Source organism: Kordiimonas sp. (genome assembly GCF_048260245.1).
Taxonomy (GTDB): domain Bacteria; phylum Pseudomonadota; class Alphaproteobacteria; order Sphingomonadales; family Kordiimonadaceae; genus Kordiimonas.
Map to the genome: position 1 here is coordinate 172,122 of NZ_JBLXGZ010000001.1, position 57,671 is coordinate 229,792.

At 53.3% G+C, this 57,671-nt stretch carries 53 protein-coding genes (2 of these 53 cut by a window edge); 15 read left to right on the forward strand and 38 right to left on the reverse strand.

What is annotated here, in order from left to right; translation table 11 throughout:
* The 7 genes from ACN0VM_RS00785 to dusB form a co-directional block, all read right to left on the reverse strand.
* Nucleotides 1-498: the 5' end (the start) of a potassium transporter TrkG gene (locus ACN0VM_RS00785; RefSeq protein ID WP_417448922.1), read on the reverse strand. It extends 942 nt beyond the left edge of the window; 498 of the gene's 1,440 nt are visible here — the first part of the coding sequence; it begins with the start codon at nt 496-498; the stop codon falls past the left edge of the window.
* Between the two features lie 9 nt (nt 499-507).
* A complete protein-coding gene (gene trkA, locus ACN0VM_RS00790; RefSeq protein ID WP_417448923.1) occupies nt 508-1,881 on the reverse strand; it encodes a Trk system potassium transporter TrkA in 1,374 nt (457 codons plus the stop codon).
* 38 nt (nt 1,882-1,919) lie between these two features.
* Nucleotides 1,920-3,311 (reverse strand): sigma-54-dependent transcriptional regulator, encoded by a 1,392-nt coding sequence (locus tag ACN0VM_RS00795; protein WP_417448924.1) that lies wholly within the window; start codon nt 3,309-3,311, stop codon nt 1,920-1,922.
* Nucleotides 3,312-3,333: 22 nt separating this feature from the next.
* The gene (locus ACN0VM_RS00800) at nt 3,334-5,694 is read right to left on the reverse strand and encodes an ATP-binding protein (RefSeq protein ID WP_417448925.1); all 2,361 of its coding nucleotides are present in this window, start codon (nt 5,692-5,694) and stop codon (nt 3,334-3,336) included.
* 71 nt (nt 5,695-5,765) lie between these two features.
* Nucleotides 5,766-7,220 carry a nitrogen regulation protein NR(I) gene (ntrC, locus tag ACN0VM_RS00805; RefSeq protein WP_417448926.1) on the reverse strand — a complete coding sequence of 485 codons (1,455 nt, stop codon included), beginning with the start codon at nt 7,218-7,220 and terminating at the stop codon, nt 5,766-5,768.
* Nucleotides 7,207-8,310 carry a two-component system sensor histidine kinase NtrB gene (locus ACN0VM_RS00810; RefSeq protein WP_417448927.1) on the reverse strand — a complete coding sequence of 368 codons (1,104 nt, stop codon included), beginning with the start codon at nt 8,308-8,310 and terminating at the stop codon, nt 7,207-7,209. Before ACN0VM_RS00810 ends, ntrC begins: the two co-directional genes overlap by 14 nt.
* Nucleotides 8,310-9,296, reverse strand: a complete 987-nt coding sequence (dusB, locus tag ACN0VM_RS00815) for a tRNA dihydrouridine synthase DusB (RefSeq protein ID WP_417448928.1) — start codon at nt 9,294-9,296, stop codon at nt 8,310-8,312. The genes ACN0VM_RS00810 and dusB overlap by 1 nt, the downstream gene beginning before the upstream one ends.
* Nucleotides 9,297-9,346: 50 nt before the next feature.
* Between dusB and ACN0VM_RS00820 the strand changes: the two genes are divergently transcribed.
* From ACN0VM_RS00820 to ACN0VM_RS00835, 4 genes are read left to right on the forward strand one after another with little or no spacing between them, the layout of a single operon-like run.
* Nucleotides 9,347-10,561 carry a bifunctional 2-C-methyl-D-erythritol 4-phosphate cytidylyltransferase/2-C-methyl-D-erythritol 2,4-cyclodiphosphate synthase gene (locus tag ACN0VM_RS00820; protein ID WP_417448929.1) on the forward strand — a complete coding sequence of 405 codons (1,215 nt, stop codon included), beginning with the start codon at nt 9,347-9,349 and terminating at the stop codon, nt 10,559-10,561.
* Nucleotides 10,561-11,079, forward strand: coding sequence for a phosphatidylglycerophosphatase A (locus ACN0VM_RS00825; protein ID WP_417448930.1), 519 nt, complete (start codon nt 10,561-10,563; stop codon nt 11,077-11,079). The genes ACN0VM_RS00820 and ACN0VM_RS00825 overlap by 1 nt, the downstream gene beginning before the upstream one ends.
* Nucleotides 11,079-12,083, forward strand: a complete 1,005-nt coding sequence (locus ACN0VM_RS00830; protein WP_417448931.1) for a YeiH family protein — start codon at nt 11,079-11,081, stop codon at nt 12,081-12,083. Before ACN0VM_RS00825 ends, ACN0VM_RS00830 begins: the two co-directional genes overlap by 1 nt.
* The gene (locus ACN0VM_RS00835) at nt 12,083-12,577 is read left to right on the forward strand and encodes a CinA family protein (RefSeq protein ID WP_417449030.1); all 495 of its coding nucleotides are present in this window, start codon (nt 12,083-12,085) and stop codon (nt 12,575-12,577) included. The genes ACN0VM_RS00830 and ACN0VM_RS00835 overlap by 1 nt, the downstream gene beginning before the upstream one ends.
* A 6-nt stretch (nt 12,578-12,583) precedes the next feature.
* Here the strand turns inward: ACN0VM_RS00835 and ACN0VM_RS00840 are convergent, their stop codons facing one another.
* From ACN0VM_RS00840 to eno, 12 genes are all read right to left on the reverse strand, one after another.
* Nucleotides 12,584-12,859, reverse strand: coding sequence for a hypothetical protein (locus ACN0VM_RS00840; RefSeq protein ID WP_417448932.1), 276 nt, complete (start codon nt 12,857-12,859; stop codon nt 12,584-12,586).
* 67 nt (nt 12,860-12,926) lie between these two features.
* Nucleotides 12,927-13,370 carry a type II toxin-antitoxin system RatA family toxin gene (locus tag ACN0VM_RS00845; RefSeq protein WP_417448933.1) on the reverse strand — a complete coding sequence of 148 codons (444 nt, stop codon included), beginning with the start codon at nt 13,368-13,370 and terminating at the stop codon, nt 12,927-12,929.
* A gap of 63 nt (nt 13,371-13,433) precedes the next feature.
* On the reverse strand, nt 13,434-14,192 hold the full coding sequence (locus tag ACN0VM_RS00850; RefSeq protein WP_417448934.1) for a DUF3667 domain-containing protein: 759 nt from the start codon (nt 14,190-14,192) through the stop codon (nt 13,434-13,436).
* A 14-nt stretch (nt 14,193-14,206) separates the two neighbouring features.
* Nucleotides 14,207-15,121 (reverse strand): lipoyl synthase, encoded by a 915-nt coding sequence (lipA, locus tag ACN0VM_RS00855; protein WP_417448935.1) that lies wholly within the window; start codon nt 15,119-15,121, stop codon nt 14,207-14,209.
* Entirely contained in the window at nt 15,121-15,732 is a 612-nt protein-coding gene (locus tag ACN0VM_RS00860) for a DUF5655 domain-containing protein (protein ID WP_417448936.1), read from the reverse strand. The genes lipA and ACN0VM_RS00860 overlap by 1 nt, the downstream gene beginning before the upstream one ends.
* Before the next feature lie 9 nt (nt 15,733-15,741).
* Nucleotides 15,742-17,139, reverse strand: a complete 1,398-nt coding sequence (lpdA, locus tag ACN0VM_RS00865) for a dihydrolipoyl dehydrogenase (RefSeq protein WP_417448937.1) — start codon at nt 17,137-17,139, stop codon at nt 15,742-15,744.
* Nucleotides 17,140-17,141: 2 nt separating this feature from the next.
* A complete protein-coding gene (locus tag ACN0VM_RS00870) occupies nt 17,142-17,501 on the reverse strand; it encodes a cupin domain-containing protein (protein WP_417448938.1) in 360 nt (119 codons plus the stop codon).
* Nucleotides 17,502-17,524: 23 nt separating this feature from the next.
* Nucleotides 17,525-18,850, reverse strand: a complete 1,326-nt coding sequence (locus ACN0VM_RS00875) for a pyruvate dehydrogenase complex dihydrolipoamide acetyltransferase (RefSeq protein WP_417448939.1) — start codon at nt 18,848-18,850, stop codon at nt 17,525-17,527.
* A 238-nt stretch (nt 18,851-19,088) separates the two neighbouring features.
* On the reverse strand, nt 19,089-20,510 hold the full coding sequence (locus tag ACN0VM_RS00880) for a pyruvate dehydrogenase complex E1 component subunit beta (RefSeq protein ID WP_417448940.1): 1,422 nt from the start codon (nt 20,508-20,510) through the stop codon (nt 19,089-19,091).
* Between the two features lie 14 nt (nt 20,511-20,524).
* Nucleotides 20,525-21,556 (reverse strand): pyruvate dehydrogenase (acetyl-transferring) E1 component subunit alpha, encoded by a 1,032-nt coding sequence (gene pdhA, locus ACN0VM_RS00885; protein ID WP_417448941.1) that lies wholly within the window; start codon nt 21,554-21,556, stop codon nt 20,525-20,527.
* Between the two features lie 170 nt (nt 21,557-21,726).
* Entirely contained in the window at nt 21,727-22,050 is a 324-nt protein-coding gene (locus tag ACN0VM_RS00890; protein ID WP_417448942.1) for an FtsB family cell division protein, read from the reverse strand.
* A 124-nt stretch (nt 22,051-22,174) separates the two neighbouring features.
* A complete protein-coding gene (eno, locus tag ACN0VM_RS00895) occupies nt 22,175-23,449 on the reverse strand; it encodes a phosphopyruvate hydratase (protein WP_417448943.1) in 1,275 nt (424 codons plus the stop codon).
* A gap of 150 nt (nt 23,450-23,599) precedes the next feature.
* Here eno and ACN0VM_RS00900 point away from each other — a divergent pair, with 150 nt between their 5' ends.
* Nucleotides 23,600-25,129, forward strand: coding sequence for a M20/M25/M40 family metallo-hydrolase (locus tag ACN0VM_RS00900; protein WP_417448944.1), 1,530 nt, complete (start codon nt 23,600-23,602; stop codon nt 25,127-25,129).
* Between the two features lie 2 nt (nt 25,130-25,131).
* Here the strand turns inward: ACN0VM_RS00900 and ACN0VM_RS00905 are convergent, their stop codons facing one another.
* The 4 genes from ACN0VM_RS00905 to tpiA all read right to left on the reverse strand — a co-directional run bounded on the left by ACN0VM_RS00905 (nt 25,132) and on the right by tpiA (nt 29,026).
* The gene (locus ACN0VM_RS00905) at nt 25,132-25,917 is read right to left on the reverse strand and encodes a hypothetical protein (RefSeq protein ID WP_417448945.1); all 786 of its coding nucleotides are present in this window, start codon (nt 25,915-25,917) and stop codon (nt 25,132-25,134) included.
* A 113-nt stretch (nt 25,918-26,030) separates the two neighbouring features.
* Complete coding sequence (locus ACN0VM_RS00910; RefSeq protein WP_417448946.1) at nt 26,031-27,662, reverse strand: CTP synthase; 1,632 nt, start codon at nt 27,660-27,662, stop codon at nt 26,031-26,033.
* 120 nt (nt 27,663-27,782) lie between these two features.
* Nucleotides 27,783-28,112 carry a preprotein translocase subunit SecG gene (secG, locus tag ACN0VM_RS00915; protein ID WP_417448947.1) on the reverse strand — a complete coding sequence of 110 codons (330 nt, stop codon included), beginning with the start codon at nt 28,110-28,112 and terminating at the stop codon, nt 27,783-27,785.
* A 164-nt stretch (nt 28,113-28,276) separates the two neighbouring features.
* Nucleotides 28,277-29,026: a triose-phosphate isomerase gene (gene tpiA / locus ACN0VM_RS00920; RefSeq protein ID WP_417448948.1), complete on the reverse strand. Its 750-nt coding sequence runs from the start codon at nt 29,024-29,026 to the stop codon at nt 28,277-28,279.
* Between the two features lie 252 nt (nt 29,027-29,278).
* Here tpiA and ACN0VM_RS00925 point away from each other — a divergent pair, with 252 nt between their 5' ends.
* Nucleotides 29,279-31,207 (forward strand): SurA N-terminal domain-containing protein, encoded by a 1,929-nt coding sequence (locus tag ACN0VM_RS00925; protein WP_417448949.1) that lies wholly within the window; start codon nt 29,279-29,281, stop codon nt 31,205-31,207.
* A 5-nt stretch (nt 31,208-31,212) separates the two neighbouring features.
* Nucleotides 31,213-32,736, forward strand: coding sequence for an anthranilate synthase component I (gene trpE / locus ACN0VM_RS00930; protein ID WP_417448950.1), 1,524 nt, complete (start codon nt 31,213-31,215; stop codon nt 32,734-32,736).
* A 10-nt stretch (nt 32,737-32,746) separates the two neighbouring features.
* On the opposite strand, the gene ACN0VM_RS00935 is transcribed toward trpE, so the two are convergent.
* Entirely contained in the window at nt 32,747-33,787 is a 1,041-nt protein-coding gene (locus tag ACN0VM_RS00935; RefSeq protein ID WP_417448951.1) for a divergent polysaccharide deacetylase family protein, read from the reverse strand.
* A 226-nt stretch (nt 33,788-34,013) separates the two neighbouring features.
* Here ACN0VM_RS00935 and ACN0VM_RS00940 point away from each other — a divergent pair, with 226 nt between their 5' ends.
* The 6 genes from ACN0VM_RS00940 (at nt 34,014) to lexA (ending at nt 38,977) form a co-directional block, all read left to right on the forward strand.
* Entirely contained in the window at nt 34,014-34,589 is a 576-nt protein-coding gene (locus ACN0VM_RS00940) for an anthranilate synthase component II (RefSeq protein ID WP_417448952.1), read from the forward strand.
* Nucleotides 34,590-34,593: 4 nt separating this feature from the next.
* Entirely contained in the window at nt 34,594-35,631 is a 1,038-nt protein-coding gene (gene trpD / locus ACN0VM_RS00945) for an anthranilate phosphoribosyltransferase (protein ID WP_417448953.1), read from the forward strand.
* Nucleotides 35,624-36,418, forward strand: a complete 795-nt coding sequence (gene trpC / locus ACN0VM_RS00950; protein WP_417448954.1) for an indole-3-glycerol phosphate synthase TrpC — start codon at nt 35,624-35,626, stop codon at nt 36,416-36,418. Before trpD ends, trpC begins: the two co-directional genes overlap by 8 nt.
* Before the next feature lie 80 nt (nt 36,419-36,498).
* Complete coding sequence (moaC, locus tag ACN0VM_RS00955) at nt 36,499-36,975, forward strand: cyclic pyranopterin monophosphate synthase MoaC (RefSeq protein WP_417448955.1); 477 nt, start codon at nt 36,499-36,501, stop codon at nt 36,973-36,975.
* A 24-nt stretch (nt 36,976-36,999) separates the two neighbouring features.
* Nucleotides 37,000-38,193 (forward strand): gephyrin-like molybdotransferase Glp, encoded by a 1,194-nt coding sequence (glp, locus tag ACN0VM_RS00960; protein ID WP_417448956.1) that lies wholly within the window; start codon nt 37,000-37,002, stop codon nt 38,191-38,193.
* Nucleotides 38,194-38,293: 100 nt separating this feature from the next.
* Nucleotides 38,294-38,977: a transcriptional repressor LexA gene (gene lexA, locus ACN0VM_RS00965; protein WP_417448957.1), complete on the forward strand. Its 684-nt coding sequence runs from the start codon at nt 38,294-38,296 to the stop codon at nt 38,975-38,977.
* Between the two features lie 131 nt (nt 38,978-39,108).
* On the opposite strand, the gene ACN0VM_RS00970 is transcribed toward lexA, so the two are convergent.
* Nucleotides 39,109-41,232, reverse strand: coding sequence for a ComEC/Rec2 family competence protein (locus tag ACN0VM_RS00970; RefSeq protein ID WP_417448958.1), 2,124 nt, complete (start codon nt 41,230-41,232; stop codon nt 39,109-39,111).
* Nucleotides 41,233-41,481: 249 nt separating this feature from the next.
* Between ACN0VM_RS00970 and gltX the strand changes: the two genes are divergently transcribed.
* Together gltX and ACN0VM_RS00980 are read left to right on the forward strand one after the other, a co-directional pair.
* Nucleotides 41,482-42,885 carry a glutamate--tRNA ligase gene (gene gltX / locus ACN0VM_RS00975; protein ID WP_417448959.1) on the forward strand — a complete coding sequence of 468 codons (1,404 nt, stop codon included), beginning with the start codon at nt 41,482-41,484 and terminating at the stop codon, nt 42,883-42,885.
* Between the two features lie 51 nt (nt 42,886-42,936).
* Nucleotides 42,937-44,223 carry a citrate synthase gene (locus tag ACN0VM_RS00980; protein ID WP_417448960.1) on the forward strand — a complete coding sequence of 429 codons (1,287 nt, stop codon included), beginning with the start codon at nt 42,937-42,939 and terminating at the stop codon, nt 44,221-44,223.
* A 141-nt stretch (nt 44,224-44,364) separates the two neighbouring features.
* Here the strand turns inward: ACN0VM_RS00980 and fabZ are convergent, their stop codons facing one another.
* The 13 genes from fabZ to dnaE form a co-directional block, all read right to left on the reverse strand.
* Nucleotides 44,365-44,802 (reverse strand): 3-hydroxyacyl-ACP dehydratase FabZ, encoded by a 438-nt coding sequence (fabZ, locus tag ACN0VM_RS00985; RefSeq protein ID WP_417448961.1) that lies wholly within the window; start codon nt 44,800-44,802, stop codon nt 44,365-44,367.
* Nucleotides 44,803-44,828: 26 nt separating this feature from the next.
* Nucleotides 44,829-45,416 carry a hypothetical protein gene (locus tag ACN0VM_RS00990; RefSeq protein WP_417448962.1) on the reverse strand — a complete coding sequence of 196 codons (588 nt, stop codon included), beginning with the start codon at nt 45,414-45,416 and terminating at the stop codon, nt 44,829-44,831.
* A 23-nt stretch (nt 45,417-45,439) separates the two neighbouring features.
* Nucleotides 45,440-47,941, reverse strand: coding sequence for an outer membrane protein assembly factor BamA (bamA, locus tag ACN0VM_RS00995; RefSeq protein WP_417448963.1), 2,502 nt, complete (start codon nt 47,939-47,941; stop codon nt 45,440-45,442).
* 109 nt (nt 47,942-48,050) lie between these two features.
* Complete coding sequence (rseP, locus tag ACN0VM_RS01000; protein WP_417448964.1) at nt 48,051-49,160, reverse strand: RIP metalloprotease RseP; 1,110 nt, start codon at nt 49,158-49,160, stop codon at nt 48,051-48,053.
* Nucleotides 49,161-49,196: 36 nt separating this feature from the next.
* On the reverse strand, nt 49,197-50,369 hold the full coding sequence (locus ACN0VM_RS01005) for a 1-deoxy-D-xylulose-5-phosphate reductoisomerase (protein ID WP_417448965.1): 1,173 nt from the start codon (nt 50,367-50,369) through the stop codon (nt 49,197-49,199).
* Between the two features lie 3 nt (nt 50,370-50,372).
* Nucleotides 50,373-51,182, reverse strand: a complete 810-nt coding sequence (locus ACN0VM_RS01010) for a phosphatidate cytidylyltransferase (protein WP_417448966.1) — start codon at nt 51,180-51,182, stop codon at nt 50,373-50,375.
* 11 nt (nt 51,183-51,193) lie between these two features.
* Complete coding sequence (locus ACN0VM_RS01015) at nt 51,194-51,937, reverse strand: isoprenyl transferase (protein ID WP_417448967.1); 744 nt, start codon at nt 51,935-51,937, stop codon at nt 51,194-51,196.
* Between the two features lies 1 nt (nt 51,938).
* Nucleotides 51,939-52,502, reverse strand: a complete 564-nt coding sequence (gene frr / locus ACN0VM_RS01020; protein WP_417448968.1) for a ribosome recycling factor — start codon at nt 52,500-52,502, stop codon at nt 51,939-51,941.
* Between the two features lies 1 nt (nt 52,503).
* Nucleotides 52,504-53,229 carry a UMP kinase gene (gene pyrH, locus ACN0VM_RS01025; protein ID WP_417448969.1) on the reverse strand — a complete coding sequence of 242 codons (726 nt, stop codon included), beginning with the start codon at nt 53,227-53,229 and terminating at the stop codon, nt 52,504-52,506.
* Between the two features lie 206 nt (nt 53,230-53,435).
* Nucleotides 53,436-54,362 (reverse strand): translation elongation factor Ts, encoded by a 927-nt coding sequence (tsf, locus tag ACN0VM_RS01030; RefSeq protein ID WP_417448970.1) that lies wholly within the window; start codon nt 54,360-54,362, stop codon nt 53,436-53,438.
* A 101-nt stretch (nt 54,363-54,463) separates the two neighbouring features.
* On the reverse strand, nt 54,464-55,318 hold the full coding sequence (rpsB, locus tag ACN0VM_RS01035) for a 30S ribosomal protein S2 (RefSeq protein WP_417448971.1): 855 nt from the start codon (nt 55,316-55,318) through the stop codon (nt 54,464-54,466).
* 146 nt (nt 55,319-55,464) lie between these two features.
* Nucleotides 55,465-56,229 carry an NUDIX hydrolase gene (locus ACN0VM_RS01040; protein ID WP_417448972.1) on the reverse strand — a complete coding sequence of 255 codons (765 nt, stop codon included), beginning with the start codon at nt 56,227-56,229 and terminating at the stop codon, nt 55,465-55,467.
* A 3-nt stretch (nt 56,230-56,232) separates the two neighbouring features.
* On the reverse strand, nt 56,233-57,671 hold the end of the coding sequence (gene dnaE, locus ACN0VM_RS01045; protein ID WP_417448973.1) for a DNA polymerase III subunit alpha. Its footprint extends 2,071 nt past the window's final position; only the last 1,439 of its 3,510 coding nucleotides appear in the window; its start codon lies off the right edge, out of view; its stop codon occupies nt 56,233-56,235.

Genomic DNA, 57,671 nt, shown 5'->3' on the forward strand with positions numbered 1-57,671 from the left:
TGGCAAGGGCGAATGATGCAACTGCAGCCCACCGCTGTTCAGTGCAGTTAACAACGACAGGGTAATACACACCGACATAAAACCACCAAGCCAAGAGGCAAGAAGCCGCCATAATTGAAGCGCCTTCATGTCTTCTACATTTCCTTCATATGCACTGGCTCCGGTTGTCGTCACCAGCGACATCCCCTCAAAGAAAGCAGCAATAAGCCCCTCTGACGGAAACAAAAAGAAAAACGGCAAGCCAGCCGCGAAGGCTAGGCAAATGCCGCCGACCAACGGCAAAAGGATCGTGAGTTTACGAACCCTCACACGGACGGAGGAACGGAAGCCCAGGTAAAGAGACCCTCCCACCAACATGACAATAGAAATGGAGACAAAGAAGCTGCTTGCTATCTCGGCTTCACCAAGGAACAGCGCCGTGAAGAAAGGCACGAACTGTAGCAGCCCCAGAATCAGTATCCAGCATCCAATCAAGAAGAATAAGCGCCCGACCCACATGGTGCGCGATCAGAAAAGATCCGCGCGAGCGGAAAATAGTTGTTCAATTTTTTTAACCGCCTCAGACAGTGCTAGAATAACGACACGGTCCCCGCCTTGCAGCATGGTGTCTGAATGAGGAACAATTGCCTCCTCTCCCCGGACTATCATGCCAAACTTGACATCCCCATGAAGACGCAATTGAGCAATCGACTTGCCAGCAACGGCCGACCCCTCAATTACCTCGGCTTCGATAATTTCTGCCTTGCCCTCGAAAATACTATACAGGTCACGAATGCGACCCCGTCTTATGTGTCGTACAATTGAAGAGACTGTAGTTTCCCGAGGGTCCAGCGCCACATCAATCCCAAGAGAGCCAACAAGGCTTCCGTATATCGGGTTATTCATCAAGGTGATTGCCCTGGGACACCCTTGTTGTTTCGCAAGCAGGGAAGACAGGATATTGACTTCGTCGTCATTCGCAACGGAGACGATCGTATCCGCCTGCGATATGTTGGCTTCCTGCAGAATTTCCCGGTCCAGCGCATCACCATTAATGACGACAGCCTGCTTCAGTTTCTCGGCAATTAGAGATGCCCGCTCTTTGTCAAATTCGATGATTTTAACATTAGTTTTTGCGTTATCCTCCAGTAGCTGAGCCAGAAAAAGCCCAATATTGCCACCACCAACGATAACCAATCGCTGCGCTGCTTTTTCTTCGTGTCCAAAAACCGCCATCGCACGTTCTGTCATTGTTGCATCCACGGCGATATATATCGCATCTCCGGCTTGCAACTGATCATCACTTCGCGGCACAAAAATCTTGTTTGAACGGACCACAGAAACGACCGTAGTTTGCAGGTTCGGAAAAAGTTCCGTGAGTTGTCGTAGTGGCGTATCTACGACGGGACAGTTCTCATCAAGCACAAGCCCAATTAGTCGTACCTTACCATCAACAAAAGGCACCATATTAAAGGCACCAGGCACCTGCAGGCGCCGGTGTAAGGCCTGTGCAACCTCGAGTTCAGGGGAAATAATGACATCGATGGGCATGTTTTCACGCGAAAAGAGATCCGCCCACATCGGTTTCAGGTAGGTTTGATTTCGAATACGTGCGACCTTTGTCGGGACACTGAACAGCGAATTGGCGACTTGGCAAGCAACCATATTGACTTCATCTGACCATGTGACCGCGACCAATAGCTCAGCATCTGCAGCACCAGCTTTGGCCAGCATTGATGGGTCGGAGGCATGCCCAACCAGCGCCTGAATATCAAGCGATTCACTAATCTTGCGTATCAGTTCAGGAGAGCGGTCGATAACTGTTACGTCATTTTGCTGATCCGCCAAATGTTTTGCAATATTGAAACCAACCTGACCCGCACCACAAACTATTACTTTCATAGCATTATACCAATTTTCTGATGTTTTTGATAATCAAGCTATTCAACCTCATCAGCCTTGCCGCTACCTGTGAGGCCAAGGGATTTAAGCTTACGGTGTAACGCTGATCGTTCCATTCCAATGAAGGCTGCTGTACGTGAAATATTCCCGCTAAACCTGTTTATCTGTACTTTAAGGTATTCCCGTTCGAACGCTTCCCGAGCTTCCCGCAATGGTGTTGTCATGATGGCGCTATCGCCACCAGAGTGCAATAGATTGCTTGAGCCTGTTCGCACTTCCTGAGGCAACAAATCCGCGCCTATTTCATTGTCGAATTCATCTGCTCCCATGATCACAAGGCGTTCCATGATGTTCTTCAACTGACGAACATTACCCGGCCAATCGTATGATTGCAGAGCAGCAATCGCGTCATCAGCCAACCTCGCTTTCGGCCTGCCGGTCGCTTCCGCCAACGCGTCGAGGAAGTTTTGTGCCAGCATAGGAATGTCTTCCCGCCGCTCAGACAATGACGCCATTTTAAGCGGCACCACGTTAAGGCGGTGATATAAATCTTCTCGAAAACGACCATCTCTGATTTCCACCAACAGGTCTTTGCTGGTCGCAGAAATCACCCGGACATCCACCTTTACGCCAGTATTGCCGCCCACACGCTCAAAGGCCTGATCTGTCAAAACACGCAATATTTTAGCCTGCGTTGGCAAGGGCATATCACCAACTTCGTCGATAAATAATGTACCACCGTGCGCCCGCTCGAACAGGCCGGTCTTTACAACCCCCCCGTTTTGTTCAACTCCAAACAGCTCCTGCTCCATACGGTGCGGCTCCATAGATGCAGCACTAATGACTACAAAAGAACTGCTGGCCCGGTTTGACCGGGCATGGATTTGCCGTGCAGCGACTTCTTTGCCGGAACCGGAGGGTCCGTGTATCAACACCCGACTATTTGTCGCCGCAACTTTCTCGATATTCTGCCGCACATTATTAATCGCTTGGCTTTTCCCTGTTATATCAACAGAAAAGGCAGAGCGTTTCTTCAGTTCTTCATTCTCTCGCCGCAGCCGATCAGCCTCGGTGGCTCGCAAAATTGTCAGCAACAAATGATCCGCCTCAAAAGGCTTCTCAATAAAGTCATAGGCGCCTTTTTTTATCGCCGCGACAGCAGTTTCAATATTTCCATGCCCGCTTATTACTACGACAGGCAGGTCTCGGTGCCGCGATTTTACCAGCTCCAATATTTCCAACCCATCAAGTTTGCTGCCCTGTAGCCATATATCAAGCACCATAAGTGAGGGCAGGCGTGCTTCAATTTCAGCAAGCCCGCTATCGCTATCATGGGCAGTACGTGTTTTGTACCCCTCATCCTCCAGGATACCGGAGACAAGTTCACGGATATCTTCCTCGTCATCAATTATGAGAATATCAAGTGCCATATCTTGGCCTACTCCCTAGTATTCATTCAGCAGCAACGCCGCCTCTTTTTGTTTTATGATCATCATCAATGTGTTCGGCACGCGATGCCCGCTTTTCGAGGGCAGTATGCGAAAAAACAAGAACCGCCCTGGCCCCCAAAGGCGCACGGTCCGCCAAGCGAACAATTCCGCCATGTTCCTCCATGATACGCCGGACGATGGCGAGGCCAAGCCCTGTCCCCTTAGCCCGCGTCGTGACATAGGGCTCCATCAAACGATCCTTTTGATCCTGAGGCAGGCCCAGCCCATTGTCATCTACCCTGATTTCTGTCCGGTCTTCATCCTGGGTGAGTTCCACTTTAATAAATCCCGGTTCCACGGTATCCGCAGCTCGTTCTATATCACGTTCAACACGCGCGGAGACTGATTCTACGGCGTTTTTTAGAATATTGGTCAGAGCTTGGCCAACCAATCGACCATCGCATTTGATACTGTTGATATCCTCTGCCATACGCGTGATAAACTGAATCCGGCTAGCCGCAACGTCCTGCAAGAAAACCGACTGTTTTACAACATCCGTAATGTCGGTCTCTTTCAGTATGGGGGCTGGCATGCGAGCAAAGGATGAGAATTCATCCACCATGCGGCGCAGGTCTCCGACTTGACGAATGATCGTATCAGTGCACTGACTGAAGACCTTGGTATCGCTAGAGATTTCCTTCAGATACTTGCGTTTTAGTCGCTCAGCGGATAGCTGGATAGGCGTCAGGGGGTTTTTAATTTCATGTGCAATACGGCGGGCAACATCCGCCCAGGCAGCTGTTCGTTGATCTGCCAATTGCTCCGTAAGGTCATCAAAAGTTACCACATAACCTCCGATAGCCGTGGTATCACCATCGCCACGCTCGACAAAAACCCGCACCAACAGTGTCCTTGTTTCGCCGTTGACATCAATAAGTACTTGACCTTTCACTTCCCCCACCACGCTATTTTCACCTTGGCGCAACAGCTCTTTGAACTCAGGAACCACCTCGTGAAGCCGCCGACCGATCAGATCTTCATAAGAGACCCCCAGTAGGCTAGCGGCTGAGCGGTTGGGTAGAAATACGGTTCCGTCCTGCTGCAAACCTATCACGCCCGCAGATACGCCTTCCAAAACCTCTTCAAGGAAGCGACGGCGCTCATCTAGCTCCCTGTTCGCCTCAATCAAGGCATCCTGATGCCTGGCGATCTGGTCAGTCATGCGATTGAATGCACGGCTAAGCATACCAACTTCATCGCTCGTGGGAGGGCTAGGCACCCGAGTAGCCAAATCACCTTGCCCTACCCGTTCGGCAGCATCAACAAGGTTGGATAGCGGGGTTACCAGCCGGGCGGAAAACCAGAGCCCAATCCATATTGCAGCAAGCAGGATCAACAATGCCACAATGATAAACACGACGTTGAATTGCAGTTGAATATTACTGCGCTGCCCTTCAAGGCTTTCGTAATCGGCGACCGCGGAGCGCGTCGCCTGTAAATACCCCAACACCTGAGGATTGAGGTCTCTTGCGACATATAAATAGGTCGGGCGCAGGAAGCTTGAGAGCTTTGTCATGCCTACAACAGTGTTGTCTGCCGTATTGGAGGCCACAAAAGTTCCATCCTGCCGAACACGATCAAGCATGCTTTTCTGTAACCGCGACGTAGTTAACTCCAACCCCTGATTGGCCCGTGCGACCACTGCTCCTTCAGTATCCAAGTCTTGCATTTCTATCAGCAAAACTTCGGATAACAGGCGGGTGTTGAGCGCACTATACGCCACTTGTTGTAAGGTTAGGCTATCTGTCTGTTGAAGTGGCGACAAGCGGTTGAAGGCGAGCGCTATAGCCTGCATATCTTTCTCAATTGTGGCCCGATGTTCAATCATATAGGTTTCAGCGACTTCAAGTGAATTGTTGAGTGCTGACCTCACGCGCTCACTAAACCAAGACTGAATGCCGAATTCCAGAAACAGTGCAGAGAAAACAGTCATGATGATCGGCGGCACAATTGCAATCGCAATAAAAAAGCCCGTAACCTTTGTCTGCAGCCGCGATCCGGCTGCCATCCCTTTGCGCGACAACCAAATTCGTACAAACCATCGACCGATCGAGACCCCCAAAGCCAAAAGCAAAGCAAGGTTAATTGCCAGCAAGACGCGCATAGTGCGACCAGAGGCAAGCTCAAACGGCCCAGACTTGCGCGACATAACGATATAAGTCGTAATCGCGGAGATGACGGCAAGCACAGACAGCAAAATTTCTATGCGCCCTGCGAGCTTAAGGCGACGTGACCATAGAATAAATTTCGCCCATCGCCGGTTGGGCAATGTCAGGAAGCCCGGCTTTATCTCCGGTTTTGCTGGCGAATTTTTATCAGACATGCGACCCATGATGCATATTTGTCACAATTGTTCCAGATATATCACACGCTGAAACACGATTATGGCAAAGTTTAGGACGCGCGAGGATGAACAGAAATATCCAGTTCGCGGATTTTTTTCCGCAAGGTATTGCGGTTCAAGCCAAGCAGTTCAGCCGCTTTAACCTGATTTCCACTCGTGACCTGCAACACCTTCTGAATCAATGGCCGTTCAACTTCCCGCAATATCCTCTGGTATAAACCCGCAGGCGGCAAACCATCTTCGTGATAGTTAAAATATTGGTCCAGATGCAGCCGGAGGGTCTGGGCAAGATTCCCCCCGCTAACGTCGGCCATTATACTGACGGGACCACCCGCCATTTCCGATGTTGACCGATCAAACTCCGCCCTAATTACCGAGCCGCTAATCTCCTTTCCGGGATAAAGCGCACATATCCGCTGCAAAAGGTTCTCAAGTTCGCGCACATTACCCGGCCAATCGAAAGACTGAAGTGCTTTTTTGGCACCATCCGTCATCTTTTTCCGCGGCAACCCTTTATCTTGCGCTTTCTGTAGGAAATGTTCTGCCAAATCCGGGACGTCCTCGGGCCGCTCCCGCAGTGGGGGCAGTGATATAGGCACGACATTCAGACGAAAAAACAGATCCTCCCTAAAGTCACCTGCTCTGACCATGGATTGCAGACCTCGGTGGGTCGCGGCGATGATACGTACATCGGACTTGATGCTCTTCTGGCCGCCCACAGTACGATATTCACCTTCCTGAAGCACCCGCAACAGCCGGGTTTGTGCTTCGAGCGGCATGTCTCCAATCTCATCCAGAAACAAGGTCCCGCCCTTGGCTTCGCCAAATCGGCCAAGTGTCCGGGTTTCTGCACCGGTGAACGCACCTCGCTCGTGGCCGAATAATTCGCTTTCGATCAACTCCCGAGGAATTGCGGCCATATTAACGGGAACAAAAGGATTGCTGGCTCGTGGCCCGTGGGCATGCAACGCTCTCGCGACAAGTTCCTTACCCGTCCCACTTTCGCCGGTTACCATCACGGTCAGATCAGTTTTAACCACACGCGCCATTGTACGATATATCTCCTGCATTGCCGTTGATCGACCGATCAGCAGGTTTTCATCGCGCTCAAGGTCCGTCGAAACCAACGCGACTTTTTCTTGAAGTGCTTTTTTAACTATTGATATTAACTCATCAATATCAAAGGGCTTTGGTAGATAATCAAATGCGCCGTTATTGGTGGCTGTCATTGCGGTTGACAGCGTGTTCTGTGCGCTCATGATAACGAACGGTAGGTCTGGTCGTCGCTCTAGCAGACCCGGTAAAGCATCCAGACCATTGCCCGACGGCATCATGACATCCGAGAGCACAACATCGCCCTGCCCCCGCTCCACAAGGCGCTGCAATTCCGGCAGGTCCTCCGCCTCGATAACCATCCACCCTTCTTGTCGCAAAGCTTCGCCAACGACCACACGAATTGCGAGGTCATCATCCGCTACAATAATAATGGGTTTAGTCCGTGCCACTTCTCATATCCTCTTCGAGCGCAAGCTGTACTTTAAACTGCGCCCCCCCTTTGGGATGGTTATCGCAGGTTACCGTGCCTTCCATGTCGCTGACATAACGCGCCACCAGGGCTAAGCCAAGGCCAGTGCCCCCCTCTTTGCCGCTAACAAAAGGATCAAAAAGATGCCCGCGCAAATGGCCTGGGATGCCTGGTCCGTCATCTAACACACTAACCTCGACCGGCAGACGTATACGCTCGCCCAGTCGATTGCTGAGCCATATGCCGTGCCGATAGGATGTTGTGATAGTTATGTCGGCCTCAGGTCCAGCCGCCTCAACCGCATTTTTGATCAGGTTCAGAAAAACCTGAATCAACCTGTCGTAGTTACCAAACACCGGCGGAAGGGATGGATCAAAACGTGGTCTAAAACTACACTTGGCGCCGAAACCTGCAATCGCCAGATTTAACACATGGTCCAGAACTTCATGAATATTCACAGCTTCATTAGTGTGAGCTTGTGGAGAACTGAAGGTCTCCAACTCGTCAACCAGCCCTTTTATCCTGTCTACTTCCTTAACGATGAGATCGGTCAAACGAAGATTCTTGCTGTCTTTTGCGCGGGCCATCAACTGGGCAGCGCCGCGAATTCCTGACAGGGGGTTTTTGATTTCATGGGCCAACATAGAAGCCAAACCACTGACGGAACGCGCTGCGGCTTCCATTTCTGCTCTTTTTTCCAGAAAGGCTGTTATCCGCCGCGGCTGAACTGACAAAATGATATAGCCCTCCTCACCGTAGGGATGAGCATGCATATCCATAAGTTCGATGTCACCGATGGGCGGCATCAGTGCAACATCATAACTGTTTAACGGTGATTGTTCTTTACGCGCCCGCGTTACCAAACCGTCCGCAGCGTCACCAACACCTCGAAGGTGCGCAATGCTGCTGCCACAAAGTGCTTCCCTGCTTCTCTCGAAAATGGTTTCGGCCTGCGCAAACACATTTGTAATCTGATTATCCCCATCAATCAGAAAAATTGCCTGACTAAGGCTGTGCAGAATATCATGCGTACCTACCAATTCTCCCGCTAAGTCCCCCGTGTCTTGCATTAAGCGGCCATTTGTTCACAAAGTGGGAGGTAAAAATCTCTCAGCGCCCGTTTTACCTGCTCGGGGTCTTCCATGCGATTAATTTCGTTGCGAAAATCTGCGGAGCTATGGAGGCCTTTTGTATACCAACCCAGATGTTTGCGTGCGATACGAATACCGCCTTCGCTGCCATAATGGATAAGCATCTCTTCATAGTGCTCAAGCACAGTGTTCATCTGTTCTTCCAGATCAGGCTCAGCCAATTTTTCACCTGTACGCAGGTAGTGCATCACCTGCCCGACCAACCAAGGCTTACCATAGCAGCCACGTCCAATCATGACGCCATCAGCACCAGAATCTGCAAGTGCCTGATCAACATCGGCGAATGTATTGATGTCGCCGTTAACGACCACAGGCAGGTCTACTGCGCTTTTCACCACGCCAACCTTCCTCCAGTTAGCATGCCCGCGATACATCTGGCACCGGGTCCGGCCATGCACAGCAATGAGCTTAACGCCAGCCTGTTCAGCAATTTTAGCGAGTTCCGGCGCATTGAAGCTATTATCATCCCATCCCAGACGCATTTTGAGCGTAACCGGCAGAGAAACAGCGTTCACTGTCGCGTGGATCAGCTCGCCCGCATGGTCCAGATCCCGCATCAAGGCAGAACCCGCATGACCATTAACCACTTTCTTTACCGGACAGCCCATATTGATATCGATGATGGCGGCCCCACGGTCCTCATTGAGTTTCGCTGCCTCAGCCATCTTGGGGCCCTCACAGCCCGCAAGTTGAACTGACATAGGAAACTCTTCCGCACAGTTGGTCGACATCTTCAGGCTACTTTGTGTCGCCCTGATCATCGCTTCCGACGCAATCATCTCGGAAACCACTAGTCCTGCACCATAGCGTTTTACCAAACGCCTAAACGGCATGTCCGTCACGCCCGACATGGGTGCGAGAATAACTGGATCTTTGATTTCTACCGGTCCAATGTTAAGAGCCATCGATCTCTACCTAACCTAAAACGTCGCTGCCTAAATATTAGGCACCGCTTATGCCAGAAGTTATGACAAAAAGCCAGACACAGATTTCGCAACCGAGACCACCCAAAATTGCAGTGCTGATCGTGGCTGCTGGCAGTGGCAGTCGTGCGGGCGGAAGCCTACCCAAACAGTATCGCTCACTATGTGGTGAAATGCTTTTAACTCATACACTTAGAGCCATGATTGACGCCTGTCCCGACGCTTTGATACAGGTCGTCATCAACCCAGACAACGCAGATCTCTACGCGCGCGCTTCAGATTGCTATTCAGTTCTACCTGCTATTTCAGGAGGGAGAACTCGTCAGGAAAGTGTGCTAAACGGCCTTCGTGCACTTGAGAGCCAACATCCAGATTATGTACTGGTACACGACGCGGCGCGCCCATTCGTAGACACAGAGCTTGTTCTACGCGTCTTAGCTGCCCTTAAGGAAGGCGACCTGGCGGTCGTGCCCGGCATGCCGGTAGTTGATACTTTGAAATACGTAGAAAATGATCTTATTCAACACACCGTCGATCGCAGCAAACTTTTCGCAGTGCAAACGCCGCAGGGTTTCCGCTTTAAAGCCCTGCTCAACGCCCACGAGCGAACCCGAGGGCAAGAGCTGACGGATGATGCTGCGGTTATCGAATCTGATGGCGTCACGGTGCGACTCTTGGAAGGTAGCGAGCGCAATTTCAAACTGACAACCGGGTCTGATTTCTCTAAGGCGGAAAATATGATGATGATGGCGCAGGGTGACATACGTACTGGCATTGGCTATGACGTGCACCGTTTTGAAGAAGGTGACGGTGTATGGCTGTGTGGTGTCAGGGTGCCATTCACCAAACGTCTAAAAGGGCATTCAGATGCAGATGTCGGGCTGCACGCCCTCACTGACGCCATTCTCGCCGCCATTGCTGATGGTGATATCGGGCAACATTTCCCGCCAAACGATAACCGATGGCGAGGTGTGTCTAGTGACGTCTTTCTCGCGTTCGCTCGCGACCGCGTGCACGCAAAACGCGGGGCTATCGGGCATGTCGCGGTCTGTCTCATTTGCGAAAAACCAAAAATAGGACCGCATCGTGATGCCATGCGAGCGCGCATTGCCGAGTTACTGGATGTTGACACAAGCCGCGTCAGCGTACAGGCAACCACCACTGAAAAGTTGGGTTTTACGGGCCGGGAGGAAGGCATCGCTGCACAAGCGACAGCCACGGTCCGCCTACCTATGGGAGACTGTTGATGGCAAAAGTTTCCCTCCGAACATGGAATGCGCGAGCGCAATCGCCCCACTTTTGGTTCGTCACTGGGTTCGGCGTGGGCATGCTCAAGCCAGCGCCTGGCACCTGGGGCTCGCTACAAGGCCTCATTCTTGGCATCAGCATGATCTCACTCGGCATTACAGAAGCAGAGCTAATCGCCGCAGTAATCGTAGTTACTGCGATCTCAAGCCTGTCGATCAATCAAATTGAAAAAGCTGCCGGCATCCACGATGCGCCGGAAATCATCATTGACGAGGTCGCGGGACAATGGCTAGCTCTTGTACCGCTCGTTGCCCTGCCTCACTCCTATTTGCTTTATACGCTCTCTTTTGTTCTGTTTCGGTTCTTTGATGTACTTAAACCATGGCCGATCAGCTGGCTGGATAAAACAGTTACTGGTGGCTTTGGTGTAATGGTTGACGATATAGCCGCTGGCATTTTGGCAGCCTTTGGTATATGCGTTCTTCTAGCAACAGGTTTGTTAGATGGTTTTATTTAATGTTTCGTTATACCAGAGAACAGATTACCACAATCCTCCCCGGATTTGTAATTTCGCTGACAGTGGGTCTTGCCGCCAGTTTTCTTGGCGAACATTATGGCGCTCCAGCAATGTTGTTTGCTCTTCTTCTAGGGATGGCGCTTCATTTCATACATGAAGACCCCAAGGCACAAGCCGGCATCGCTTTCACTAGTAGTACAGTTTTACGCATCGGGGTTGCTCTTCTCGGCTTCCGCATCGCATTTGCAGACGTCGTGACACTGGGCTGGAAAACTTTTCTGATGATGGCGGCAGGAATCATTACCACCATAATCTTTGGTCTCTTGATTGCCAGATTATTCAGCCTCAAGCGCCGGTTTGGTGCGCTGACAGGCGGGGCTGTAGCCATATGCGGGGCATCCGCCGCTTTGGCGCTTTCCGCCGTTATGCCTAAAAGTGACGAGCAGGAGCGCGACACCGTGTTTGCAGTCGTTGGTGTTACAGCGCTTTCGACCTTGGCCATGATCATATACCCCATGATTGGCGGCTTGAGTGGAATGACCGACACTGAGGCCGGCATTTTTATCGGCGCCACCATTCATGACGTCGCACAAGTCGTCGGAGCGGGCTACTCTATCTCCGTTGAAGCCGGCGACTTGGCAGCGCTTACAAAACTGATGCGCGTCGCCATGCTATTGCCTGTCGTTCTGATTTTTGTGATGGTCTTTCGGGCGCATAGAAACACAGCACCCAACGCGAAAAAGCCCACCCTCATACCGGGTTTCCTCGTCGCATTTGTTGCATTTGCCCTTCTCAACAGCGCTATTGCTATTCCTGTCGAGGCCAAGTCGGCCTTGACCACTTTCTCAAGAACGTGTCTCATAACAGCTATCGCTGCGATCGGCCTTAAAAGTAACCTCCGTAGCCTTGTAACGCTTGGCTGGAGACCGGTGATGTTGATGGTGGTGGAAACGATCTGGCTCGCGGGGCTTGTGCTGCTGTGCCTACCCATGATTGGCGCATGATGTTCAGCAAAGACATTCTTGATTTGGCAACAGCAGTCCTGACGGCCGCACGCTTGCGGGGCATGATGCTTGTCACGGCCGAAAGCTGCACCGGTGGCCTGATAGCCGGCGCCCTTACCGAAATTGCCGGGTCATCGGATGTTTTCGACCGGGGTTTTGTGACATATTCCAACGAAGCGAAAAGCCAGATGCTGGACGTAAGCGCCGAAAGTCTCACCCGTTTTGGCGCTGTCTCTGCCGCTGTGGCAAAAGAGATGGCCTATGGGGCACTGGCAAACTCGCGTGGGGATATCAGCGTTGCGGTTACTGGCGTGGCAGGCCCGGGTGGCGGCAGCGCAGAAAAGCCGGTTGGTCTTGTCTGGATTGGCGTGGCCTGTCTGGGCCAAGCGCCCGTAGCTTATGAATACCGCTTTGGTGACATTGGCCGGGATCGCGTTCGTCAGTTAACCATCACCGAAGCGTTAAAAACACTGTACTTGGTTATTTCTGATTGAAAACGCTCACGGAAGTTTCTTGGACCAAGCGTCGATTTTCACGCTGATTTTGTCATGCTCGTCATTGATCTCACGCTCATAATGTTCATCAAAGTCAGCACCTTTAGCACGCGCGGCTTCGAGTTTCTTTGAGAAGGCCTGGACTTCCTCAATCAGATTATCGTATTCCGCCTTCAACTCATCACCGCTTTCAGACTCAAAAGCTGGATGTTCGGAATGATCTTCCAAAAGCTTCTCACGGCTGCGCAACGCTTCGGCAAGTTTATGCAGATATTTTGACATGGTTAGCTCCTCTATATCGCAGGAACCTTCTTATACACTGCGTGCACATGGTTGTATTTGACCCACGTCAATGTCCCGACCGGCCGTATACCTCCTGTGCCCTATCTTCAAAAGCGTGAACCATTTTTTTACACGCCTCACCAAAAAGCCCGCCGATCAGCTGGTTCAACATTCGGCTGGAGAACTCGAATTCAACCTCAAAATCCACCATACAGGAATGCTCGCCCTCTGGCGTGAAGTGCCAGTGGTTATACAACCGTTTCATCGGGCCTTTGATATAGTCGACATCCACTCTGCTGAATTCCTGAAAGCGAACGCGCGAGGTGAACCGTTCACTGAACATTTTGAAGCCAATGATAACATCAGCATCAAACTGCCCGTCTTTGCGATTATAGACCCTGGCACCAGTACACCACGGCAAAAACTCAGGGTATCTCGCAACATCCGAAACCAGCAAAAACAGCTGCTCAGGCGTATACGGCAATAGCTTCTTTTCAGCAAAATGGGGCACAAAAAAACCTCTGTATTTTGAGGCTTTATAACGACGTCAAAGCTTGGTCACAAGGGTGAAGGTTTAAGTTGGCATCCAGAAGTCCAAGCTCGCCCATGCAACCGCAAAAACTAAAGCAAAATACAGAACAGACGCGATACTCACATAGGAAGCCGCAAGCCAAAAGCCTCGTTCATAAAAGCGCATGGCACCGTATATATAGACAAAATTGGTGATGAGGAGCGCGGGCACAATTCCGAGAAAATAAACATAACTATTAAAAAGTGTCGCCACACAACTGAGAAGTGCGGCATGGCCCACAATGAAGCAGACGAAAACAAAATTCGCGGCGTAACCATAGCCTGAGCGATGAAATAATATGCGCAATATCAGTGCATAAACCGGCACGGACAGTAACGTCATGACATTCAGATATTTTGCCATGAACGCGGTAAGTTGCGCCAACGCCGGGTCATTGGGCGCCACCATAGCGCTCCCAGGCAGTACACTGGTGCTCAAGAGGGCAAATTCGCCTGTTGAAAGTGTCAGCGCGATAGATAGCGCAATTGCAGCGAAACAATAGCGTAACGGATTAACGTAGCGGATGCGTTGTCCAGCCGCGTAATCGCGGGCGAGACGGCCCGGGTTTTTGGTCAGCTCGATAATAGTGCGCCAAAGCCTGGAATCAACCTTAACAACCGAGTCTAAAGCTTCCCCAACCAATTCACTCGCATCAAGGGTATGTCCACGGTGTTTTTGCCCGCACCGAGAACAGTATAGGCCATCCAACCCGGCTCCGCAGTTGCAGCATGTAGCAGAACTCTTGCCTTGCGCCTGCTCCACCTTATTTCCTTCGCCTACTCAGCAGCTTTGAGGTGACGCTGGCGCGCGGCGCGCAATTTGGCGAAATCATCACCAGCATGATAGCTCGAACGCGTGAGAGGTGTGCTTGAGATCAAAAGGAAGCCCTTACCCTTGCCCATCCGTTCATAGGACTTGAACTCGTCGGGCGTGACAAACCTCTCAAGCTTGGCGTGGCGTGGTGTTGGCTGCAGATATTGGCCGATGGTCATAAAGTCGATATCCGCCATGCGCATGTCGTCCATCACCTGGCTCACTTCCATGCGTTCCTCGCCAAGGCCTACCATAATGCCCGATTTGGTAAAAATCGACGGATCCACTTTTTTCACAGTCTCAAGAAGGCGTAGCGAATGGTAGTAACGCGCGCCGGGGCGAATTTTTGGGTAGTTCCGCGGTACGGTCTCAAGGTTATGGTTAAATACATCCGGCCTTGCTTCTGCGACCATTTCAATGGCGCCCGGTTTGTTGCGGAAATCCGGTGTCAGAATCTCGATCGTGGTATTGGGGCTGTGTTTGCGCAGTTCTTCAATCACACGCACAAACTGCCTTGCACCACCATCCGCCAGGTCATCTCTGTCGACAGAGGTGATGACAATGTGATTGAGGCCCATTTGCGCACAAGCAATCGCAGTATTCTCAGGCTCGAGCGGGTCAACCGCCATTGGGCGGCCAGTCTTGACATTACAAAAGGCGCAAGCGCGTGTGCAGGTATCACCCAAAATCATGATCGTGGCGTGTTTCTGTTTCCAGCATTCGCCAATGTTCGGGCACGCCGCCTCTTCGCAGACCGTATGTAGCTTCAGGTCGCGCATCATCTTGCGCGTCTCCGCATATTCCTTGCTCACGGGTGCCTTAACCCGGATCCAGCTTGGTTTGCGCTGATAGTTTTGCGGTTTGTCTTCTGTGCTCATTACTTGTCATCCAACTCATAAGCTTTGCGCAGCCAACCGATAAGCTCATCATCGATCCGCTCGTCTGCCGTTACCCCTATTACATGGGTAATACGGTCGCCTTTTGCAGCCCCGCCGGTATCTTTGACACGGCCCGGAAGTTCGCTACCATAACGCCCAAGCGCCATGCCGACATCCAGCCGTGTCTGCGTAGCAGCTTTTACCTGAGCGAATACTCGATGTCTATAGATGGGCACCATGGTCTTCGTCGGACTCACGCCCACGTCATCACCAAGGGAAAGCAAACACCCAATCACTTTTTCCGCGAGCGGCTTCAAGGTTTCTTTTTTACCTGAAAACTGAGCATCAAAGAGGTGCGGTGCGCGGGCAAGGTAGGCATCACCGTCGTAGTCCTCAGGTGTCTCACCCAGCGCATAACTCGCCAGCAGCCATGCAGTCGGCTTGCCGAGCCCATGGTCCGCCTTCAGCTTGGCACCAAGGGCACCCATATCTGCGAGGTCATAACTGCGCGCGACATCCGCCCAACCGTCAGGGCTTTTGCCCGTGCGCTCCTCCATATTAGCCAGCATCGCCTGAATGTGAGAAACGCTTGGGTGAACCCTGAATTTCATTTTTGGCTCCTAGAAATGGATCGCCTTGCCGTAGGCGTCGAGCACACTTTCGTGCATCATCTCTGACAGCGTCGGGTGCGGGAAGACGGTGTGCATCAATTCCTGCTCCGTCGTCTCGAGCGTGCGGGCAACTGCGTAACCTTGGATAAGTTCCGTTACCTCCGCGCCAACCATGTGGGCGCCCAGAAGCTCACCGGTTTTCTTGTCGAAAACGGTTTTGACCATGCCTTCAGGTTCACCAAGCGCGACGGCCTTGCCGTTACCAATAAACGGGAAGCTACCAACACGCACCTCATGGCCCTGCTCTTTCGCTTTCGCTTCCGTCAGACCAACCGATGCCACCTGCGGCCGGCAATATGTACAGCCCGGAATGTTGCCCTTATCCATCGGGTGCAGGCCCTTGACGCCATTGATTTTCTCAACAGCAATAATGCCTTCGTGCGATGCCTTGTGTGCGAGCCACGGTGCACCAGCCACGTCACCAATAGCCCAGAACCCGTCCACGCCGGTCTGGCCCCACTCGTTGGTGACAATATGGCCGCGGTCAACGTTGATGCCTGCGTCTTCAAGGCCAAGGCCTTCCACGTTGCCGGTAATGCCGATAGCGATGATCACACGGTCAACGGTAATCTCTTCTTTTTTTCCGTCGGTCTCAACCACGCAGGTCACGCTGTCCTTGCCCTTCTTGAGCTCGGTCACCGACGCTTTTGTCTTGATCGTCATGCCCTGCTTTTTGAACGACTTCTCGGCGAATTTGGAGATGTCTGCATCCTCCACAGGCAGGACGCAGTCCATCATCTCAACCACGGTAACGTCTGAACCAAGCTCATTGAAGAAACTTGCAAATTCGATACCGATCGCGCCGGAACCGATCACCAGCAACTTCTTGGGCATTGTGTTCGGTGTAAGCGCATGACGATATGTCCACACCAGTTCACCATCCGCTTTCAGGTGCTCCAGCTCCCGCGCGCGGGCACCGGTCGCGATGATCACGTCCTTGGCCGTAAGTTCGGTCGTCTTGCCATCCTTACCTTTGACAGCGACCTTGCCCTTGCCAGTAATCTTAGCTTCGCCTTCGATATGCGTCACTTTATTCTTTTTGAACAGGGACTTGATACCACCGTTCATCTGTTTCGCAACGCCGCGGCTGCGCTGCACTATGGCGTCAAGGTCGAAATCCACCTTGTCAATCTTCAGGCCATAATCCTTGGCGTTTTTGGCAAGGTGAAACACTTCGGCTGAGCGCAAGAGCGCCTTCGTTGGAATACAGCCCCAGTTGAGGCAGATGCCCCCCAGAAGCTCGCGTTCTACACAGGCGACTTTCATGCCCATCTGTGCGCCACGGATCGCCGCCACATAACCACCTGGCCCGCCACCGATTACAACAAGATCAAAACTCTCAGCCATACTCAAATCCTTTCGGGATTTTCCACGCGTCGTGGATCATCAACACCACCGGTATGATCGGTAGTAGCTTTTTCAATCAACAGAACGCTGCAAACATCTCGGGCATAGGGCTTGTGTTCAATACCCTTAGGCACAATAACCATCTCGCCTGCCTCTACCCAAACCTGCCGGTCGCGGTAGTCCATGCGGAAACGACCGTCGATCACGAGGAAAAGCTCATCCTCCCCGTCATGGGCATGCCAGACAAAATCACCTTCGATTTTCGCCAGCTTGACGTGATACCCATCAAGTTCGCCAACAAGTTTCGGTGACCAATGCTCACTGAAACCCGCCAGTTTTTTCTTGAGATTAACTACGTCCATTGCAGCAATCCTCAAACAGCAGCTTAAAGCAGCATCGTGATCGGGTCCTCAACATAGCTCTTGAAGGCCGCGAGGAATTCTGCGCCAACCGCCCCGTCAACCGCACGGTGGTCACACGACATGGTACAGCTCATCACGGTCGCAACAGCAAGCGCGCCGTCCCTCACCACCGGACGCTGTTCACCTGCGCCGACGGCCAGGATAGCCCCCTGAGGTGGGTTGATCACCGCACCAAATTCCTTAATGCCGTACATACCCAAGTTGGAGATAGAGAATGTACCGCCTGCATAATCTTCCGGAGCCAGTTTGCCGTCCCGCGCGCGAGTAGCCAGGTCCTTAACCGCCTTTGAGATATCGGAAAGCCCCATAGCGTCCGCACCGCGTACAACCGGGGTCACGAGACCACCTTCAATGGCGACCGCCACGGAAATATCCGCGCGCTCGTACCAGTACATCTTGTCACCCGCAAACTGCACATTGGCCGCAGGTACTTTCTTGAGCGCAAGAGCCGTCGCACGGATAATGAAGTCATTAACCGAAAGCTTCACACCGCTGTCAGCCAGCTTCTCATTCAGCACCTTACGCTGCGCGAGCAGGTTATCCAGCTCACACTCGATGGTCAGGTAGAAATGCGGCACATGCTGCTTCGATTCCGTCAAGCGGCGCGCAATAGTTTTGCGCATGTTCGACAGGCGTTCCTCGTGATACGGAATATCGTCATGCGGGCCATATTCAGGTGCCGATGCTGCAGCGGCTGGTGCTTTCGCGCCTTCTTTTGCCGCTGGCGTAGCCTCATCGGCTTTGCCTACACCTTTTTCAAGAGCGGCTTCAATATCGCGTTTCACGATGCGGCCATTGGGGCCAGTGCCGTCAAGCGCCTTGAGGTCAAGGCCTTCCTGGCTTGCAATACGCTTGGCCAGTGGCGATGCTTTGATGCGCTCACCCTCGGCTTTTGACGGCTTGCCTTCAGGCTTTTTCTCAGAAGAAGCACTTGAAGGTTTAACCTCTTCCTGCTTTTCTTCCTCAGCATCATCTGTTTCTTCAGCCTTCGGGGCAGCCTCGGCCTTTTTGTCGTCGGTCGGGACCTTAACGTCAGAGACATCTTCGTCCTCTTCGGCGAGCATGGCGATAATCTTGCCAACCGGCACATCGTCTGTGCCTTCATCCACAAGGATTTTGGCAACGGTGCCGTCGTCTATGCTCTCGACCTCCATCGTCGCCTTATCGGTTTCGATCTCGGCGATCACATCGCCGCTTTCGACCTTATCGCCTTCTTTCACCAACCACTTGGCAAGCGTGCCCTTTTCCATCGTGGGCGAAAGTGCAGGCATGAAAATTTCGATAGCCATGGCAGTAGCCTTATCTCTTGTGACAGGAATATGTTTCTAGCGCTGAATGAAAACAACGATGACCAAGACCATCCCGATGATAAACAGCGTCATCTTTCCTTCGCCGGTCCCGCCGCTTCTCCCACCTAGTGTTGGATCACGATAATCCAATTTAACCTTGGTGCTTCGAAAAGCGGACTTCAAGCCATAGCGATTAATAAGACGACGCCATTTTCTTCTTCTCATTCACGCTTCTCAATTAGTCCGCGTAACACACTGCTTTCGCAGCCTTTACAATATCATCGGCACCGACGACCGCAGCTTTTTCCAGGTTATTGGCATATGGCAATGGCACATCAGCGCTGTTCACCCGCGTTACCGGTGCGTCGAGCCAATCGAATGCTTTTTCCATCAGCTGTGCCGACACATCAGAAGCCACCGAACACTGAGGCCAGCCTTCTTCCGCGATTACACAGCGGTTAGTTTTTTTCACGCTTTCAATAACAGTGTCGATATCAAGCGGGCGAATCGTGCGCAGGTCAATGACTTCAGCGCTGATACCCTCATCCGCCAGCTTGTCGGCTGCCTTTAGCGCTTCACCAACCGTGATGGAATAAGATACGATTGTCACATCCGCGCCTTCCCGGAAAATACGCGCCTTGCCGATGGGCAGTACATAGTCGTCCAGCTCCGGCACTTCGAAGCTTTCGCCGTACATCAGCTCATTTTCAAGGAACACAACCGGATTCGGATCCTGAATTGCCGCCTTCAACAGGCCCTTGCAATCAGCAGCATCATAGGGCGCAATGACCTTCAGACCCGGCACGTTGGCGTACCACGATGCATAGTTCTGGCTGTGCTGCGCGCCCACACGACTTGCCGCGCCGTTCGGGCCCCGGAACACAATCGGGCATGACACCAAGCCACCAGACATGTAGCGCGTTTTGGCCGCCGAGTTGATGATATGGTCAATCGCCTGCATGGCGAAGTTGAAGGTCATGAACTCAATCACAGGCTTGAGGCCAGCAAAAGCCGCACCCGCGCCAAGGCCTGCAAAGCCGTGCTCGGTAATCGGCGTGTCGATCACACGATCGGCGCCAAATTCGTCCAGCAGGCCCTGGGTTACTTTATAAGCGCCCTGGTACTCTGCCACTTCTTCACCCATGACAAAAACATCGCCGTCCTTGCGCATTTCTTCAGCCATGGCATCCCGCAGCGCTTCGCGCACTGTAAGTTTGACCATTTTGGTGCCCTCGGGAATTTCCGGGTCCTGCAGGTTCTCGCTGGAGACTACCGCGCCAGCGAAACCAGCGTCCTGTTCGTCCGGGTCTTCCTTCGGCGATTCCGGGATATTAGCTTTTCCGTCATCTTCAGCGCCTTTGTCGTCAGCCTTTTGCGGCTCTGGTGCTGAATCGACGTCAATGTCTTTCGGGTCCTCGCCCTCTTCCGCGACGATAGCGATCAACTCCCCAACCGGTACGTCATCGGTGCCCTCGGCAACGACGATCTTGGCGATAACGCCATCGTCGACCGATTCGACTTCCATTGTCGCCTTGTCGGTTTCGATCTCTGCGATCACATCACCGGATTCGATGCTGTCGCCCTCTTTGACGAGCCATTTCGCCAGTGTACCCTTTTCCATGGTGGGAGACAGGGCCGGCATAGTGATTTTAATTGCCATGAGTGGATGCTCCCTTACGCCAGCACATCAGTATAAAGTTCAGAAAGTTCAGGCTCTGGACTATCTGTCGCGAATGTTGCCGCGTCTGCGATCTTCGCCTTGATTTCCTTATCAATATCCTTCAGCGCCGCTTCATCCATAATGTCTGCGTCCAGAATACGCTGCTTGACCTGATCAATCGCATCATGTTCGGCGCGCATCTTCTGCACTTCTTCCTTGGACCGGTATTTCGCCGGATCAGACATGGAATGACCGCGATAGCGATATGTCTTCATTTCGAGAATGAAGGGCCCCTCGCCCTTGCGGCAGTGTGCGACAGCTTCGTCCATCGCCGCCCGCACTTCCAGCACGTTCATGCCGTCTACCTGCTTGCCGGGAATCTTGAAGCTTTCACCACGTCGATGCAGCTCAATCTGCGACGACGAACGGCTGACACTCGTGCCCATGGCATACTGATTGTTCTCAATGATATAGATCACCGGCAGGTTCCAGATACGCGCCATGTTGAAGCTTTCGTATACTTGTCCCTGGTTTGCGGCACCGTCACCAAAATAAGCCACAGATACATTGTCCGATTTACGATACTTGGCTGCAAAACCAAGACCGGTGCCGAGCGAAACCTGCGCGCCCACAATGCCGTGCCCACCATAAAAACCACGCTCAGGGTCAAACATGTGCATAGAGCCGCCCTTACCACGCGAACAACCACCCGAGCGGCCTGTAAGTTCGGCCATGACACCCTTGGGGTCGGCACCGGCAGCGATCATATGCCCGTGTTCGCGGTAGCCTGTGATGACAGAGTCGCCGTCTTTAAGCGCCGTCTGGATTCCGACAACAACAGCTTCCTGTCCGATATAAAGGTGACAGAAGCCTCCGATAAGGCCCATGCCATACATCTGCCCAGCTTTTTCTTCAAAGCGCCGAATGGTCAGCATTTGAGTATAAAGTTCAACAAGTTCATCGTTCGACGCATCATATAGCGCCGGACCGGAATTGCGGCGACGGCTTGATGCCGTCGACTTCTTAGTCGTCTTTTTTGCAGTCATGTCGGCCTTCCAGAAATAGGTCCTAGATACGGGTCCAGAAATAGGTCGAGGCAGGATGCCTTACGCCGTAGCGTCTGGGAACCATGGATAGCGCCGATTTAACTAATTTGCAATAGGGTATAAGTATTTGAAATGTATAACTTTTTTATGATTAACTTGCTTTTTGTTAATCAACGACCCGAAGTAGGAAGAAAAACAACGACCTCGTCAGGGTGGGTAAAACCAAGACGCAGACGTACCTGTTCTTCCAACATATCCGGGTCAAGTGCTTGATTTGAAAGCTTACCGGTGCGTGCCTCAAGCGCCGCCCGCTCAGCGGCCACGCCCTGCGCAAGCTCAGCCAGTTCACGCCCCTGGACTTCAAGACGTTTTAGAGCAGCAAGGCTATTATCGCCTTGAAAGGCGTGAAAGGCAAAATATCCAAACAGGAACAGCCAAACCCCGGCCATCCATGCCTGCCCCAAATAGCGTGATATTTTTCCGACTCGCTTCATGATTCGAATCATCTCATAAGCGAATCGGTGGAGCAAGAAAAAAGGAACAACACCACTAATTTTTTGTAGGTTAAAAGAAGGCCCCAGCCTGATCGGCTGGAGCCTCGTGTCTTAGAGTGAAGCCCTACCCTTTCAGGATGGAACGACCCGCATAAACCGCAGCAGCGCCCAGCTGTTCCTCAATACGGATAAGCTGGTTATATTTCGCCAACCGGTCTGACCGCGCGAGCGAACCTGTTTTTATCTGGCCACAGTTCATCGCCACTGCGAGGTCCGCAATCGTCGCGTCCTCGGTTTCGCCGGAGCGATGCGACATCACAGAAGTATAGGAAGCACGGTGAGCCATCTCGACCGCCTTCATCGTTTCGCTGAGCGTGCCAATCTGGTTGACCTTCACAAGGATGGAATTGGCAACGCCTTTTTCGATGCCGTCGGCAAGGCGTGCCGGGTTGGTCACGAACAGATCATCGCCCACAAGCTGTACCTTGCTGCCAATGCGGTCAGTCAGCATTTTCCAGCCGTCCCAGTCATCTTCGGCCATGCCATCTTCAATCGAAATAATCGGATATTTGGCTACCAGATCGGCGTAATAATCTACCAGCCCGGCGCTATCGAGCGTCTTGCCTTCACCCTTGAGTTCATATTTACCGTCTTTGAAAAATTCGGTCGATGCGGAATCGAGCGCAAGGTAAACGTCTTCGCCCGGCGCGTAGCCGGCACTTTTGATTGCTTCGACGATAAAATCGAGCGCATCAACCGTACCGTTCAGGTTCGGGGCAAAACCACCTTCGTCACCAACGTTGGTGTTGTGGCCTGCGGCCGTCAGCTTTGATTTGAGTTCATGGAAAATCTCGGCTCCAATACGGATAGCATCGCGGATGCTGTCAGCATTGACAGGCATGATCATGAATTCCTGAACATCAATCGGGTTATCTGCATGTTCGCCGCCATTGATGATATTCATCATCGGCACCGGCAATACATGGGCGTTTGGTCCGCCAAGATAGCGATAAAGCGGCAAGCCGCAGCTGTCCGCGCTGGCTTTGGCAATAGCAAGCGATACGCCCAGAATTGCGTTGGCCCCAAGACGGCCTTTGTTTTCCGTGCCGTCAAGGTCACGCATGGCTTGGTCAATACCAAGCTGGTCTTCACTATCGAGCCCCACAAGCGCATCAAACAGTTCGCCGTTAACGGCTTCAACGGCGTTGAGTACACCCTTGCCGCGGTAGCGCCCCCCACCATCACGAAGTTCAACGGCTTCATGGGCACCTGTCGATGCGCCAGACGGCACCGCCGCGCGGCCAAAAGCGCCGTCTTCAAGAATGACGTCTACTTCAACTGTAGGGTTGCCGCGGCTGTCGAGAATTTCACGGCCGATGATATCAATGATGGCACTCATGGGCGTATTCCTTAAATGCTCTGAAGGGGAAAAGAGAAATTACCGGCGGATTGTTACCCTTTCAATGGCGGGTCTGCAAGGTCTGAGGTTTTTCAAGCTGGAAAAACACCCCCTCTGCGGTACAGTCTAATCAAAAGGGAGGTTACGACCATGAAGTATCTTTCACGCACCATAGCCGCTATTTTTACAGCAGGGTTGATGCTGAATTCACCAGCCACCCTCGCAGACGAAGCTGTGAAGGTTTATGCGCAAAAGAATGCTCACCGTATCATGGAGGACTTCCGAACCTTCCTGTCCATGCCAAATGTCGCGTCAGACAGCGACGATATGATGAAAAATGCCAATTGGATCACGGATTATATCGGCAAACGTGGTTTCACAGGTGAAATTGTGACTGCTGGTGGCGCGCCCTACGTCATCGCAGAAAAGAAGGTGTCGGGCGCCCAAAAAACTATACTGATATATGCACATTTTGACGGCCAGCCGGTTGCGCCGGAAAACTGGACCACGCCGCCCTATGAACCCACGCTGCGCGACGGCACGGTGGAGTCTGGTGCCAAGCTGATCAACTGGCCCAAGAGGGGAGAGAGTTTTGACCCGGAATGGCGGCTGTTCGCGCGATCAGCCGGCGACGACAAAGCTCCGGTTATCGCGTTGATGGCGGCCCTGGACGGCCTTGAAGCCTCAGGCCAGACGCCCAGCGTAAACATCAAACTGATTCTTGATGGTGAAGAAGAGGCAGGTTCACCGACGCTTGGGGGCATTCTTGAGAAATACCGCGACAGGCTAACGTCCGACCTTCTGTTGTTCTGCGACGGCCCCATGCACCAAAGCCGTCAACGCCAATTGGTGTTTGGCGTGCGCGGTGCCATGACGGTACACCTCACAGCATATGGCCCCAAACGGCCGCTTCATAGCGGACATTACGGCAACTGGGCCCCCAACCCCAATGACAGGCTTGTGCAGTTACTGGCTAAAATGAAGGACGAAGAGGCGCGTATACTTGTACCAGGATACCTTGATGACGTTCGCCCGATGTCTGAGGCCGAAGCGCAAGCTATCGCCGCCCTGCCCCACATGGACGAGGCCCTTAAAGCGGATCTCGCGCTTGGCGATACCGACGGGGGTGGCAAGCGACTTGAGGAACTGATCATGTCACCGGCGATCGTGATCAAGGGCTTTGAAGGCGGGGGTACGGGATCAAAGTCTCGCAATATCATAATGCCCAGTGCGACCGCTTCGCTCAATCTGCGTCTGGTACCGGACCAGACCCCCGACAATCTAAAAGCTTCGCTGACAGCATTTTTTGATTCAGAAGGTTTTTGGCAAACCGATGATGAGCCTACAGATAAAGAACTGATGGCACATGAAAAAGTACTGAAAGTTGAATGGGTGGCCGGCGGTTACGGCGCTTTTCGTAGCGACCTAGACAGCCCTGTTGCCCGGAAACTGATTAGTATCCTCAACGATATTGACGGTGAAGCAACTCTTCTAACCCCAACAATGGGGGGCAGCTTACCGATATACTTGTTTGAAAAAGAATTGGAGGCCCCAATCATTCTGTTGCCGGTCGCGAATCATGACAACAACCAACACGGACGGGATGAAAACATTCGCCTCCAAAACCTGTGGGACGCGATTGACGTATATGCCGCCATTTTAAAAAAATTCGGCAGCTAGCACTATAGCGCGTAGCGATCTTCAAGCGCGTAATAGAGTGTGCGGATACGCATAATCAAACTTGCCGGCAAGTTACGGCTCATGCCCTTTTGCATGAGTATAATCTGTGCTTTGAGGCGAGATAGATCTTCCCGCTTTTCTCGTCCTTCGGGTGCAACGTCCAGCCGAATTTCTGCTTCGCTGAGTAACGATTCGAGGCGGGGCAAGGTCCACATAGGAAACCTTTGCGAACCTTCTCTCAGGTCCAATAGTGCATCATTCAGGTCCCTCCATGCCATGCGTGCCCCCAGAATCTGTAACTCCATCACCCTTAATTGAAGCCTGGCTTCGTCGGCTAACTCCCCTCGCACATACGCATAGGCTCGCGCTGAGGCGAAAAATTGTTTTGCCTGCTCTATATCACCGACTTTGGCGGCGGCTTGCGCGGCCTCAATATCCAGTCCCATGATAAACGCAGGAGACGATCCAGCATTCGCTTTGATAGCTTCGAGCCACAGAGGTACTGCCCTGTCTTCATCTCTGGCAGCTGTCGCGCTACGAGCACGGATGAGTGCAAACTTCGGCACTAGAGGGCTCGAGGTTCCGTGATAGCGTGTAAAATCTTGCCAAATACGCTCAACTTTCCTGTCAATACTTCTGAGTTGGTCTTCGTCGCGCACGTCGGCGTACTGAATCACAAAAGCCCCGAAGGTCTCGAACGCCAACGCCGCCCGCTCTTCCTCGTCAGCTGCAACAGCGGTGAAACTGATCGGTGTACACAACAGCATTAAGATAATGAAACGAAGCATAACAAGCTCTCTCTCATAGCCCTCCGAATAGGCATATTTTACCCTCTGACATCAACCAATGCAAAAAGGGGGCCGTTTCGCCCCCTTGCACGTTCCGATGGAATTCAAGCGCTTTATACTAAGCGGCTTTGCTTCAGTGCAGCAGCCACAAAACTGGCAAACAAAGGATGAGGATCAAATGGTTTTGATTTCAGCTCCGGATGATACTGCACACCGATAAACCAAGGGTGACCTGGAATTTCCATAATCTCGGGCAGTTCACCATCTGGCGACATACCGGAAAACAGAATGCCGGCCTCTTCCAGTTTCTTCACATAGCCGATATTGACCTCGTAGCGGTGCCGGTGACGTTCGGATATCTCGGTTTTACCATAGATTTCCGCGACCTTAGAACCTTCCTTCAGGTGGGCCTCATAGGCGCCAAGGCGCATGGTGCCGCCAAGATCGGTATCTTCGGTCCTTTTCTCGACGCTGCCGTCCTCCCGCACCCATTCCGTAATCAGGCCAACCACTGGATTTTGCTGTTCCTCAAACTCGGTCGAGCCAGCATCCTTGATACCAGCAAGATTTCGGGCCGCTTCAATCGTTGCCATCTGCATGCCGAGACAAATGCCAAAATATGGTATGCCGCGTTCCCGTGCGAAAGTAGCCGCTGCGATTTTGCCCTCTGTCCCTCTTTTGCCAAAACCACCAGGCACAAGGATCGCATGCACGTTCTCCAGCCGTGACATGGCATCCTCACGCTCAAATACTTCAGACTCAAACCATTCTATGTTCACTTTGACCTTGTTTGCTATCCCGCCATGCATAATCGCTTCGTTGAGCGATTTATAGGCGTCTTTCAGGCCGGTATATTTGCCGACCACAGCGATGGTCACTTCGCCCTCAGGATTCTTGATCCGGTCAACGATGTCTTCCCATGTTGCCAAATCTGGTTTTTGCGAATGCGCGAGGCCAAAAGCCTTCAACACCTCAATATCCAAGCCTTCCTTGTGGTAGGATATTGGGACTTCATAGATTGTTCCAACATCCATAGCTGGAATTACCGCAGTTTCTGCTACGTTGCAGTAGAGAGACATCTTGCGACGTTCACCGTCAGGTATCGGATGCTCGGACCGGCAAACAAGTATATCCGGCTGTATACCGATAGACCGCAGGTCCCGAACGCTATGCTGGGTTGGTTTGGTCTTGAGTTCACCCGCGGCTGCCAGATACGGCACAAGAGTGAGATGCACAAAAATCGACCTGCCCTTACCCAGTTCGATCGACAACTGGCGGATGGCCTCCATAAAGGGGGCCGCTTCAATGTCACCAGCCGTCCCACCCACTTCACAAAGAATGAAATCAATGCCGTCCTGCTCGGCCAGCGCAAATTCCTTGATGGCGTCAGTCACATGCGGGATGACCTGCACAGTGCCGCCGAGATAATCGCCGCGACGTTCTCTCTGAATGATCTGCTGATAGATACGCCCAGAGGTAATATTATCGCTCTGGCGCGAAGCGACCCCCGTAAATCGTTCGTAGTGACCAAGGTCAAGGTCGGTTTCCGCACCATCATCGGTAACGAACACCTCACCATGCTGGTAGGGGCTCATGGTTCCAGGGTCTACATTTAGATAAGGATCAAGCTTGCGCAGGCGCACGGAATAGCCCCGAGCCTGAAGAAGCGCCCCCAGAGAGGCCGACAGAAGGCCTTTCCCCAAAGAACTAACCACACCACCGGTAATGAAAATATAGCGCGTCATGAAGCCTCTCATAAATCCAAAAAGCACACAGCTACCCAGCAGCCTCAGGCTGGGACACCTCTACCAATACTAGCTTACACAAAGAGAAGCGGGAGCTCTTGGCCCCCGCTTTGCAGTCTCTCAACCCTCACCGTCCTCAGGAACGGTTGGTATTTCAGGGAGCTGGCTGTCGCCCTCTTCCAAACTTTGCTCTACCGCGGCATCCAGCACGGCATCTTCGCCGCGCTTGTTGGCGGCAAACCATCCAAGAAGAAGCGAATTTGCCAGGAAAACGATCGCGAGCCACTTTGTCGCTTTCGTCAGCAGGTTACCAGCGCCGCGAGCGGTCATCATGCCACCCTGACCACCACCACCGATTCCCAGTGCACCACCCTCAGAGCGCTGAAGCAGTATAACCGCGACAAGGGCAATTGCCACTATAAGGTGGATGCTGAGTAATACGGTTTCCATATAACCTATCCTAAAAACTCTCTGACTGACGCCCACCAACGACATTATGCAAACCATGCAAAATTGACGGACTGTTCAAAGCGCGGTTTCTATCCCATCAAGGTAGGCTTTGCCAAGCGCAAATTACAGGCAAAGCCTAGATTAATTTTCTTATAGCATCGATATCAGCGATAAGCTTCGATAATACCGTTCAAGTCAGCGGCTTTGAGGCTTGCACCACCAACCAAGGCCCCATTGACATTGTCGGCCGCCATTAACTCTTTGGCATTCGAGGGCTTTACCGAGCCGCCGTATAATATAGCAAAGCCTTCGCCTGCATCTTCAAAGCGCTCAATCAGAGCCCTTCTTAATGCGGCGTGAACATCAGCAACGTCGGCCACCGTTGGCGTTCGGCCGGTACCAATTGCCCATACAGGTTCATAAGCGACAATAGTATTGTGGGGTGTTGCAGCGGCTGGCACTGATTCTGCAACTTGCGACAGCACCACATCAAGAGTGCGCCCCGCGTCTCGTTCTGCTTCCGTTTCCCCCACACAAACGATAGCCTTCAACCCCTCCGATAGAACCGCTGATGCTTTGTCTTGCACCAATGCGCTTGTCTCTGCGTGGTCCGCGCGTCGTTCAGAATGACCAACAATGACATATTTCGCGCCTGCGTCACGCAGCATCTCGGCGGAAATATCACCGGTATGCGCACCACTTTGAGCAGCGTGACAATCCTGCGCGCCAATCGCCACTCCGGCATAGCCGGCTGACGCAAAAGCGGACACCAGCGTGAATGGTGGGCAGATGAGTACATCACAATCTGCGTCCCCGCCGTCTTTCAGCATACCGGCAAGCGCTTCAAGTTCAGCCTGACTTGACATCAGACCGTTCATTTTCCAGTTTCCTGCAACCAGAGCAGTCGGTTTCATAATTGCGACCTCGTTATAGTTTTTATGCTGACTTTATGGTGCGCTCCTTAGCAAATTGATACAAGGATGACTAGGCTTTCCGAGCGTCGGGCCTCAGGCAAGAGCACCCACACCTGACGATATCGCCGTTTTCTGCTATTTCCCTTGTTGCGAGCGCGAAAAACCATGCTTATGATGCGCGCCCTATAGCCGGTGGTATCATTCACTACCACCGAACAACAAGTAGCGTTTTACCGACGGGAGCACGAGTGCATGCTGTTCAATCTTCGTGGGGCACTGGACTCCATTTTTGTCAAAGTCCTTTTGGGTCTGCTCATTGCAGCCTTTGCCATTTGGGGCATTGGCCCCGGCATGCTGGCCGGCAGCACCAGAACGGTGGCCAAAGTCGGGGAAACTGAGGTATCGACGCAGGTTTACGCCAACGCCGTCCAGCGGCAAGCCCAACAACTGCAGCAGCAGTTTGGTGGACAAATGACCTCCGAGCAAATTATCCAGGTGATGAACCTCGACCAGCAGGTGCTCGGCCAGATGGTGTCAGACGCCGCCGTCGCCGAACATATGCGAAACATGGGGCTACGAGCTACTGAGATTCAACTTGCTAAGGAAATCCGCTCTTTCGAGGCATTTCAGGCGCCAGATGGCAGTTTCAGCCCGGAAATGATGGAACGCGCGCTTCAAAGTGCCGGCTTCTCCAAATCTGAACTCTACAGCGACCTGCGTCGCAGCATCGCGCGTAACCAACTCATGGGTAGCCTCGACGGTGGCAAGCTACTGCCCCGCGCCTTCGCAGAAGAACTTTATGTTTGGCAGGCAGAACGTCGTCGCGCAGCAATGATCAATTTTTCAGCCAGCGATATTACCAGCATTGCCGCCGCTTCGACGGAAGAGCTTGAAGCCTATTATGAGGCTTCGAAAGCAAACTACATGACGCCGGAACGCCGCAGCTATCGTTATATTATGCTTACGCCGGCACAATTCACCGATAAAGTTGAACTGATCGAAGATGATATCATTGCAGCCTATGACAGCCGTCGTGATGAATTTGTGAAGCCAGAGACCCGTTCACTGCTTCAGGTCAGTTTCCCGTCAGAAGAGGCTGCCTCAGAGTTTATAGCCTCCGTTAAAGGCGGCGCGGATTTTGTGACAGCTGGCGCCGAAGCAACCGAGTTTACACAATCAGAAATCACTCTTGGCGCCAATAGCTATGAAGACCTCCGTACAAGTTTCGACAGTGATACGGCCGAGGCTGTTTTTGCTCTTGAGACCGGTGCCCTGACCTCCCCCATAGAAGGTATCGCAGGCTGGAGCGTCTTTAAGGTTGACGCTGTGACACCCGGGAACACAGTCGGCATCGACGACGCCCGCGCTGAAATTGAAGCCAGCCTTCGCGAAGAGCACGCGATTGATCTCATGTTCGACTTCTTGCCGGACCTTGAAGACGCGATAGCTGAAGATGGGTCACTCGCACCAGTCGCCGCAAAGCTTGAGTTGCCATTGGCCACAGTTACCGCGATTGACACACAGGGTAGAAACCCATCCGGTGAACAGGTGGTAACCCAGCAAAACGAATATGCTGTCATGCAGGAAGCCTTCCGGCTGGAAACGGGAATAGAACCTGAGGTCAAGGATCTTGACCCAAGAGATAACACTAAAGGTGTCTACCTCGTGGAACTCGCCGAGGTTCAAGAGCCTGTACAACAAAGCTTCGAGGACGTTAGCCCACAGGTGCGCACAGCTTGGCAGGCAGAAGAACGTCAACGTCAGGCGGCGGTGATTGCGGAACAGGCGAAAACCCGGCTGATGGCTGGCGAGGACGCAGAAAAAATCGCCGACGAGCTGGGAGGTACATCATTTGACGCAAAAAATGTAACCCGTACTGCTGACGGCAACTCGGGCCTGTCGCAGAATATCCGCAGTCTCATATTCGATCTGCCGCTCGGCGAAATCGATGCAGAGCGGGCGGCCGACGGCAATGGCTATGTTGTGGTGCGCGTGGACAGCATTATGCCTGGCGAACCGGCATCAAATGCGGTCGCCGTTGATAGACTATACGAACAGCTTGTTGCCCAGTATCAGAACGAGCTGATTCAGGCATATCAAAGCCATCTACTGGATATCTACGAGCCCGAGGTAAACCGCAATATCGTGCAACAGCTTTTCCGTAGCCAGGCAGAGCAGTAAACACTGTGAAAGACACGGACATCTCCAACTCAGGCAATGACATAGAGGCGCAAGAACGCCTCTATGACGCTGGCACGCCGCAGGTTGTCGCAACAACATTGGTTGCCGATCTCGATACACCTGTTTCCGCCTACATCAAGCTAGCGGTAGGGGAAACCTATTCCTGCCTGCTTGAATCCGTTGAAGGCGGTGAAAACCGTGGCCGTTATTCGATCATCGGTCTGCGGCCCGATATAGTTTGGCGAAATGAAGGCGAAAAAGTTTCTATCTGTCGTGATGCAGATGAAGGGGGTAGCTATCAGATACTTGATGACAAACCGCTGGAAAGCCTGCGTGCACTGCAACAGGAAAGCCTGATAGACCTGCCGCATCCCCTGCCCCCCATGGCGGCAGGCCTCGTGGGATATATGGGCTATGACATGGTCCGGCAGATGGAAAAGCTGACAACGGCAAAGCCCGACCCTTTGGGGCTGGCAACCTCTATCTTCATCCGCCCTACGATCATGGCCATTTTTGACAGCGTCACCAACCTGATCACTTTGGTAACGCCTGTGCGGCCGCAAAACGGTGTTACAGCAGAATGCGCACTTGCGAGCGCTGATGCCCGTCTGCAAACGATGCTGGATAGGCTCGACAGCCCGCTGCCGCTTTCCCATTCAATGGCTGCAGCGACCATGCAGGAAGCTACCTCCAATACAAGCCGCAAGCGATTTTATGAGATGGTAGAGCGTGCTCAGGATTATATTCTGTCAGGCGACATCTTTCAGGTGGTTCTCAGTCAGCGTTACTCCATGCCATTCGAGCTTCCTCCCTTTTCCCTTTACCGTGCGCTAAGGCGAACCAACCCCTCTCCGTTCATGTATCACCTCGCTTTCGAAGACTTTGCCATCGTCGGCTCCAGTCCGGAGATACTGGTGCGGTTGCGCGATGGGGACGTCACCATCCGTCCGATTGCAGGCACCCGAAAGCGTGGCGCCTCACCAGCGGAAGATACAGCCCTTGCCGACGACCTCCTGTCGGATCAGAAAGAACTGGCAGAGCACCTGATGCTGCTTGATCTTGGGAGGAATGATGTTGGACGCGTGGCCAAACCGGGTACGGTAAAGGTGACATCCCGTAACAACATTGAACTTTACTCGCATGTCATGCACATCGTCTCCAATGTCGTGGGGAAAATCGACGACAACCGCTTCGACGCGATCGACGCCCTCGCGGCAGGCTTCCCGGCGGGGACCGTCTCAGGCGCCCCAAAGGTCCGCGCAATGGAAATAATTGATGAACTGGAGGTTGACGCACGAGGCCCCTACGCCGGCAGCGTGGGTTATTTCAGCGCGAACGGTGCTATGGATACCTGTATCGTTCTCAGAACAGCTATCGTCAAAGACGGCGTAATGCATGTGCAAGCTGGCGCTGGTGTGGTCGCTGACAGCACTGCAGAATCTGAATTTCAGGAGTGTGAGAACAAAGCGCGTGCGCTGGTCTCCGCGGCAAAAGAGGCGCTTAGGTTCGCACGTTCAAACCGCGGCTGATGAATAAACATCACCTTGCTTCCCCGCCGATAACCTTTATCGGCTGCTGAGCCTGCTTCTCTGCCATTATCTGGCTCAAGGGTACAAGCGCAAACCCTCTGCGTTCCAGCGTATCGCGCCACACTCGCAGTGTCTCAAGCGTGACATCGTATGGATGTCCGATTGCAACAGCATATCCCCGGCGCAAAGCAATGCGTTCAGCCTTTGCCAACTGCTCCAGAACCGCGTTTTCTTCGCGGACATTATCCAAAAAGATATCCCTGGCGATATACGCAACACCTGTCGCCCTGGCCGCACGTGTCCCTACACTTTTCGGGGATGTCAGGCTATCCAGAAACAGGTGCCTCTTAGCGCGCAGCCGCACCATGACACGTACCATCGCACCTGCATCCTCCGTAAGCTCGCTCCCCATATGATTATTAATCCCGACATACCCTTCGAACCGGCTCAAGTTCCATTCAAGCCGCCGGTCAAACTCTTCCGGCGTCAGGTCCGTGAGGAGCGCATTTTTTCCGGGATCCGCATCATTGCTCTTCGGCTGCATCGGCATATGAACCATTAGTTCATGCCCAGCCTGCTTCATCAAACTCGTTTGGCTACCGAGGTTGTCCGCGTAAGGTAGGAAGGCCAGAGTATACGGCCCCTGCATGCGCGCAAGCGTGAGGGTTGCCTCCTCAGACAAACCCAAATCATCAATGACGATAGCGAGGATGGGTTTGTCCACATGAGGCCAGAGCGCGGCAAACTGTTGCCACGCGGGCTTGGCGGCTGTTTCGGGGCCTTCCGGTACTTCTGATACCCGACCGCTCGTTTCGATAGGTAGAGCGAGAGAGGCAATCGCGGCCCCAACAGTCGCACCTGATTTACCATTTGCAGGTTTCTGCCTGCCTCGCTTGTCCAATACGTCGGTCACCATGCTGGGAGCGGCTTCTTCCCCGGCCATTCCCCCCGGAATAGCGGCGACATCACCCTCTGCCTGAGGCGCTATCGCCGCAAGCTGCGCTTCCCCCTCATCCTTCAGTACAACGACAAGCGCAAATATGCTGGCCAAAACGATCCCGACATAAAGATATACACCCGCACGTCTTAATCGTTGCCACGGTGTGAAATTTCTATCAGCGCCTAAGGTGGAATTTGATTTTTTTTGCCCGAACACTTTCAAATACTTCAATTAATCTTCTGCGTGGATGCATTTGTCGCGACTTGACCAGTCCAGCATTGACATTCCCCCTGAAAGCCGCATTGTCCAACTGTTTCAAGAATCAGGGACCAAGGGAATGTATATTCTGATCGATAACTACGACAGCTTTACCTACAATTTGTACCATTATCTGGTGGAATTGGGGGCAAAAGTTGACGTGTACCGAAATGATCAGGTCTCGGTCGCCGAAGTGGTGAAAAAAGCCCCTAAAGGTATTATCATCAGCCCGGGCCCCTGCACACCGAATGAAGCCGGGATATGTCTGGAGCTTATCGATGTAGTAAAGGCTGACATCCCGGTGTTTGGCGTCTGCCTTGGTTTTCAGAGCATCGGACAGGCCTTTGGCGGCACCGTCTGCCGCGCGCCCTATGTCATGCATGGCAAAACGAGCTGGATAACACACACCGGCAGCGGAATTTTTAAAGGATTACCAAGCCCTTATGAGGCTACGCGGTATCATTCCCTTATCGTTGCGCGAGACAACTTGCCTGATTGTCTGGAAGTCACGGCGGAGACCGATGACGGCCTTATCATGGGCCTGCAGCATAAGAAATATCCCTTGCACGGGGTTCAGTTCCACCCGGAAAGCATCGCGTCAGAGCATGGCCACGCTTTAATGAAGAATTTTATTACCCTCTGCGAACAAGGTTAACACGATGTCAGACCTCAGACCCATTCTCGCTAAACTGGCTGACGGCCACTTTTTAAGCGCGGCCGAAGCGCAAAAAGCCTTTGATATCATCATGTCCGGAGCAGCGGACCTTGCGCAGATGGCCGCCTTCAGCATGGCCTTGCGCCTGCGCGGTGAACAGGTTGACGAGATCGTGGGTGGCGCCAGGGTTTTGCGCGCCAAGGCCGACATCATAGCTGCGCCTGACGGGCATATCGATACCTGTGGCACTGGCGGTGACGGCATCGGCACATACAACATCTCGACTGCGGCAGCCATTGTTGCAGCCGCAGCAGGCGCGGTGGTGGCCAAACACGGTAACCGGTCGGTGTCGTCCAAGTCCGGCTCGGCGGATGTCTTGGTATCGCTTGGCGCCAACCTGGAGATGAGCCAGGCGGCAAATGAAGAGAGCCTGCGCACGCTCGGTTTTGCTTTCATGTTTGCCCCGTCCCATCACCGGGCCATGCGTCATGTTGCACCCGCACGCGCATCCCTTCAGTTAAGAACAATCTTTAACCTATTGGGTCCACTCGCAAATCCAGCTCAGGCAAAAAGGCAAGTTTTGGGAGTCTTTGACCGAAAATGGTTGCGTCCCATGGCCGAAGTACTAAAGAAGCTGGGTAGCGAACATGTGTGGGTCGTGCATGGCAGCGATGGCCTTGATGAGCTGACCGTCACCGGCCCGACCTATGTTGCAGAGTTAAAGAATGGCAGTATCCGGGAATTCGAGGTAAGTCCCGGCGATGTTGGCTTAAATATGAGTGATATCAATGCGTTAAAGGGCGGCGACGCCGACGTAAACGCTCAAGCTTTCCGTCAACTAGTGGACGGGCAGCCCTCCGCCTACCGCGATATAGTGCTGATGAACACAGGTGCCGCACTGGTTGTGGCGGGGATGGCGGCGACTTTGCAGGACGGCGTGGATGTGGCCCAGGCTACAATCGATAGCGGAAAGGCTAAAACCACACTATCCCAATGGATTAGCTTTACCCAGGCCAACAAGCCGGAGCAAGCCGATGCGTGATATCCTTGCTGAAATCTGCGGCCGAAAACGCGCGCACGTCGCTGAGACAAAGGCTGAAATATCTTTTTCAGAACAAGAGGATAGAGCAAAAAAAGCCGATAGCCCACGCGGCTTTATCAACGCACTTAAGGCCGCGCGTGCTTCAGGCCGCTATGGTTTTATATGTGAAATCAAAAAAGCCAGCCCTTCAAAAGGCCTGATACGGGCGGATTTTGATCCCGCCGAGTTAGCGAAAGCCTACGAGCAAGGCGGGGCAACGTGCCTTTCTGTTTTAACAGATATCCCTTATTTTCAAGGACATAACGACTATCTTATCGCCGCGAGAAGCGTTTGTGCATTGCCTGTTTTGCGCAAGGATTTCATGGTTGACCCCTATCAGGTGGTTGAGGCACGCGCGCTCGGTGCCGACTGTATTTTGCTAATCATGGCTGCCCTTGATGACACTCTTGCCGCCGAACTGGAAGATGCCGCTCGCAGCTTTGGCATGGATGTACTTATCGAGGTTCACGACGCGCCTGAACTTGAACGTGCGCTTAAATTAAAAAGTGAATTGATCGGTATAAATAATAGAAACTTAAAGACAATGGATGTTTCACTTGAGACCACATTGTCGCTTGCACCCACCTATGCGAACGACCGTATCGCCGTCGCAGAATCCGGCTTGAGAACATCTGACGACCTGCAGAGATGTGAGGCGGCGGGTGCCGGATGCTTCCTGATTGGCGAGACCTTCATGCGCGAGGCCGACGTTGCCGCCGCCGTCAAACGCTTACAGAAAGCAGGCTGAAAAGCCTTGAATGTCTGTGCAAAAAAGCGTGAAATCTGTGCAGCAGATGCGCAATAAATACAGTAAAAAAGAGGGATTCTGTGCCAAAGCTGAGCCATCTTGACGACAAGGGTGCGGTCCATATGGTCGACGTAGGTGCCAAGCCTCTGACCTCTCGCACTGCCATTGCTGAGGGCTTCCTCGAAGCGCAGGCAGAAACCCTTGACCTGGTCTTCAGCGGCGACCTGCCCAAGGGTGACGTGATCACCACGGCAAAACTTGCTGGCATCATGGCGGCAAAAAAAACCAGCGACCTCATCCCGCTTTGCCACCCGCTGCCTGTCACCAGTGTGAAGGTGGCGATTGATCGCATCAATAACACCCGAGTGCGGCTGGAGGCCACGGTGAAAGTGGCCGGTCAGACCGGGGTTGAGATGGAAGCCCTTACAGCCGTGTCCGTCGCAGCGCTGACCTTCTATGACATGGCCAAGGCTGTCGACAAAGCAATGCAGATTGACGGCATTCGCCTGCTGATGAAAGAAGGCGGCAAATCCGGGCTCTATCAAGCCGACACCTAGCCATATAAAAAAGGACAACAGGTTATGATCAGCGTTGAAAAGGCATACGAGCATATCGTCACTGGAGCAAAGCCGTTGACGACAGAACGCCTGCCAGTCGCTGAGACATCCGGTCGTGTGCTGGCCGCACCGCTGGCGGCCCGGCGCTCCCAGCCCGGTTGTAGTCTTTCTGCCATGGATGGTTACGCGGTGCGGAGCGCCGAGCTGGACGGTGAGATGAAAGAATTTACCGTTGTAGGTGAAAGCGCGGCGGGTGATCCGTTTGACGGCAGCATCAAACCCGGCCAAAGCATTCGTATTTTCACCGGTGCGGCGGTGCCGGACGGCGCAGATCAGGTAATCATCCAGGAAAATGTCGAGCGCAGGGACAAGAACATCTTCACGCGAGAGCCCGCAGCGTCCGGCAAGAATATCCGCGTCATGGGAAGCGATTTTTTTGACAAACAAATCGTGCTGGATTCCGGTACCTTCATGACACCGAAATCAATCGGGCTCGCGGCCTCTGCGGGTCACAGCCACTTGATGGTACACCGCGCGCCAAAGGTTGCGATCCTGGCAACAGGCGACGAGCTGGCGCCTCCCGAGCAGAAAAGTTTTAAAGCCCACGAGACAGTCAACAGCACGGCGCCGCAGATTGCCGCTTTGTTAAACGATGCTGGCGCCATATGTATGTATATCGGTCAGGCAGGAGATAGCCTTAAATCCCTGCAAGCCGCGATCAAAAAGGCAAAAGGTGCGGATATCCTTATTACGCTGGGCGGTGCGTCCGTGGGCGACAAGGACCTGATGCAACAAGCCCTGTCGGCTGAAGGCATGACGCTGGATTTCTGGAAAGTGGCCATGCGCCCGGGAAAACCGCTGATTTTTGGCCAGATTGCTGACATGCGTGTACTCGGGCTGCCCGGCAACCCGGTATCCGCTTTTGTCTGCGCGCTGCTGTTTGCCCGCCCGCTGGTGGATCAGCTTATGGGTCGCCCGTCCCCACTGCCCACCGGCGTACCACTGCCGCTCGCCACCGATATGCCCGCCAATGGTTCGCGCCAGCATTATGTTCGTGCCCGGCTCATCGGTGTGCCAGGGCAGCGTACTCTTGATCCTGCCGTCGATCAGGACAGTAGCCTGCTGACAGTTTTGTCGCAAAGCGATGGTCTGATCATCCGGCAACCCGAGGCACCAGCCGCCAAAGCTGATGATTTCGTTCCCTTTCTGCCCTTCTGATTACAAGCTCAGGCTATTCGAAACGAAGCCAGCGCTTGACAATCAATCAAAAGGTGAACTAAAAGAGAACATACCGAAAACAAATTGGCGGAGAGACGCAATGCTTACGGCAAAACAACAGCAACTTCTTGTATTCATTCAGGAACGGTTGGCTGAAAACGGCGTATCCCCGTCTTTTGATGAAATGAAAGACGCCCTTGGCTTGAAATCCAAGTCAGGTGTACACCGATTGGTCAATGCCCTTGAAGAACGCGGATTCATCCGCCGCATGGCTAACCGTGCCCGCGCGCTGGAAATCATTAAGATGCCCGAGAAGGCAACTGGTACAGCTGCAAGCAATGTGGTCGCGGGCAATTTCGGCGCTGCCGGACCACGTGAAGTTACCGCGCGAGAAGATCGCGGTGTTGAAATCCCGTTGCACGGACGTATTGCCGCAGGTACTCCCATCGAAGCTCTGGAAAATCGCGATAGCTTTGTTGCTGTCCCGCCGGGCATGTTGGGCCGAGGCGACTGCTTTGCGCTTGAAGTATCTGGAGATTCCATGGTGGAGCTAGGCATACTGGATGGCGATACCGTTGTGATTGAAAGCACGGACACTGCCCGCGACGGTGAAGTTGTGGTGGCCCTTGTCGACCGGGAGGAGGCAACACTGAAAACCATCCGCCGCAATGGACGTTTTATCGAGCTTGTACCGGCAAACAGAGACTTTAGCACGCAGGTAGTTGAAGCGGCGCGTGTACAGGTCCAAGGCCGCCTTGTCGGTTTGTTACGCCAATATCACTAACTGGTTATTGATGCTGTCAGCCAAGCGTTTAAGCTTAATTCAGTTACGCCAGCGCGCACGCCTTTTTACTTTGCCTTGCCTGTATCAATGCGGCGTTGCTGGCCTTGCATGTTTTGTTATTTCGCCTGTTGTCAGCGCCGATCCCTCGACCGGTGCCATGGACGGTTGCCCTGCGGCTGGCTCCATTGAAATGACATATCGGTAGGTGCATCGGTAGTGGACCGATCAAAATAGATGGCTACTGTGCCACGATACTCGAAATTCTCAGCGTATATATACACACCGGCACCCTTGCAAAATCCCCGCCAGCGCCAGGAACCAACAACAATATCACCCGCACTACACGCCTGCCGAAGTGCAGACATTGATTTCAGCACGGTCACATAACGCCCTCCACCCAGAGCTGTCCGGCACGCGGCGGCGTCACAGTGTCGGTGCAAAAGTCCCGCCTCATGATCAAGGTCCAGCCCCCAGTACCGTCTCCAGTTTTCGTCCCGGTAACTATCCCGCCTTCCGCCGACAACCAGCAACCTGCCAGATGCTTGGTCAGCGCGGGCGATTACCCTGCCCTCCCGGTCCAGCAGCACATCCGCGGTATGATCAAAGGGCATAAAGGTTATGGCAATAAACACGACCATGGAAGCAGGACCAAGAAACTTATGCCGCAGTAATAGAAGGCTGCAAAAGAGAATACTGGCAAGCATCAGATATAAATCAGACGGCGCACCTGCACGATATACAGCATAGGGAAAGTGGGCAAAATACTGCGCAAGCCAAATTACCCGCTCCAACCCAAAGCCCATTATTTGCGCAAATATTTCGTGAAGCCCCAGCGGCATCAGCACGAGCGTGGCAAGCGCAAGCGGCATAACAACGGCACTCATGATCGGCACAACAACAACGTTCGCCAAAATACCAATCAATGATAATGTTTGGAAATGATAGAGCGCGAAGGGGGCGATCGCGACCTGAGATATCAGGCTGGTAAACGCCATGAAAAAAACAAACCGTGCAAGCCGTTTTAGCGGGCCCGCTTCACGCGTTGATGTCCAGCCGCGCGCCGATAATATTTCATACACGGCGATCAATGCCGCAGTCGCGGCAAAAGACATCTGAAAACTGACACTGAGAATAGCCTCTGGCCACAGGGCCAGGATCGCGAGCGCCGCAAGCGCTATGCTTCGCAGCGACAACACCCTGCGGTCTGCAAGCACCGCGAGAAGCGCGACACTGATCATAATGAAGGCGCGTATGGTGGCAATCCCCATACCGGAAAGCAAAAGATAAGCACATGCCACGCCCCAGGCTACCACTGCGGCGATTTTTTTAGGCCGGACCCGAAGAGCGATCGCGGGGACCGCAGCAAATAGGTATTCAATCACAAAAAATGCCGCTGCGGTGATAAGCCCCATATGCAGCCCCGATATCGCCAAGAGGTGGGCAAGGCCAGCATCCCGGATGGCGGCGGATGTCTCCTTGTCGATATAGTGGCGATCCCCCACGGTCAACGCAGCGGCCACAGCGCCAACCTGACCAGGCAGGATGCGAAGCAGCTCTTCCGCGATCTTATTACGTATTGTCAGCAGGTTTAAGCTGAAACCATTCGTCTGCTCCGCGTCGTTGATCACAACAACGGCTGATGCCGCATACCCCTCCCCACCGATACCTTTAAAAAAGCGAGCACGGGCAAAATCATAACCGCCAGGGACAACTGGGCTAAGCGGCGGCGCCACAATAGCCTTAAGCGATACGCTGGTACCCGGACGAACTGAATCGGGAATGCGAGTTCTGACAATAAGGCTTATGCGCTTCGGCAGACCGATATGCACATCATCCATGGCTGTTGGGCGCAATGTCAGGCGCGGTGAGCGGTCAGGGCGTTTATCAAAGCGTTCCACCACGCCCGTGAGCGCGGTATAATGTTCGCCATCCAATTGAGGGCCGACCACATCCATAATGCGCCAGCTTGATGCAAGGCATGCCAGCAAAAGCATCATGATCAGTTGCACGCCAAAATGCCGCCACGCCCGCCGCCAAAACATAAGCCCTACATACATAAGACATACCGGCAATATATACCAAAACCCCGGGGGCGCTGCCGACATTGCAATATAGGCTGCGCACATGGCACCAAATGTCATGGTTAAAACCATCAGGCGCCATTCACCATGGCGCCACGTCTGGTCTGTAGCCAGCTCCCTCAGTGTTCCGCGGACAAAGCCAAGTGAACGATTTCGCCACGTGTGCGCCGTCATGACACAGACCGCCAGATGCAGCTACTTTGTTCTTTTTGTCGCACCACCCTCGACATCTCCCTCATGCATTCACATATAACCGACTGCTTGTCGCGCAGAAGAATATTTTTTGCGCTGCGGCAATTTGTGTTGTCAGAAAACTTGTGCTACAAGCCTGACAAGCTATCTTCACCGACGTTATCAAACATTTCCAGCGTCGGTATTTTGTATTTAACAACAAAGGTTTAGTCCCTGAGCATGCAAAAAAACATGCCCAAAGTGGTAACGCGGTTTGCACCGTCTCCAACCGGCTTCCTCCACATTGGTGGTGCCCGGACAGCACTGTATAATTGGCTCTTTGCCCGGCACCATGGCGGCGAGTTTTTACTGCGCATTGAAGACACGGACCGCAAGCGCTCCACGGATGAAGCGATTGACGCCATCCTTGCTGGTATGCGCTGGCTTGAACTTAAATGGGACGGCACCGAAGTCAGTCAGGTTTCGCGCGCTGACCGGCATCAGGAAGTCGCGCTTGAAATGCTGGCCCAAGGCAAGGCCTACCGCTGCTACGCAAGCACAGAGGAAATTGGCGAAGCACGCGACGCGGCGCGCGCTGATGGCCGCAACTTCCGCGGTGACCTGTGGCGCGACCGTGACCCAAGCGACGCCCCTGAGGGCGCCCCCTATGCTGTGCGCATCAAAATGCCGCGCGAGGGTGAGGTAACCATCAATGACGCCGTTCAGGGCGAGGTGACGGTCAAAAACGCGGAACTGGATGACATGATTATCCTGCGCTCGGACGGCACGCCGACGTATATGCTGGCTGTGGTAGTGGATGACCATGACATGGGCGTGACCCATGTTATCCGCGGTGACGACCACCTTAACAACGCTTTCCGCCAGTATCAGATTTACGCCGCCATGGCATGGGACCTACCGGTTTACGCGCATATCCCCCTGATCCATGGACCGGATGGCAAAAAACTCTCCAAACGCCATGGTGCGCTCGGGGTTGAAGCCTATGAAGAAATGGGCTTCCTTCCGGAAGCAATGCGCAACTATTTGTTGCGTCTGGGCTGGAGCCACGGCGACGACGAGATTATCTCAACAGAAGACGCGATCAAGTGGTTTAACCTTGAAAATATTGGCCGCGGCCCTGCCCGCTTTGACTTTGACAAGCTTGATAGCCTTAACGGACACTATATTCGTGAAGCGGAAGCAGATCGCCTCTTGTCAATTATCAAAAGCGGACTAGAAAATACACTGAGCCGTGCGCTCGATGAGACGGAAGTGGCGCGTATTCGTCGCGCACTGCCCGCGCTCGCCGAACGGGCCAAGAGATTGCCTGAGCTTGCTGAAAGTGCGTCTCTTTTTTGTAATACACGCCCGTTAGAAATAACGGGCAATGCCGCCAAGCAACTGACAGGCGATGTGCTGCCAGTGCTTGAAAAAGCGGCGAACGAATTGGAAGCTGTCACCGAGTGGACTGCACCGGTGATTAAAGCTGCCATTATGTCTTTTGCGCAAGCAGAAGACCTTAAACTTGGCAAAGTGATGCAGCCGATACGGGCCGCTGTGACCGGAGGGAAACAGTCCGGCGACCTGGTGGAAACCCTGGAAATATTAGGCCAGGACGAGACCATCGGCCGCTTGAGGGACCGCGTTGCCGCGTAATCCTTTAGTCTGTAGTGGCAGACATTTGATTTTTGAGAAGGAGTAAGGACCATGTCGAATGATCCCCTTAAACTGGCCGGCGCCGGCTCTGACGTCGACCTTCCTGTTATGGAGGGGTCTGTAGGTCCAAAGGTGCTTGATATCCGGAAGCTGTATGCGCAGACCGGAATGTTTACCTTTGACCCGGGCTTTACGTCCACGGCCAGCTGTGAATCCAAAATCACCTATATCGACGGTGAAAAAGGCGAGCTGCAATATCGTGGCTACCCGATTGAACAACTCGCTGCCGGCAGCGACTTCATGGAAGTGTGTTACCTCCTTCTATTTGGGGAACTGCCGACCAAAGCGGAAAAAGAAAAGTTCGTTCATGACATCACCCACCACACCATGGTGCACGAACAGCTTCACCGCTTTTTCAGCGGTTTCCGCCGCGACGCGCACCCGATGGCGATCATGGTTGGTGTTGTCGGGGCTCTGGCTGCCTTTTATCATGACAGCACAGATATCAACGATCCGCACCAGCGCATGGTGGCCAGCTACCGTCTGATCGCCAAGATCCCGACGATCGCCGCAATGGCATACAAATATTCGGTTGGTCAGCCGTTTGTCTATCCGCGTAACGAACTGTCTTACGCTGCCAACTTCCTGCACATGATGTTCTCGGTGCCGGCGGAGGAATATAAAGTCAGCCCGACGCTTGAAAAAGCCATGGACCTGATTTTCATCCTGCACGCAGACCATGAGCAAAATGCATCCACCTCGACCGTTCGTCTCGCCGGTTCGTCAGGCGCCAACCCGTTTGCCTGCATTGCCGCTGGTATTGCTTGTCTATGGGGCCCGGCACATGGCGGCGCGAATGAGGCTTGCCTCAATATGCTCGAGGAAATTGGCACTGTTGACCGCATCCCCGAATTTGTCGCCCGCGCAAAGGACAAGAGCGACCCGTTCCGCCTCATGGGCTTCGGTCACCGCGTCTACAAAAACTTCGACCCGCGCGCGACCGTGATGCGCGATACAGCACATAAGGTTCTTGAAGAACTGGGTGTGGATGATCCACTCTTTGACGTAGCAATGGAACTTGAGAAGATTGCCCTTGAGGACGAATATTTCGTCTCCAAGAAGCTCTACCCGAATGTGGACTTCTACTCGGGCATCATTCTCAAGGCTATGGGCATTCCAACAGCCATGTTCACCGTTCTGTTTGCGCTTGCGCGCACCAGCGGCTGGATCGCGCAGTGGAAAGAAATGGTGGAAGACCCGACACAAAAGATCGGTCGCCCGCGCCAGCTGTTCACCGGCTCGCCAAAACGCGACTATGTATCACTCGACAAGCGCTAAGCTTTTTACCGCAGTAAATTCGGAAAGGCCGGTCATTCGACCGGCCTTTTTATTTGCTTGATGCAAATCTGGTGATCCTGACACAAAAAAAGGTGGCCACTATCGGACCACCTTTTCGCATTCTTTTATATCCTTGTCGTATCAGCCACCAAGCATGGCCGTAAGCGTGGCTTCGGTAACAAGCTCACCGTCCACATAAGCTTTTCCGTCGAATTTCCACACCGCCCCCCGGCCGCGAATTTTCGCCAGCTTCATCTCAAGCCGGTCACCCGGCACAACCGGGCGGCGGAACTTGGCACCGTCAATCGCCATGAAATAGACCACCTTACCCTTTGCATCATCCCCAAGGAAATCGATTGCAAGAGCACCAGCTGTCTGTGCCATCGCTTCCAGGATCAAAACGCCCGGCATAACTGGTTTTTGCGGAAAATGGCCTGGGAAAAACGGTTCATTGATGGTGACATTTTTGATACCTGTACAGGTCTCTCCCGGCACAATATCAACAACCTTGTCCACAAGCAGGAACGGATACCGGTGTGGTATCAGTTCCATGATTTTTTCAATATCGAATGTCGTCATTCGTGCTCTCCAATAAGCATCAAGGCTTATTGCTGGCTCGGCTCGGCAGGCGCTTCTGCTGCTGGCTTGGGCAGGTTGTTGAGCGTCACATTCGGTAGCTCGGAATCAAGCTTTTCGATGAACTGTGTCGTCACGTCGATGCCAGCTGCCGAGCCAAGCAACAGCCGCTTCATCATGATAACCTGGGCGTCACGCTCGGCCAACAGGCTGCGGATCACCGGCTGGCGTGCGCGCTCAACCTGCACCATGGCTTCCTGGCGAAGCTGGTCAAAGACATATTCAAGCTGTGCCAGTTCCTGCTGGAACCGCACATAGGTTTGCTCGAGTTTCTTTTTCTCTTCTTCGTATTTATCGTTACCGATTATGGCCTTGCGCTTTTCAAGATCAGCAAGCTGCTGCTCGATGGCGCCACCCCGCGTCACCATCTGACGACGTTGCAGAATGCTCTGGCGCAGTTCATTGGTTTGCAGGTTGAAGTCTTTATATGCAGCCGCCTCGCGCTCCACTCGCTCATCATCAACCGTGAGAATCTGTGCCGATGCCGTCACTGACAAGCCAATCACAGCAGCCATGGCGATCACGCCAAATTTGAAAGAATTATACAACTTACCCATTTTTCTATCCCTATGATCTATTCTTAGAATGTCGTACCGACGTTAAATTGTAGCGTTTGCGTACGGTCACCAAGCTGCTTCTTGAGCTGCTTGGAAAGGTCGATACGGAACGGCCCAAATGGCGACTGCCACGAGAAACCAATCCCAACTGATATCCGCGGCGCGGCGCTGTTACCTGACATACAGTTCAGGTCAAGGCCTGAGAAGTCGCTATCGGCTTCTGCCGCATCATACTGAGCTTGCGAGAATGTACATGCATCAAGCGCGCCTTCCTGAGCGCGGAACAACGAACCCACGTCAACAAACGCGGACGCATTGATGCCACTCTCAAGTGCCGCGTCGCCAAGCGGGAAGAACAGTTCGCCCCGGCCAATGTAATAGGCTGTGCCACCAAGTGCATAGTTATTGGCAAAGTCGCGCGGCCCCATACCAGAGGTGTCAAAACCACGAATCCGCGGCCCCCCGATAAAGAATTTATCAGAAAGCCGAACATCCTGACCAAGCCCATGAATAATACCGGATTCACCACCAAGGCGGAAGGTCCAGCCTTCCCATGGCGTCCAGTAATTATCTGTTGTAATAGTCGACCGCACGTAGCGCACATTACCACCCAAGCCGGCGAAGTCCTGACTGAAGTAGAAATTATGTCCCCGTGTTGGGCGAATGATGCTGTTACGAGTGTCAAACCCGACAGTGTAGCCAACAATGGACTGCCAGCGTGTCCCTATCGAATCTTGAATGGTGCGAGGTAGGGCAATGAATTTTTCTACTTCCTGCAACTGCCCGTCACCGCTGGTGTCATAGTCCAAGTCGTCAACAACGCCGTCGTTGTTGCTGTCATAGAAGGTGACCCGTCGATCAATCTCATCCTGATCAGTTATATTCGCTGTATATCTGGCCGAACTAAACGAGCTGTAATACAGATCCAGGCCTTCAGGCAGGATCTGTACATCATCCTGCCTTAGAGTATATCTGGTCGATAGCGTCCAAAATTCGTTGATCGCCATGCCTGCACGCAGAGAACCACCAAGCGACTTGGTGTCAAAGATGGAACCATAACTGCTGGAATCTATCTTGCGGGCAAAGATGTCGAAGCCCGCAGCTACATTGCGGCCGCCAAAATAAGGTTCGGTAAAGCCGAGGTCGATTTCCTGCCGGGTACCGGAGAGCCTGAGACCAAGCCGCAAGTCCTGCGCTTTGCCCATCAGGTTGCGTTCGCGGATCGAAAAATCGAAAATGAAGTTTTCAAGGCTGGAGAAACCAGCACCAAGGTTCAATTCCCCGGTCGCCTGCTCTTGCACGGTAACATCCAGAACCATGCGGTCCGGCTCGCTGCCCTGAATTTGCTCCACGTCAACTTCCCGGAAGAAGTTCAGGCGGTTAAGACGATTTTCCGAGCGTGTCACCAGTGCCGAGTTAAAAGCATCACCTTCCTGCAGGCGGATTTCACGCCGGATCACACGGTCAAGCGTACGGACGTTACCAGACACGTTGATGCGTTCCACATACACACGCGGTGCATCAAGAACCCGGAAAGTGATATCAATCTTGCGGGTTTCACGGTCGCGGTTGATTTGTGGCCGAACGTCGACAAATGCGTAGCCTAGCAGGCCCGCCGCGTTCGACAGTGCCTCGATCGTTTTCTCAATCGCTTCAGCGTTGTAGATATCCCCTTCACGCATCAACAGGAACGCGCGGAAAAGATTTACGTTCACATCGCGGATTTCACTATCCACATCGATCTTGCCAAATTCGTATATTTCACCCTCATCCACTGAAAAGGTGATGAAAAAGTCTTTACGGTCTGGCGTGAGTTCCGACACAGCCGAAACCGTACGAAAATCGGCATAGCCTTCATTGAGATAATGTTGGCGCAGAACCTGCTGGTCATAGGCAAGGCGATCAGGATCAAACGTATCGTTTGAGGTAAACAGCTTCCACCAGCGTGCCTGCTTTGTGGCCAATACGTCGCGCAAGTCTCCGTCGCTGAACTTCTCATTGCCGATAAACTTGATGCTGCTGACCTTGGTTTTAGGCCCTTCCTGAACCTCAAACAACAGGTCCACACGGTTCTGCTCAAGCTGAACAACTTTTGGCTCAATGATCGCAGCAAAACGACCCGAGCGGCGATACAGCTCCAACATGCGCTGCACATCGGACCGCACCTTGGCCCGCGTGAAGACCATCCGGGGACGCAAGCGTACTTCTTCGAGCAGCTCTTCGCGGTCAAGGCGTTTATTACCCTCAAATACGATGCGGTTGATGATGGGGTTTTCTACCACACGCACCAGCAGAGCACCCTGCACTTCCGAAAGCTCAACATCGGAGAAAAGGCCTGTGGCAAAAAGCGTTTTCAGGCTTTCATCAAGCTTGACAGGATCAAAGGGCTCACCTGGAGCTACTGACAAGTATGAGGCGATCGTCTCAGGCTCGACCCTTTCGTTTCCGACCACACTGATCTGGCGGATAACCTGTACCTGCGGCGCAGCCTGTCCCTGCGCCATGGCAGGTACAGAAAACGACATTCCCCCAACGGTGAGCGCAAAAATAAAGCGCCACGTCAAACACAATTTAAATAAACGCAACTTTTCAGCCCATTCTTATTTTTTCGGCAACTTTGGCGGTGAAATTGGCCTAGAGTGCCATGGATTGCAAGTCATTCAGTGTTACAAGCAGCATAAAAATCAGCATCAGCGCAAATCCAGCGACAAATCCTGCTTCCTGAGCCTTTTTGCTAAGCGGCGAACCCTTGATTGCCTCAAAGGCGTAGAATAGCAGGTGTCCGCCATCAAGCACAGGAATCGGCAATAAATTGAGTATGCCGAGGTTCAACGACAACAAAGCAAGTAGCCACACAAAATTCTCTATACTGACGTGGGCTGCCTCGCCCACCATGCTGGCGATGCGCGCGGGCCCGCCCAGTTCTTTTACCGACCGGAGCCCAATGATCATCTGGCCAATGGTCGTGAATATTGTGTCGGTCATGGCAACCGTTTGACGACCACCTTCATACAAAGCACCGAGCACACCCAATTCGACCCGGGTCATCTGCCCCGAAGTAATGCCAAGCTGCCCATATGGGTACTTGTTGCCAAAACGGTCTTCCATATATGCAATGCCGAGCGTGACGTCAAAACTCTCACGCACACCACCACGGTCTATGGTTACACTCACATCCGCACCGGGATATAACCTTACGACGCCGCCAATATCGGAAAAGCGATCAACCGTCTCTCCGTTAATGCTGACAATGCGGTCGCCAGGCTGCAAACCGGCCTCAGCCGCAGCGGAGTTTTCCGCAACCGAACTAACAACAGGCTCAGCAACGCCAACCCCGTATGAAAAGAAAAAGGCGGAGAAAACCAGCGCGGCTGCAATAAGGTTGATCGCTGGACCAGCGAAAACCACCAGCGCACGCTGCCAAACCGGCTTAAAATGGAAACAAACAGCCCGTTCCTCGGGACTTAGGTCAGAAGGAATATCGCCAGGATTGCTGGCGGCGGAGGCATCCCCAAAAAACTTAACATAGCCCCCAAGTGGCAGAACGCTGATTTTCCACCGGGTTCCGTTTTTGTCGGTGCGGCCAATCAGCTCTTTTCCCATCCCGATGGAAAACGTATCCACCTTGATGCCAAAAAGGCGCGCCATTGCAAAGTGTCCCCATTCGTGAATGAAGACAAGAATGCTAAAGCCGCCAATAAAAGCGGCGATGGTGAACAACAGGCCTGGCCCTTCGGTTTCCATGGCTATCCTCGGTATACTTTAACTAATTTACATTGCCTACTGAGTCCGTACGCCTAACCAGCGTGCGGCCTCCCGCCGTGCCATCTTATCAATTTCGAACACATTCGAAAGCGATTGTGGCGCTTTAATGTCGCAGGCAGACAAAGTATCGCTCACGACAGCGGCAATATCCACAAAACGAAGGCGTCCCGCAAGAAAAGCCTCAACGGCCACTTCATTCGAAGCATTCAAGATCGCGGGCGCAGAACCGCCGTTCATCAACGCTTCTTTAGCCAAATGCAAACAGCGAAATGCATCAAGATCGGGCTCTTCGAAAGTCAACGACCCAATCTCGGACAACGACAGGCGCTTTACGGGAACATGCATCCTTTCAGGCCATGCGAGACTATAGGCGATCGGTGTCCGCATGTCCGGAGAGCCGAGTTGTGCCAAAACACTGCCATCGGCGTATTCAACCATTGAATGAATGACTGATTGCGGATGAACCAGCACATCGATTTGCGCCTTCTCAACCGGAAACAAGTGGTAGGCCTCTATGACTTCAAGGCCCTTGTTCATCATCGTAGCGCTGTCGACCGATATCTTGGCGCCCATGTCCCAATTGGGGTGCGCAACTGCTTGCTGCGGCGTTACGTTTAACAGGCTATCGCGACTACGCCCACGGAACGGGCCGCCGGAAGCCGTCAGTATAACCTTTTCAACACCACGCGCACGGTCAAAATCAAAAACCTGGAAAATAGCATTATGCTCGCTATCGACCGGCAGCAATGTGGCGCCGTGCATCTTCACTTCGTCCATGAGCAGATCACCGGCGCAAACGAGGCACTCTTTGTTCGCAAGCGCGACGGTGACACCTTGGCGTACAGCCGCCATGGTTGGCCTGAGGCCCGCGGCTCCCACAATAGCTGCCATCACAACATCCGTTTCGCGTTCAGCGGCTTCGATCAACCCTGCCTCGCCGGCATGCGATTCGATGCCAGTGCCGGACAACGCGGCTTTCAGGTCAGGCAATAATGTCGCGTCTCCGATAACCGCAAGTTCAGCAGCGAACTCAATGGCAAGGGCCGCCAGTTCTTCAACACGACTATAAGCTGTCAGCGCTATCACATCGAATTTGTTAGGGTTTCTACGAACGATATCAAGCGTGCTCTGCCCGATCGAACCTGTGGCACCGAGAACCGTCAAGCGCTTATGTTGCTCGCGGACCATTGCCTAGAACTCAAAGCCGAGCATCGGCCCCACCCAGGACACAAACACCACAGCCGGGGCCACGAACACAAGGCCATCAACCCGGTCAAGCAGGCCCCCGTGGCCAGGTATTAGACCACCCGAGTCCTTCACGCCAAAGTGCCGTTTTATGCCACTTTCCACAAGGTCACCCACTTGCGCCCAAACCGCAAGTGTGGCGGCAAGTAGCGAAAGCACAATGAGGCTTGAGGAAAACGGAAAAATCAGATGCACAGCGACACTCACAACCACGCTTAATGCCATACCGCCCAACAGACCAGCCCACGTTTTCTTCGGACTAATTTTTGGTGCCAGTTTCAGACCACCAATACTTTTGCCCGCGAAATAACCGCCAATGTCGGTTGCCCAGACCACCAGAAATATCCACAATACGAGGATAGCGCTGCCTTCCCGTATCAGCCACAGCGAGACGATCGGGAATCCTACATATGCCACGCCGGCAAGCAACCAGCCGATACGTAGTCCGATGCGTATGATCAGAACACCCACGACGGAGACAAGAAGAAGCGCGGCCAGCAAGGGAGCGTTGCTTGATAGAGCGCCTGTCTCAAGCAGCCAGACCAGGGAACAAATCAGCAAAACCGCCCCACCCCTTACCGCGGGGTGCGGAATGACTGTCAACTGACACCACTCAAGCATCATCAGTGCACCGCCCACAACAAGCAACGCAGAAAACCAGGCCTCGCCTGCATAGATGGCACCCAGCACCGGCGGTAAAAGCAGCAGCGCGGAAATGATACGTTGAAACAAATTATCGGAAAGTCCTAGCGGCATTGCTTATCCCATCAAGGCCGGGCGCCAAAGCGGCGGTTACGGCCAAGAAAGTCCTCAACCGCAGCTTTAAAGTCATCTTTGGTGAAGTCCGGCCACAGAAGTTGGGGAAAAGAAAACTCGGCATACGCGGCTTGCCAAAGAAGAAAATTCGATAGTCTTTGCTCGCCGCTCGTGCGGATAATCAGATCAGGGTCCGGAATTGAGTCCGTCCATAGTGCTTTCGAGAAGACCGCCTCGGTAATCTCGTTCAGAGACATCTCGCCAGCCCCAACGGCCGTGGCAATGCGGCGGGTGGCAGACAATATCTCGTCCCGACTGCCGTAACTCAGCGCAATCACAAGTGTCATCCGGTCATTGCTTGCGGTTTTCTCTTCCGCTTTTTCAATCATCTTGATGATATCGGGAGACAATCGCTCCCGACTACCGATGATGCGCAATCGCACCCCTTGTTTGTGGACAGTCTTGATCTCTCGCTTCAGGTAAAGCTTGAGCAACGCCATAAGGTCGGAGACCTCATCGGCAGGCCTGTTCCAGTTTTCACTGGAAAATGCATAAAGGGTCAGATATTCGACACCACAATTAATAGCGCCCTCAATCGCTTCCCTTACCGCTTCGGCACCCTTCTTATGACCAAGGGATCGCGGCTTGTTATGGTACGTCGCCCAACGTCCGTTACCATCCATGATAATGGCAACATGCTTCAGCGAGCCTACGCCGCCCGTTTCCTCAATACTCTTTTGGGCGGGTGTCGCCATATCAGACCTGCATAATCTCTGCTTCTTTAGCCGCCAGCAGATCATCAATCTTGGCGACATATTTGTTGGTCAGGTCCTGAACCTCGTCAGCGTACATTTTGTGGTCATCTTCGCTGATGGACTTGTCCTTTTCCATCCGCTTAAGCTGATCCATACCGTCACGCCGTACGTTGCGAACCGCAATCCGGCCCTGCTCAGCATATTTGCCGGCAATTTTCGCAAGTTCAGCCCGACGCTCTTCGTTAAGCTCCGGGATTGGAATACGCACCAGTTGGCCATCCAGCATCGGGTTGAGACCAAGGCCAGCGTTACGAATAGCCTTCTCAACCGCCGTTGCATTGCCACGATCCCATACCTGCACACTCAGCATACGCGGCTCCGGAACAGAAATTGTGCCCACCTGATTGAGCGGCATATTCGAGCCGTAGACATCAACCATCACGGGGTCGAGCATATTGGTCGTGGCCCGGCCTGACCGCAGGCCGACAAGTTCATGTTTCAACGCGTCGATGGCGCCTTTCATTCGGCGTTCAATATCGCCAAGGTCCAAATCATCATCACTCATATCATTGCTCCTCACCTACAGTGGTACACACTCCCTTGCCCTGGAGCACGTTCACCAGTGCATCCTCGGCGTGTATGGAGAAGACCACAATCGGAATATTATTCTCACGGCTAAGCGAGATGGCCGACGCATCCATGACCTTCAGGTCCTGCGTCAGCACGTCCATATAGCTCAGACTATCGTAGCGCGTGGCTGTAGGGTCAACTTTCGGGTCGGCATTATAGACACCGTCAACTTGCGTACCCTTCAAAAGCGCGTCACAGTTCATTTCGGCAGCGCGCAGCGCCGCCGCCGTATCAGTGGTAAAGAACGGGTTGCCCGTGCCAGCGGCAAAAATCACCACACGCCCCTTTTCAAGATGACGTATAGCGCGACGGCGAATATAGGGCTCGCTGACGCTTGCCATTGGGATCGCCGAAAGTACGCGGGTATCAACCCCTACTTTTTCAAGGGCATTCTGAAGCGCCAGCGCGTTCATTACCGTCGCCAGCATGCCCATATAGTCGGCCGTTGACCGGTCGAGACCCTCGGCAGCCCCCTTGAGGCCACGGAAGATATTGCCACCCCCTACTACGATACAAACTTCAGCGCCAATCTCTCGCGCGCGCTTGACCTCGCGTGAGACCCGTGCTGCGGTTTCAGGGTCAATTCCGTAGCTACCATTACCCATCAGGGCTTCACCCGAGAGTTTCAGCAACACGCGTTTATATTTAGGCTCACTGGACATTGCCTGAATTCTCCCCTGTGCCTTTAGCCCGCCGCAGCTTATCCGCTCGAGCGACCAAAGGCTACCGTGTTTTATCTAAAATTTTTCCGAGACTTAAGCTAAATTTGCCCATGCCCCATTTTGTCTCTGCTTTGCGCAAATTTTGCGCAAGAAAAAGCCCGAGAGAGACCTCCCGGGCTTTTACGATACTTCATCCGAACTGCAAACTATACGCCGGCAGCGGCAGCAACTTCAGCAGCGAAGTCGTCCTCTTTTTTCTCAAGACCTTCGCCCATTTCAACACGGGCGTAGGCAACCAGCTCGATGTCGGTGCCAGCGTCTTTTGCGGCTTTCTTGATCACATCGGCAACCTTGGTTTCGCCGTCGATCACAAACACCTGGTTGAGCAGAACAACTTCTTCATAATATTTGCGCATGCGGCCAACAATCATCTTCTCGATGATTTCCATCGGCTTACCCGATTCTTTTGCTTTTTCGATCTGAACCTGTTTCTCGCGCTCAACCAGTTCCTGATCGAGATCAGCTTCAGAGAGCGACGCTGGGTTTGCAGCAGCAACATGCATGGCAAGCTGTTTACCGAGCGGTGCCAGAACGTCTTCGCCTGCGTCGGACTTGAGTGCGATCAATACAGCGATCTTTCCCATGCCGTCAGCAACCGCGTTGTGCACGTACGGAGCAACGAAACCTTTTTCGACCTCAAGAACAACAGCACGACGAATGTTCATATTCTCGCCGATAGTTGCGATGTTGTCGGTAAGCACTTCGCTAACTGGCTTGGTCTTGCCTGGGTAGGTCGCAGCTTTGATTGCGTCGACATCGGTGCCGATTTCAAAAGCAACACCCGCGAGGTCAGCGACAAACTGTTGGAATTTGTCGTTGCGAGCAACGAAATCCGTCTCGGAGTTCACTTCAATCACTGCAGCTTTATTGCCGTCGGCTTTCACGCCAACGAGGCCCTCAGCAGCAACACGCCCGGATTTTTTCGCAGCCGCAGCAAGGCCTTTGGTGCGCAGCCAGTCAACAGCGGCCTCCAGGTCGCCGTCGTTTTCGGCAAGCGCCTTTTTACAGTCCATCATGCCAGCGCCAGATTGTTCGCGCAGTTCTTTAACGAGAGCGGCGGTAATTTGTGCCATCGGTATTCCCCTTACAGCCCTTCGGGGGCCAAAGTATCGGTAATCGGTAAATCATGCCCCGGCGGACATAAGGCTCACCGGGAGCATCTAGATGCGAAATGTTACTCTGCCGTTGCAGCGTCAGCGGTTTTTTCCGCCTTTGCTTGGTCAGCAGGAGCCTCAGCAGCTTCTTCAGCCGGAGCTTCTACAGGCGCCTCCGCAGCTTCAACAACAGCTTCTTCCGCCGGAGCTTCAGCCGCCGCGCCAAGGTCAACGCCCTGAGCCGTGAGTTCCGCCTGAATACCGTCGAGCGCAGCTTCGGCGATCAAGTCGCAGTAAAGACGGATCGCACGGGTCGCATCGTCGTTACCCGGGATCGGATAGTCAACACCGTCGGGCTTGGAGTTGGTATCGATCACACCAACAACCGGAATGCCTAGACGGTTGGCTTCAGCAATAGCGAGGTCGTCACCGATCACGTCCACAATCACGAGGATGTCTGGCAGACCGCCCATGTCCTGAATACCACCGAGTGAAAGCTCAAGTTTGTCACGCAGGCGGGTCAGCTGCAGCGTTTCTTTTTTGGTCAAACCAGTGTGTTCCTGGTTCAGTTGCTCATCAAGCTGCTTCAGGCGTTTGATGGACTGGCTGATGGTCTGCCAGTTGGTCATCATGCCGCCGAGCCAGCGGTGGTTTACATAGTATTGACCACAGCGCTTCGCGGCATCCGCAATAATCGGCGAAGCCTGACGCTTGGTGCCAACAAAAAGCACCCGGCCACCGCCAGCCACGACTTCCCGCACTGTTTGCAGTGCACGGGTCAGGTACGGTACGGTTTGCGAAAGGTCAATGATGTGAACGCCGTTACGCTCGCCGAAGATAAACGGCGCCATTTTCGGGTTCCAACGGTGAGTCTGGTGACCAAAGTGCACGCCTGCTTCAAGCAGCGCGCGCATATCAACTTGCGGCATCGCCATAATTCTATTCCTTTTCCGGTTCAAGCCTCCGCGGGGTTTGCGCCACATCACCATGATGCTGACACCGGATGGCGGCCTGCCAACTCGACAGGAAGCCTACCCCACGTGTGAAGTCGCCGCTCGTATAGGCCCGTTCGTGGCCAAGATCAAGGCTTTTTTGCGATACCGCCTGCTTCGACAGCCAATTCTTTTTCGCTGGCTGACGTCACCCCGTAACCGGCAGCTTTATCGATCTGCAACTTGATGCCTGCGCCGCTCATGTTCACGACAGGCAATGTACGCACCACCCTGCTGCGTTTTGCCTGTCTCAGCGCGTCTGCAACCGTACTGGCGCGTGCCAGCTTTGTCAGGTTGAGGCGCGTGGGAAACATTAGTGGTATACGGTCTTCTTCCCAATCTTGCAGCAACTGGCGCGGGCATACCCACTTGAGAGAAACCGCCTCATAGCCATCATGTTTGGCCGTCTCACCATTGTGGGCCGCGATGTAAAAGTGTGTATCAAAGCGTCGGGGCATAGGCTCCGGCGTCACCCAGTGCGCGAATGGCACCATGCCCGCGATATCAAGTTTACCGCCACAATAACGGACAAGATCTGAAAACGGCAATCCAGGAACCAACACGGCTCGGCGCCTGTGGTCGATCTGCAAAATGCCAGCCTCTTCATAAAGTTCGCGCAGGGCCGCTACCCTAAGTGCAAAATCACGAAAAACGCCACGTCCCGTAGTGATAGCCTGCCAGCGCCAGTTCTGCTGGTCGGTACTGTCCACTTTGCCGCCCGGGAAAACAAAAGCCCCCGGTGCGAACCGCATGGTTTTGGCGCGTTCGGTCATCAGGACCTCAAGGCCCGCTTTGCCGTCCCGCACAAGAATGAGTGATGCGGCTGGAACAGCAGGTGCTAATTTGCCTGCCAATGTCTACACCTCCTCAACCGTGAGCACGCCCATTTCAGCGGCGACCGCCTGTTTCAGCTCGGGGGTCACCTTGTAGGCTCCTTTCAGGCGGAACTCGGCGAAGCGATTATTATCCGCCACAGGGACGCGAATTGTAACCTTGCCCTTACCACCTGTTTTTCTGTCCAGTGCTGCTTTTACCGATACAAATGCGCTGCTTTCCTCAACTTCGATGAACAGCCCCTTGCTGGAATGGGCGGCTACCATCTCGAGGCTTTCGATACCTCTCAGCGACAGCCCAATGCTATCATCATCGTCGCGTTTCCTGATTTGCACGGACACTACGACCGGCGCGCCATCTTCCACCAGTGAACGGATACCATCCAGGTCGTCCTCGAAGGCCATGATTTCGAACGCGTCAGACCGGTCAGACAAGGTCAGGCGACCAAACTTGCTGCCGCGTTTTGTGTTGCCTTCGCGGTAGCCTGCAATGGCGCCGGCCATGCGCACCGTCTGCCCGACAAGACCCGGATCATGATATACTTCCCGCGCCGGAATAATGCGTTCCCGCTCCAGAATTGTCTCATAGGCATCAAGGGGGTGTGCTGAAATATAAAAGCCGACGGCACTTTTTTCGTTCTCCAGCGTTTCGGTGTCCGTCCAACTGCGGGTCACAGGCAGGCTGGGACGGTCGACAGATTTGGCCATGTCACCGCCAAACAGACTAACCTGATCACTCTCACGCTCCTTGGCCTGCATCTGTGCCAGCCGCATAACAATTTCAGCGGCGGCGTATGCCTGCGCGCGATCAGGCAACAGGCAGTCAAAGGCTCCGGCTGACGCGAGCCGTTCCATCTGGCGTTTATTCAGGAGTTTGGGATCAATACGCTCGGCAAAATCAAAAATATCCTTGAAGTCACCATTTGCTTTACGTTCAGCTACAATGCCCTCCATTGCCTTTTCGCCCACGCCTTTGATTGCACCCAGCGCATAGCGCACACCCCGGTTTTGGCGAGGATCATCCTCATCACAATAAAGCTCCTCCACCTTTTCTACCACGAACGCCACGTCAGAACGGTTGATGTTAGGCAGCAACAACGGGATCTCCGCGCGCTGAAGCTCTTGTTTGAAGGCTGCCAATTTGTCGGTATTGCCCATATCAAGTGTCATGATCGCTGCCATAAACTCAACCGGGTAGTTCGCCTTCAGATATGCCGTGTGATAGGCAACCAACGCGTAGGCAGCGGCGTGAGACTTGTTGAAACCGTAGCTGGCAAACTTGGTCACAAGGTCAAAGATATAGCTGGCTTTCTCCTTGTCGATGCCGCGCTCAACAGCGCCGTCACAAAAGCGGCCACGCTGTTTATCCATCTCCGCCTGGATTTTTTTACCCATAGCACGCCTGAGAATATCAGCTTCACCAAGGCTATAGCCGGACATCACTTGCGCGATCTGCATCACCT

Bases quoted from the DNA above. Each gene is read 5' to 3' on its own strand.
- glp (WP_417448956.1), top strand. From the start codon at position 37,000: ATGATCAGCGTTGAAAAGGCATACGAGCATATCGTCACTGGAGCAAAG.
- ACN0VM_RS00980 (WP_417448960.1), top strand. From the start codon at position 42,937: ATGTCGAATGATCCCCTTAAACTGGCCGGCGCCGGCTCTGACGTCGAC.
- ACN0VM_RS00940 (WP_417448952.1), top strand. From the start codon at position 34,014: ATGTATATTCTGATCGATAACTACGACAGCTTTACCTACAATTTGTAC.
- ACN0VM_RS00880 (WP_417448940.1), bottom strand. From the start codon at position 20,510: ATGGCAATTAAAATCACTATGCCGGCCCTGTCTCCCACCATGGAAAAG.
- tsf (WP_417448970.1), bottom strand. From the start codon at position 54,362: ATGGCACAAATTACCGCCGCTCTCGTTAAAGAACTGCGCGAACAATCT.
- eno (WP_417448943.1), bottom strand. From the start codon at position 23,449: ATGAGTGCCATCATTGATATCATCGGCCGTGAAATTCTCGACAGCCGC.
- lpdA (WP_417448937.1), bottom strand. From the start codon at position 17,139: ATGGCTGAGAGTTTTGATCTTGTTGTAATCGGTGGCGGGCCAGGTGGT.
- tpiA (WP_417448948.1), bottom strand. From the start codon at position 29,026: ATGAAACCGACTGCTCTGGTTGCAGGAAACTGGAAAATGAACGGTCTG.
- ACN0VM_RS01005 (WP_417448965.1), bottom strand. From the start codon at position 50,369: ATGGTCCGCGAGCAACATAAGCGCTTGACGGTTCTCGGTGCCACAGGT.
- secG (WP_417448947.1), bottom strand. From the start codon at position 28,112: ATGGAAACCGTATTACTCAGCATCCACCTTATAGTGGCAATTGCCCTT.
- gltX (WP_417448959.1), top strand. From the start codon at position 41,482: ATGCCCAAAGTGGTAACGCGGTTTGCACCGTCTCCAACCGGCTTCCTC.
- ACN0VM_RS00795 (WP_417448924.1), bottom strand. From the start codon at position 3,311: ATGGCACTTGATATTCTCATAATTGATGACGAGGAAGATATCCGTGAA.
- ACN0VM_RS00870 (WP_417448938.1), bottom strand. From the start codon at position 17,501: ATGGACGTAGTTAATCTCAAGAAAAAACTGGCGGGTTTCAGTGAGCAT.
- ACN0VM_RS00910 (WP_417448946.1), bottom strand. From the start codon at position 27,662: ATGACGCGCTATATTTTCATTACCGGTGGTGTGGTTAGTTCTTTGGGG.
- ACN0VM_RS00800 (WP_417448925.1), bottom strand. From the start codon at position 5,694: ATGTCTGATAAAAATTCGCCAGCAAAACCGGAGATAAAGCCGGGCTTC.
- ACN0VM_RS00820 (WP_417448929.1), top strand. From the start codon at position 9,347: ATGCCAGAAGTTATGACAAAAAGCCAGACACAGATTTCGCAACCGAGA.
- ACN0VM_RS00875 (WP_417448939.1), bottom strand. From the start codon at position 18,850: ATGGCTATCGAAATTTTCATGCCTGCACTTTCGCCCACGATGGAAAAG.
- fabZ (WP_417448961.1), bottom strand. From the start codon at position 44,802: ATGACGACATTCGATATTGAAAAAATCATGGAACTGATACCACACCGG.
- ACN0VM_RS00970 (WP_417448958.1), bottom strand. From the start codon at position 41,232: ATGACGGCGCACACGTGGCGAAATCGTTCACTTGGCTTTGTCCGCGGA.
- dusB (WP_417448928.1), bottom strand. From the start codon at position 9,296: ATGGCTCTTAACATTGGACCGGTAGAAATCAAAGATCCAGTTATTCTC.
- ACN0VM_RS01010 (WP_417448966.1), bottom strand. From the start codon at position 51,182: ATGCCGCTAGGACTTTCCGATAATTTGTTTCAACGTATCATTTCCGCG.
- ACN0VM_RS00810 (WP_417448927.1), bottom strand. From the start codon at position 8,310: ATGCAAGACACGGGGGACTTAGCGGGAGAATTGGTAGGTACGCATGAT.
- pdhA (WP_417448941.1), bottom strand. From the start codon at position 21,556: ATGACTGCAAAAAAGACGACTAAGAAGTCGACGGCATCAAGCCGTCGC.
- ACN0VM_RS00890 (WP_417448942.1), bottom strand. From the start codon at position 22,050: ATGAAGCGAGTCGGAAAAATATCACGCTATTTGGGGCAGGCATGGATG.
- frr (WP_417448968.1), bottom strand. From the start codon at position 52,502: ATGAGTGATGATGATTTGGACCTTGGCGATATTGAACGCCGAATGAAA.
- ACN0VM_RS00860 (WP_417448936.1), bottom strand. From the start codon at position 15,732: ATGAAATTCAGGGTTCACCCAAGCGTTTCTCACATTCAGGCGATGCTG.
- ACN0VM_RS00830 (WP_417448931.1), top strand. From the start codon at position 11,079: ATGTTTCGTTATACCAGAGAACAGATTACCACAATCCTCCCCGGATTT.
- trpD (WP_417448953.1), top strand. From the start codon at position 34,594: ATGTCAGACCTCAGACCCATTCTCGCTAAACTGGCTGACGGCCACTTT.
- ACN0VM_RS00900 (WP_417448944.1), top strand. From the start codon at position 23,600: ATGAAGTATCTTTCACGCACCATAGCCGCTATTTTTACAGCAGGGTTG.
- ACN0VM_RS00925 (WP_417448949.1), top strand. From the start codon at position 29,279: ATGCTGTTCAATCTTCGTGGGGCACTGGACTCCATTTTTGTCAAAGTC.
- lexA (WP_417448957.1), top strand. From the start codon at position 38,294: ATGCTTACGGCAAAACAACAGCAACTTCTTGTATTCATTCAGGAACGG.
- rpsB (WP_417448971.1), bottom strand. From the start codon at position 55,318: ATGGCGATGCCGCAAGTTGATATGCGCGCGCTGCTTGAAGCAGGCGTG.
- trkA (WP_417448923.1), bottom strand. From the start codon at position 1,881: ATGAAAGTAATAGTTTGTGGTGCGGGTCAGGTTGGTTTCAATATTGCA.
- ACN0VM_RS01015 (WP_417448967.1), bottom strand. From the start codon at position 51,937: ATGGCGACACCCGCCCAAAAGAGTATTGAGGAAACGGGCGGCGTAGGC.
- pyrH (WP_417448969.1), bottom strand. From the start codon at position 53,229: ATGTCCAGTGAGCCTAAATATAAACGCGTGTTGCTGAAACTCTCGGGT.
- ACN0VM_RS00825 (WP_417448930.1), top strand. From the start codon at position 10,561: ATGGCAAAAGTTTCCCTCCGAACATGGAATGCGCGAGCGCAATCGCCC.
- ACN0VM_RS00990 (WP_417448962.1), bottom strand. From the start codon at position 45,416: ATGGGTAAGTTGTATAATTCTTTCAAATTTGGCGTGATCGCCATGGCT.
- rseP (WP_417448964.1), bottom strand. From the start codon at position 49,160: ATGGAAACCGAAGGGCCAGGCCTGTTGTTCACCATCGCCGCTTTTATT.
- ACN0VM_RS00835 (WP_417449030.1), top strand. From the start codon at position 12,083: ATGTTCAGCAAAGACATTCTTGATTTGGCAACAGCAGTCCTGACGGCC.
- trpC (WP_417448954.1), top strand. From the start codon at position 35,624: ATGCGTGATATCCTTGCTGAAATCTGCGGCCGAAAACGCGCGCACGTC.
- bamA (WP_417448963.1), bottom strand. From the start codon at position 47,941: ATGTCGTTTTCTGTACCTGCCATGGCGCAGGGACAGGCTGCGCCGCAG.
- ACN0VM_RS00840 (WP_417448932.1), bottom strand. From the start codon at position 12,859: ATGTCAAAATATCTGCATAAACTTGCCGAAGCGTTGCGCAGCCGTGAG.
- lipA (WP_417448935.1), bottom strand. From the start codon at position 15,121: ATGAGCACAGAAGACAAACCGCAAAACTATCAGCGCAAACCAAGCTGG.
- ACN0VM_RS00905 (WP_417448945.1), bottom strand. From the start codon at position 25,917: ATGCTTCGTTTCATTATCTTAATGCTGTTGTGTACACCGATCAGTTTC.